This window comes from Variovorax sp. E3, assembly GCF_016082275.1.
Classification (GTDB): domain Bacteria; phylum Pseudomonadota; class Gammaproteobacteria; order Burkholderiales; family Burkholderiaceae_C; genus Variovorax.
On record NZ_MOWM01000013.1, the window covers coordinates 1 to 57,072 of the forward strand.

Annotated in this window: 43 protein-coding genes and 12 pseudogenes; 31 read left to right on the top strand and 24 right to left on the bottom strand. The window is 68.9% G+C overall.

Annotated elements, in window-relative coordinates:
- The 4 genes and pseudogenes from BMG07_RS41710 to BMG07_RS07365 form a co-directional block, all read right to left on the bottom strand.
- Nucleotides 1–193 (bottom strand): annotated as a pseudogene (locus BMG07_RS41710) (uracil-DNA glycosylase); the annotation flags it as partial.
- A 40-nt stretch (nt 194–233) separates the two neighbouring features.
- Nucleotides 234–776: a ribosomal protein S18-alanine N-acetyltransferase gene (gene rimI, locus BMG07_RS07355; RefSeq protein ID WP_198084003.1), complete on the bottom strand. Its 543-nt coding sequence runs from the start codon at nt 774–776 to the stop codon at nt 234–236.
- A complete protein-coding gene (tsaB, locus tag BMG07_RS07360) occupies nt 773–1,504 on the bottom strand; it encodes a tRNA (adenosine(37)-N6)-threonylcarbamoyltransferase complex dimerization subunit type 1 TsaB (RefSeq protein ID WP_198084004.1) in 732 nt (243 codons plus the stop codon). The genes rimI and tsaB overlap by 4 nt, the downstream gene beginning before the upstream one ends.
- Nucleotides 1,505–1,615: 111 nt before the next feature.
- On the bottom strand, nt 1,616–2,383 hold the full coding sequence (locus BMG07_RS07365) for a DeoR/GlpR family DNA-binding transcription regulator (RefSeq protein WP_198084005.1): 768 nt from the start codon (nt 2,381–2,383) through the stop codon (nt 1,616–1,618).
- 80 nt (nt 2,384–2,463) lie between these two features.
- On the opposite strand from BMG07_RS07365, the gene BMG07_RS07370 reads away from it, so the two are divergent.
- The 4 genes and pseudogenes from BMG07_RS07370 (at nt 2,464) to BMG07_RS07385 (ending at nt 6,892) form a co-directional block, all read left to right on the top strand.
- A complete protein-coding gene (locus BMG07_RS07370) occupies nt 2,464–3,057 on the top strand; it encodes a GDP-mannose pyrophosphatase (RefSeq protein ID WP_198084006.1) in 594 nt (197 codons plus the stop codon).
- A gap of 30 nt (nt 3,058–3,087) precedes the next feature.
- Nucleotides 3,088–3,669: a methylated-DNA--[protein]-cysteine S-methyltransferase gene (locus BMG07_RS07375; protein WP_198084007.1), complete on the top strand. Its 582-nt coding sequence runs from the start codon at nt 3,088–3,090 to the stop codon at nt 3,667–3,669.
- A 40-nt stretch (nt 3,670–3,709) separates the two neighbouring features.
- Nucleotides 3,710–5,150, top strand: a pseudogene (dacB, locus tag BMG07_RS07380) (D-alanyl-D-alanine carboxypeptidase/D-alanyl-D-alanine-endopeptidase).
- 218 nt (nt 5,151–5,368) lie between these two features.
- Complete coding sequence (locus BMG07_RS07385) at nt 5,369–6,892, top strand: alpha/beta hydrolase family protein (protein ID WP_374221248.1); 1,524 nt, start codon at nt 5,369–5,371, stop codon at nt 6,890–6,892.
- 6 nt (nt 6,893–6,898) lie between these two features.
- Here the strand turns inward: BMG07_RS07385 and BMG07_RS07390 are convergent.
- The 3 genes and pseudogenes from BMG07_RS07390 to purE form a co-directional block, all read right to left on the bottom strand.
- Nucleotides 6,899–7,899 (bottom strand): annotated as a pseudogene (locus tag BMG07_RS07390) (L-threonylcarbamoyladenylate synthase).
- Nucleotides 7,896–9,086: a 5-(carboxyamino)imidazole ribonucleotide synthase gene (locus BMG07_RS07395; RefSeq protein ID WP_198084008.1), complete on the bottom strand. Its 1,191-nt coding sequence runs from the start codon at nt 9,084–9,086 to the stop codon at nt 7,896–7,898. The pseudogene BMG07_RS07390 and the gene BMG07_RS07395 overlap by 4 nt, the downstream one beginning before the upstream one ends.
- Complete coding sequence (gene purE / locus BMG07_RS07400; protein ID WP_198084009.1) at nt 9,083–9,634, bottom strand: 5-(carboxyamino)imidazole ribonucleotide mutase; 552 nt, start codon at nt 9,632–9,634, stop codon at nt 9,083–9,085. The genes BMG07_RS07395 and purE overlap by 4 nt, the downstream gene beginning before the upstream one ends.
- Before the next feature lie 36 nt (nt 9,635–9,670).
- Between purE and BMG07_RS07405 the strand changes: the two genes are divergently transcribed.
- The gene (locus BMG07_RS07405; protein WP_198084010.1) at nt 9,671–10,591 is read left to right on the top strand and encodes a tetratricopeptide repeat protein; all 921 of its coding nucleotides are present in this window, start codon (nt 9,671–9,673) and stop codon (nt 10,589–10,591) included.
- A gap of 142 nt (nt 10,592–10,733) precedes the next feature.
- Complete coding sequence (locus BMG07_RS07410) at nt 10,734–11,186, top strand: META domain-containing protein (protein ID WP_198084011.1); 453 nt, start codon at nt 10,734–10,736, stop codon at nt 11,184–11,186.
- Nucleotides 11,187–11,207: 21 nt separating this feature from the next.
- On the opposite strand, the gene BMG07_RS07415 is transcribed toward BMG07_RS07410, so the two are convergent.
- From BMG07_RS07415 to BMG07_RS07430, 4 genes are all read right to left on the bottom strand, one after another.
- The gene (locus tag BMG07_RS07415; RefSeq protein WP_198084012.1) at nt 11,208–12,113 is read right to left on the bottom strand and encodes a phosphoribosylaminoimidazolesuccinocarboxamide synthase; all 906 of its coding nucleotides are present in this window, start codon (nt 12,111–12,113) and stop codon (nt 11,208–11,210) included.
- A gap of 103 nt (nt 12,114–12,216) precedes the next feature.
- Nucleotides 12,217–13,281 (bottom strand): class II fructose-bisphosphate aldolase, encoded by a 1,065-nt coding sequence (gene fba / locus BMG07_RS07420; RefSeq protein WP_081268804.1) that lies wholly within the window; start codon nt 13,279–13,281, stop codon nt 12,217–12,219.
- A gap of 65 nt (nt 13,282–13,346) precedes the next feature.
- The gene (locus BMG07_RS07425) at nt 13,347–14,087 is read right to left on the bottom strand and encodes an alpha/beta hydrolase (RefSeq protein ID WP_307866894.1); all 741 of its coding nucleotides are present in this window, start codon (nt 14,085–14,087) and stop codon (nt 13,347–13,349) included.
- Nucleotides 14,088–14,310: 223 nt separating this feature from the next.
- Nucleotides 14,311–14,796, bottom strand: a complete 486-nt coding sequence (locus tag BMG07_RS07430; protein WP_198084013.1) for an Lrp/AsnC family transcriptional regulator — start codon at nt 14,794–14,796, stop codon at nt 14,311–14,313.
- Between the two features lie 136 nt (nt 14,797–14,932).
- Between BMG07_RS07430 and BMG07_RS07435 the strand changes: the two genes are divergently transcribed.
- Entirely contained in the window at nt 14,933–15,949 is a 1,017-nt protein-coding gene (locus BMG07_RS07435) for a 1-aminocyclopropane-1-carboxylate deaminase (RefSeq protein ID WP_198084014.1), read from the top strand.
- Nucleotides 15,950–15,970: 21 nt separating this feature from the next.
- Here BMG07_RS07435 and pyk read toward each other — a convergent pair.
- From pyk to BMG07_RS44730, 3 genes and pseudogenes are all read right to left on the bottom strand, one after another.
- Nucleotides 15,971–17,418 (bottom strand): annotated as a pseudogene (pyk, locus tag BMG07_RS07440) (pyruvate kinase).
- Nucleotides 17,419–17,518: 100 nt separating this feature from the next.
- Nucleotides 17,519–18,712, bottom strand: a complete 1,194-nt coding sequence (locus tag BMG07_RS07445) for a phosphoglycerate kinase (RefSeq protein WP_198084015.1) — start codon at nt 18,710–18,712, stop codon at nt 17,519–17,521.
- Between the two features lie 91 nt (nt 18,713–18,803).
- A pseudogene (locus BMG07_RS44730) lies at nt 18,804–19,708 on the bottom strand (LysR substrate-binding domain-containing protein).
- Between the two features lie 90 nt (nt 19,709–19,798).
- Between BMG07_RS44730 and BMG07_RS07455 the strand changes: the two are divergent.
- The 6 genes and pseudogenes from BMG07_RS07455 to BMG07_RS07475 all read left to right on the top strand — a co-directional run bounded on the left by BMG07_RS07455 (nt 19,799) and on the right by BMG07_RS07475 (nt 25,343).
- Entirely contained in the window at nt 19,799–20,344 is a 546-nt protein-coding gene (locus BMG07_RS07455; RefSeq protein ID WP_198084016.1) for a VOC family protein, read from the top strand.
- Complete coding sequence (locus tag BMG07_RS07460; RefSeq protein ID WP_198084017.1) at nt 20,337–21,458, top strand: S9 family peptidase; 1,122 nt, start codon at nt 20,337–20,339, stop codon at nt 21,456–21,458. The genes BMG07_RS07455 and BMG07_RS07460 overlap by 8 nt, the downstream gene beginning before the upstream one ends.
- A 40-nt stretch (nt 21,459–21,498) precedes the next feature.
- A pseudogene (locus BMG07_RS07465) lies at nt 21,499–23,147 on the top strand (FAD-dependent monooxygenase).
- A pseudogene (locus tag BMG07_RS44735) lies at nt 23,144–23,194 on the top strand (hypothetical protein); the annotation flags it as partial. The pseudogenes BMG07_RS07465 and BMG07_RS44735, both read left to right, overlap by 4 nt.
- 156 nt (nt 23,195–23,350) lie before the next feature.
- On the top strand, nt 23,351–24,328 hold the full coding sequence (locus BMG07_RS07470) for an MBL fold metallo-hydrolase (RefSeq protein WP_269758752.1): 978 nt from the start codon (nt 23,351–23,353) through the stop codon (nt 24,326–24,328).
- A gap of 43 nt (nt 24,329–24,371) precedes the next feature.
- Entirely contained in the window at nt 24,372–25,343 is a 972-nt protein-coding gene (locus BMG07_RS07475) for a tripartite tricarboxylate transporter substrate binding protein (RefSeq protein ID WP_198084054.1), read from the top strand.
- Between the two features lie 9 nt (nt 25,344–25,352).
- Here the strand turns inward: BMG07_RS07475 and BMG07_RS07480 are convergent, their stop codons facing one another.
- The 5 genes and pseudogenes from BMG07_RS07480 to def form a co-directional block, all read right to left on the bottom strand.
- On the bottom strand, nt 25,353–25,691 hold the full coding sequence (locus BMG07_RS07480) for an AzlD domain-containing protein (protein ID WP_198084019.1): 339 nt from the start codon (nt 25,689–25,691) through the stop codon (nt 25,353–25,355).
- Nucleotides 25,688–26,428, bottom strand: a complete 741-nt coding sequence (locus BMG07_RS07485; protein ID WP_198084020.1) for an AzlC family ABC transporter permease — start codon at nt 26,426–26,428, stop codon at nt 25,688–25,690. The genes BMG07_RS07480 and BMG07_RS07485 overlap by 4 nt, the downstream gene beginning before the upstream one ends.
- Nucleotides 26,428–27,374: pseudogene (fmt, locus tag BMG07_RS07490) on the bottom strand (methionyl-tRNA formyltransferase). Before fmt ends, BMG07_RS07485 begins: the two are co-directional and overlap by 1 nt.
- A gap of 5 nt (nt 27,375–27,379) precedes the next feature.
- Entirely contained in the window at nt 27,380–27,892 is a 513-nt protein-coding gene (locus tag BMG07_RS07495) for a hypothetical protein (protein WP_198084021.1), read from the bottom strand.
- A 2-nt stretch (nt 27,893–27,894) separates the two neighbouring features.
- Nucleotides 27,895–28,413 carry a peptide deformylase gene (gene def / locus BMG07_RS07500; protein ID WP_198084022.1) on the bottom strand — a complete coding sequence of 173 codons (519 nt, stop codon included), beginning with the start codon at nt 28,411–28,413 and terminating at the stop codon, nt 27,895–27,897.
- A gap of 159 nt (nt 28,414–28,572) precedes the next feature.
- Between def and BMG07_RS07505 the strand changes: the two genes are divergently transcribed.
- The 3 genes and pseudogenes from BMG07_RS07505 (at nt 28,573) to BMG07_RS07515 (ending at nt 31,530) form a co-directional block, all read left to right on the top strand.
- Complete coding sequence (locus BMG07_RS07505) at nt 28,573–29,790, top strand: LysM peptidoglycan-binding domain-containing protein (protein WP_198084023.1); 1,218 nt, start codon at nt 28,573–28,575, stop codon at nt 29,788–29,790.
- A 30-nt stretch (nt 29,791–29,820) separates the two neighbouring features.
- Nucleotides 29,821–30,977: pseudogene (gene dprA, locus BMG07_RS07510) on the top strand (DNA-processing protein DprA).
- A 34-nt stretch (nt 30,978–31,011) separates the two neighbouring features.
- Nucleotides 31,012–31,530, top strand: a complete 519-nt coding sequence (locus tag BMG07_RS07515; RefSeq protein WP_198084024.1) for a DUF494 family protein — start codon at nt 31,012–31,014, stop codon at nt 31,528–31,530.
- Between the two features lie 18 nt (nt 31,531–31,548).
- On the opposite strand, the gene BMG07_RS07520 is transcribed toward BMG07_RS07515, so the two are convergent.
- From BMG07_RS07520 to yajC, 4 genes are all read right to left on the bottom strand, one after another.
- Nucleotides 31,549–33,969 (bottom strand): DUF1631 family protein, encoded by a 2,421-nt coding sequence (locus tag BMG07_RS07520; protein ID WP_198084025.1) that lies wholly within the window; start codon nt 33,967–33,969, stop codon nt 31,549–31,551.
- A 157-nt stretch (nt 33,970–34,126) separates the two neighbouring features.
- Nucleotides 34,127–35,086 (bottom strand): protein translocase subunit SecF, encoded by a 960-nt coding sequence (gene secF, locus BMG07_RS07525; protein ID WP_198084026.1) that lies wholly within the window; start codon nt 35,084–35,086, stop codon nt 34,127–34,129.
- Between the two features lie 9 nt (nt 35,087–35,095).
- A complete protein-coding gene (gene secD, locus BMG07_RS07530) occupies nt 35,096–36,979 on the bottom strand; it encodes a protein translocase subunit SecD (protein WP_198084027.1) in 1,884 nt (627 codons plus the stop codon).
- A 78-nt stretch (nt 36,980–37,057) separates the two neighbouring features.
- On the bottom strand, nt 37,058–37,390 hold the full coding sequence (gene yajC / locus BMG07_RS07535) for a preprotein translocase subunit YajC (RefSeq protein WP_198084028.1): 333 nt from the start codon (nt 37,388–37,390) through the stop codon (nt 37,058–37,060).
- A 356-nt stretch (nt 37,391–37,746) separates the two neighbouring features.
- On the opposite strand from yajC, the gene BMG07_RS07540 reads away from it, so the two are divergent.
- A complete protein-coding gene (locus BMG07_RS07540; RefSeq protein WP_198084029.1) occupies nt 37,747–38,844 on the top strand; it encodes a YhcG family protein in 1,098 nt (365 codons plus the stop codon).
- A gap of 33 nt (nt 38,845–38,877) precedes the next feature.
- Here the strand turns inward: BMG07_RS07540 and BMG07_RS07545 are convergent.
- Nucleotides 38,878–42,488: pseudogene (locus BMG07_RS07545) on the bottom strand (indolepyruvate ferredoxin oxidoreductase family protein).
- 177 nt (nt 42,489–42,665) lie between these two features.
- Between BMG07_RS07545 and BMG07_RS07550 the strand changes: the two are divergent.
- From BMG07_RS07550 to BMG07_RS07610, 14 genes and pseudogenes are all read left to right on the top strand, one after another.
- Entirely contained in the window at nt 42,666–43,142 is a 477-nt protein-coding gene (locus BMG07_RS07550; protein WP_198084030.1) for an Lrp/AsnC family transcriptional regulator, read from the top strand.
- An 11-nt stretch (nt 43,143–43,153) separates the two neighbouring features.
- Nucleotides 43,154–43,945, top strand: a complete 792-nt coding sequence (locus BMG07_RS07555) for a hypothetical protein (protein WP_198084031.1) — start codon at nt 43,154–43,156, stop codon at nt 43,943–43,945.
- A 137-nt stretch (nt 43,946–44,082) separates the two neighbouring features.
- Nucleotides 44,083–44,840 (top strand): annotated as a pseudogene (locus BMG07_RS07560) (basic amino acid ABC transporter substrate-binding protein).
- Between the two features lie 88 nt (nt 44,841–44,928).
- Nucleotides 44,929–45,699, top strand: coding sequence for an amino acid ABC transporter permease (locus BMG07_RS07565; protein WP_198084032.1), 771 nt, complete (start codon nt 44,929–44,931; stop codon nt 45,697–45,699).
- 43 nt (nt 45,700–45,742) lie between these two features.
- On the top strand, nt 45,743–47,368 hold the full coding sequence (locus BMG07_RS07570) for an MFS transporter (protein ID WP_198084033.1): 1,626 nt from the start codon (nt 45,743–45,745) through the stop codon (nt 47,366–47,368).
- A gap of 114 nt (nt 47,369–47,482) precedes the next feature.
- Entirely contained in the window at nt 47,483–50,077 is a 2,595-nt protein-coding gene (locus BMG07_RS07575) for an autotransporter outer membrane beta-barrel domain-containing protein (RefSeq protein WP_198084034.1), read from the top strand.
- A 147-nt stretch (nt 50,078–50,224) separates the two neighbouring features.
- Nucleotides 50,225–51,046 (top strand): creatininase family protein, encoded by an 822-nt coding sequence (locus tag BMG07_RS07580; protein ID WP_198084035.1) that lies wholly within the window; start codon nt 50,225–50,227, stop codon nt 51,044–51,046.
- A gap of 10 nt (nt 51,047–51,056) precedes the next feature.
- Nucleotides 51,057–51,851: an ABC transporter ATP-binding protein gene (locus BMG07_RS07585; RefSeq protein ID WP_198084036.1), complete on the top strand. Its 795-nt coding sequence runs from the start codon at nt 51,057–51,059 to the stop codon at nt 51,849–51,851.
- A gap of 40 nt (nt 51,852–51,891) precedes the next feature.
- Nucleotides 51,892–52,764: an ABC transporter permease gene (locus BMG07_RS07590; protein WP_198084037.1), complete on the top strand. Its 873-nt coding sequence runs from the start codon at nt 51,892–51,894 to the stop codon at nt 52,762–52,764.
- Nucleotides 52,754–54,136: an FAD-binding oxidoreductase gene (locus BMG07_RS07595; RefSeq protein ID WP_198084038.1), complete on the top strand. Its 1,383-nt coding sequence runs from the start codon at nt 52,754–52,756 to the stop codon at nt 54,134–54,136. Before BMG07_RS07590 ends, BMG07_RS07595 begins: the two co-directional genes overlap by 11 nt.
- A gap of 55 nt (nt 54,137–54,191) precedes the next feature.
- The gene (locus BMG07_RS44740; protein WP_269758746.1) at nt 54,192–54,590 is read left to right on the top strand and encodes an ABC transporter substrate-binding protein; all 399 of its coding nucleotides are present in this window, start codon (nt 54,192–54,194) and stop codon (nt 54,588–54,590) included.
- 10 nt (nt 54,591–54,600) lie between these two features.
- Nucleotides 54,601–55,227 carry a hypothetical protein gene (locus tag BMG07_RS44745; protein ID WP_269758747.1) on the top strand — a complete coding sequence of 209 codons (627 nt, stop codon included), beginning with the start codon at nt 54,601–54,603 and terminating at the stop codon, nt 55,225–55,227.
- Nucleotides 55,228–55,386: 159 nt separating this feature from the next.
- Entirely contained in the window at nt 55,387–55,977 is a 591-nt protein-coding gene (locus tag BMG07_RS07605) for an NAD(P)H-dependent oxidoreductase (RefSeq protein ID WP_198084039.1), read from the top strand.
- Nucleotides 55,978–56,011: 34 nt separating this feature from the next.
- Nucleotides 56,012–56,982: pseudogene (locus BMG07_RS07610) on the top strand (2Fe-2S iron-sulfur cluster-binding protein).
- Nucleotides 56,983–57,072 lie beyond the last annotated feature (90 nt).

Below are 57,072 nucleotides of genomic sequence, written 5' to 3' on the forward strand. Positions count from 1 at the left end.
GACGGGCAGCCGGCGCGCGCGGCGGCGGCGGCGCGGCCACGGGCATTTCAGCCTCCATGCGCTCTTCGGCGGTCGGCACGTAGTCTTCTTGGGGCGGCTCGGCTTCGGGCGCGGCCTGCACGGGTTCGGGCTCGGCTTGCACGACCTGCGGCGGCACGGGCCACCAGACCTTCACGCCCATTTCGTCGAGCATCGCGCGCTGGCGCGCGCGAGCTTCAATGTCTGCACCGCGCTCATCGCAAGGCTCCCCAGGCGGTGCCTGTTTCATTCAATCGCAGGCTCATGACGACCGCGTCCTCGCGCTTGCCGTCATGGGCCGGGTAGTAGCCCTTGCGCACGCCCACGCTGCGAAAACCGTGGCGCACGTAGATGTCGAGCGCGCGCTGGTTGCTCTGGCGCACCTCGAGCCACAGCCACTGCGCGCCTTCGCCGCGCGACCAGCCGCCCAGCGCCTCGAGCATGAGCGGCGCCCAGCCCTGGCGCTGGAAAGCCGGGGCCACGGTGATGTTCAGCAGGTGCACCTCGTCGACGCCCTTCATGGCGACGAAATAGCCGATGAGCGTTTCGCCCAGGCTGGTGACGGGCGACTCCACGCCCGGCGCCACGCCGGGCGCCAGCAGGCACTGGCAGTGGTAGCCCACGGCCATCGAGTCGGTGAAGTTGGCGCGCGTCCAGGGGTGGCTGTAGGCCGTCTGCTCCACCGCGCAGACAGCGTCGATCCGCTCGATGGTGAGCGGTTCGAGGCGGGCTTCGACGGGCTGGAGGACGGCGCTCATGCGGGGCTGGAAGGAACTGCTGCCGCCGATGCGGCGGCCGCCTTGATGGCGGCGCGCTCTTCGGTGGTTTGCGCCACTTTATCGCGAACATAGAGCGGCCAGGCCTGCGCCGCGGGCACGGTGCGACCGGCCGCCAGCAGCGCGGGCGCGAGCCGCAGCATGGCGGTGGCGGTGGGCAGGGCCTCGTGGCGGGCCTTGGCCTGCGGCAGGCGCGGGCCGTAGGCGGTGAAGGCGTTGCCGGCCAGCGCGAAGCCGGCGGGCACGTCCAGGTCGTCGGGCGACAGCAGCAGGGGCTCGTCGCCACCACCTGGCTGGGCAGGGCCGGGGCCGGCGGCGTCGAAGTCGTAGCGCGCGGCGTAGAGCTGGTCCATGCGGGCGTCGAGCACCGCCACCACCTGCCGCGCGCCGAAGGCATGGCGTGCCTCTTCGGCCACGGCCAGCAGGGTGTCGACCGGCAGCAGCGGCACATGCGCGCCGAAGGCCAGCCCCTGCGCCACCGAACATGCGGTGCGCAGGCCGGTGAACGAGCCGGGGCCGCGCCCGAAGACGATGGCGTCGAGCTCGGCCAGCGCCAGCCCGGCCTCGCCCAGCAGTTGCTGAATCAGCGGGAGCAAGGTGGTCGAGGCCTGCGCGCCGCCCACGCCGCTGTGCGCGAGCAGGCGCTCGCCGTGCAGCACCGCGACCGACAGGTGCTCGGTGCTCGTGTCGAAGGCCAGCAGCTTAGACATCGGCGGGACACCCCGGGGCCGCACCGGTGCCGGACGTGCGGAAAAAGAAACGGGGCGAAAGAGGCATCCCCCGATTATCGAGGGGCGGGCAATCCCGGTCGCTGCCCTGCGTTATCCCTGGTTATCGCTGCGCAGGATGGCCAGCCCCGTCTTGCGCAGCGGCGCCAGCGCCTGGGCCGGCGCGTCCGGCGACACCAGCAGCGTGGTGGCCGAGGCCAACGGGTTGACCACCCAGGCCGAGGCCGCGCCCAGCTTCTCGGACGAGACCAGCACCACCGTCTCGGCGGCCGCGGCCATCAGCGCGCGCTTGATTTCGGCCTCTTCGAGGTCGCCCGTGGTCAGCCCCGCCTCGGCGTGCACCCCGGTGACGCCCATGAAATAGGTGTCGGCGTGGATGCGGGAAATGGCCGCCATCGCCGCCGAACCCACGGCCACCAGCGAGTGCTTGAACAGCCGCCCGCCGATCAGCACCACCTCGATGTCGGCGTGCGACACCAGCTCCACCGCCACCGACGGGCTGTGCGTGACCACCGTGGCCCGCAGCGTGCGCGGCAGGTGGCGCGCGAGCTGCACGGCGGTGGTGCCGCCGTCGATGAACACCACCTGCCCCGGCTTGACGAGGCGCGCGGCGGCGCGGCCGATGGCGACCTTTTCGGCGGAGGCCAGCTGCTGGCGTCCCGCGAAGTCGGCCTCGGCCGGCGCGAGCGGCAGCGCGCCGCCGTGCACGCGCTGCAGCAGGCCCTCGGCCGCCATCTCGCGCAGATCGCGGCGCAGCGTGTCTTCCGACAGGCCGAGTTCTTCGCTGAGCGCCTTGGCCACGACGTTGCCGTCGCGCTTCAGGACCGAGAGGATGTGTTGCTTGCGCTGGCGGGTGAGCATCGGCCGATGGTATCGGGCCTTGCCGTTGTTTGCACGAATTTTCTTGTTATTGCACGAATGTGCGCATATGCTCGCCGCCCATGACCCTTCAAGACCGCGTCCGGGTGCACGAAGTCACCCTGCTTTCCGACAACTGGTACACCCTGCGCACCACGGCCTTCGACTGGCGGCGCAACGACGGCCAGTGGCAACGCATGCACCGCGAAACCTACGACCGCGGCAACGGCGCCACGCTGCTGCCGTACAACCTCGCGCGGCGCACGGTGCTGCTGGTGCGCCAGTTCCGCTACCCGGCCTTCGTGAACGGACACGACGAACTGCTGATCGAGGCGGCCGCCGGCCTGCTCGACGACGCGGCGCCCGAGGAACGCATCCGCGCCGAGGTCGAGGAAGAGCTGGGCTTGCGGCTGGGCGAAGTGCGCAAGATCTTCGAATGCTTCATGAGCCCGGGCTCGGTGACCGAGAAGCTGCACTTCTTCGTCGCGCCCTACGAGCCGTCGATGCGCGTCGGCGCGGGCGGCGGGCTGGCGGAAGAGGGCGAGGACATCGAGGTGCTGGAACTGGGCATCGACGAGACGCTGGCGATGGTGGCCGACGGCCGCATCCAGGACGCCAAGACGGTGATGCTGCTGTATCACGCGCGCTTGCACCTGTTCGGCGGGGCCGGCCTATGATTTGTTCGCCCACCGCTTCGGAGCCCTTGCATGCACCCCGCCGCCTCCCACAGCTACGCCGTCTTGCGCACCGTGGGCGGCTTCTGCGCCATTGCCTGGAACGGCGTGGGCATCACGCGCTTCGTGCTGCAGTCAGAGAGCGCCGAGGCGGCTGACCGGAACCTGCGGCGCCGGCTGCCCCTGGCAACGCCCGGCACGCCGACACCCGAAGTGGCTGAAGCGATCGCCGCCGCGCAGCGCTACTTCGCGGGCGAGCCCGTCGACTTCTCCGCCTTCACGCTCGACCTGCGCGAGCAGGACGCGTTCTTTGCAAAGGTCTACGTTGCGGCGCGCAAGCTCGGCTGGGGCGACACCACCACCTACGGCACGCTCGCCAAGGAACTGGGCGAAGGCCCAGAGGCCGCGCGCGACGTCGGCCAGGCCATGGCGCGCAACCCGGTGTCGCTGATCATTCCCTGCCACCGCGTGCTCGCGGCCGGCGGCAAGCTGGGCGGCTTTTCGGCGCCGGGCGGGCCGGCCGTGAAGATCCACATGCTCGAACTCGAAGGCATGCACTTCGACGCGCAACTCTCGCAGGACACCCCCGACCCGCAGGCCTCGTTCGGCTTCTGAGGAAGAAGCCCCGGCCGCACCGCGTCGGGATAATGGGCGCATGCCTTTTGCCGCACGCACGACCCTTCGCCTCCCCCCCCGCGCCGCCGGCGCCCTGATGACCCTCGCGATGCTGGCCCCGGCCGGCGCCCTCGCCCAGCAAGCCCTTCCGACCCAGGTCGATGCCGCCCTCGCCCGCGCCAAGGTGCCGCGCGAAGCCGTGACCATGCTGGTGGCCGATGCCGACGGCGTGCGCCCGCCGCGCCTGGCCTGGCGCACGCAGGTGCCGGTGAACCCGGCGTCGATCATGAAGCTGGTGACCACCTACGCCGCGCTCGACCTGCTCGGCCCGGCCTACAACTGGACCACCCCGGTCTACACCGACGGCACGGTGAACAACGGCGTGCTGAACGGCAACCTCTACATCAAGGGACAGGGCGACCCCAAGCTGGTGCTGGAGCGCATGTGGCTGCTGCTGCGCCACGTGCAGGGGCTGGGCATCACCACCGTGAGCGGCGACATCATCGTGGACCGCAGCGCCTTCGAGAACACGGTCGAGGGCGACCCGGCCGCCTTCGACGGCGAGCCGCTGCGCCCCTACAACGCCTCGCCCGACGCGCTGCTGGTCAACTTCAAGTCGGTCAACATGAGCTTCGCGCCCGACCGCACGGGCCAGATCGCGCGCGTGAACTACGAGCCCCCGCTGGCCAGCGTGGCCATGCCGGCCACGGTGCCGCTGGTGCCCGGCGAATGCGGCGACTGGCGCACCACGCTGCGCGCTGACTTCAGCGACGTGAACCGCATCCGCTTCAACGGCGGCTTCCCCACCGGCTGCGGCGAGAAGAGCTGGGCCGTGGCCTACGCCGACCCGCGCACCTACAGCCTGCGCGCCATCGGCGGCATGTGGGCCGAGATGGGCGGGCGCGTGGGCGGGCAGATGCGCGAAGGGCGCGTGCCGGCGGGGCTGAAGCCGGCCTCGAGTTCGAGTCGCCGCCGCTGGCCGAGGTGGTGCGCGACATCAACAAGTACAGCAACAACGTGATGGCGCAGCAGCTGTTCCTCACCATCGGGCTCACGCAGAAGAACCGCGGCACCTTCGAGCCTCGCGCACCGCGCTGGGCCAGTGGTGGCGCGAGCGCATCGGCACGGGCGAGGCGCCGCCGGTGTTCGAGAATGGCTCGGGCCTGTCGCGCGACGAGCGCATCAGCGCGGCGGCGCTGGGCAAGATGCTGCAGGTGGCGTGGCGCTCGCCGGTGATGCCGGAGCTGGTGTCGTCGCTGCCCTCGATGGGCGTGGACGGCACGCTGAAGAAGCGCACGCTGCGCTCGGGCGGCTCGGCCCACCTGAAGACCGGCACGCTGCGCGATGCGTCGGGCGTGGCCGGCTTCGTCGACGGCGCGAGCGGCCGGCGCTACGTGCTGGTGGCCATCGCCAACGCCGAGAACGCCGGGGCTGCGCGCGCCGCCTTCGACGCGCTGGTCGACTGGGCCTCGCAGGACTGAACCTGCGCTGCGCCGGCCGCCACGGCCGGTGTACTGAAAACTCTACCGGGGTGCGCCGCTTGCGCGCTGCCCCGCCCCCTGCGCAAAATCGCGGCGGGTCATGCGAACGACCGTTCGTTTCGGCCCTCCGGCACGACAACATCCACGCAGGAGACATACCCCATGAAAAGACCGTTGCACATTCCGGCGCCGCGCTCGCACTCGCGGGCGCCACGCTGCTGTTGACCGCCTGCGGCGGGGGCGGGGACGGCGGGGGCATCGGCTTCGGCGGGCTGCTGCCCGGTGGCGGCGGCGGCGACACCGGCCGGGGCTCGGTCGTCTCCGGCCCGCCCGCGCAGACGGCCAACCTGACGGCCGCGCAGTTCACGAGCAGCCTGCAGGCCAGCGACCAGGGCAAGGCACTGTTGCAGGTGGCGGGCACGCCCAAGTGCGGCATCGACCTGCGCGCCCTCGAATACCGCACCATCGGCGGCAAGAACGAAGCCACCAACGCCACCGCCGCGATCATGGTGCCCACGGGCAGCGACGCGGCCTGCAGCGGCCAGCGCCCGGTGGTGCTGTATGCGCACGGCACCACGCCCGCGCGCAACTACAACCTGGCCAAGTGGACCGACACCACCCAGCCGGCCGCCGGCGAGGGCCTGATGATCGCGGCCATGTTCGCGGCGCAGGGCTTCATCGTGGTGGCGCCCAACTACGCGGGCTACGACAAGTCGACGCTGCCCTACCACCCGTATCTCAACGGCGACCAGCAGGGCAAGGACATGGTCGACGCGCTCACGGCGGCACGCAAGACCTTCGGCGACATCGGCGCCAACGACGCGGGTTCGCTGCTGATCACCGGCTATTCGCAGGGCGGCTACGTCGCGATGGCGGCGCACCGCGAGATGCAGGCCACGGGCAAGGCGGTGACGGCGTCGGCGCCGCTGTCGGCGCCCTCGGCCATCAGCCTGCTGACCGACTACACCTTCGAGGGCTGGCCGGCGCTGGGCGCGACGCTCTTCGTGCCGCTGCTGTCGACCAGCTGGCAGCAGCAGTTCGGCAACGTCTACAACGCCACCACCGACGTCTACGAGAACCAGTACGCCACCGGCATCGACACCCTGCTGCCGAGCACGACGCCCATCGCCACGCTGTTCCAGACGGGCAAGCTGCCGCAGCTGGCGCTGTTCCCGGCCGACGCGGTGCCGGGCCCGCTGAACTCGCAGTTGGCGATCTTCTACGGCGCCAACAACCTGATCCGCCAGAGCTACCTGACGCAGGCGGCGAGCGACATCCAGTCGAACCCCTGCACCGGCAATGCGCTACCCGCCACCCCGGCTTCGGTGGGCACGGCCAACCCGCTGGACTGCAAGCCGACCACGGGCTTTCGCAAGGCGGCGCTGGCGAACGACCTGCGCAACTGGGTGCCGGCCAAGCCGATGCTGATGTGCGGCGGCGCCAACGACCCGACGGTGAACTTCGTCAGCACCCGCGCCACCGCCGGCTACTTCCGCGCCAAGGGCATGCCCGCCGCCGCGCTGACGGTGGTCGACCTGGAGGATTCGGCCGCGACCGACGCCTACGCCACGGCGCGTGCCGGCTTCGCGCAGGCCAAGAGCCTGCTGGCGCAGAACACCCCGGGCAGCGCGACCGACAAGGCCACGGCCGTGACCCAGGCCTACCACGGCGGGCTGGCGCCGCCGTTCTGCCTGGCCTCGGCCCGCGGCTTCTTCCAGGGCGTGCTGGCGGCCGGCAGCTGAGCGAGATCAGGCCGCGGCCGCGCGCTGCAGGCGGTCCCTGACACCCTCCCATTCGGGGGTGTCGGGCGGCGTCTCGACCCAGATCAGCTTGACGCCTTCGGCGTCGAAGGCGCGCAGCACCGCGAACAGCTGCTGCGCGCTGGCCGCGGCGTCGTCGGGCATGCGCCGCTGCAGCACGCGCTGCGAGCGGCTGCGCATCACGGTGCGCGACCACACGGCAATGTGCGCGGCGTTGGCGCCCAGCACGTCCAGGCCGGTCTGGATGGCCTTGGCGTCCATCAGGCGCACCTTGGCGTCGGGCGCGTAGTGCGCCTCCAGCGTGCCCGAGGCGCGCGGGTCGGGCGTTTCGAGCACTTCGCGGTCGGCGAGCTTTTCGCCGCAGGCCGCCTCGATCTGCGCGCGCGTGATGAGGCCGGGGCGCAGCAGCACGGGCGCGCCCCGGCTGCAGTCGACGATGGTCGACTCGATGCCGACCGCGCAGGCGCCGCCGTCGATCACCAGCAGTTCGTCACCGAACTCGTCGAACACGTGCTGCGCCGTGGTCGGGCTCACGCGGCCGAAGCGGTTGGCGCTGGGGCCCGCGAGCCCCGGCACGCCCTGTTCGGCGCAGGCTTCGAGCAGCGCCTGCGCCACGGGGTGCGAGGGGCAGCGCAGGCCGATGGTGTCCTGTCCGCCGGCGGCGGCGGCGCCCACGCCGGGCTGGCGCGTGACGATCAGCGTGAGCGGGCCGGGCCAGAAGGCCTGCACCAGCTTCTGCGCGACGCCGGCAGCGGCTGCGCGAAGCGCGACAGCGACTCGGTGCCCTTCACGCCGGCCGCCACGTGCACGATCAGCGGGTGGTCGGCGGGCCGCCCCTTGGCCGCGAAGATGCCGGCCACGGCGGTGTCGCTGCTCGCGTCGGCGCCCAGGCCGTAGACGGTCTCGGTCGGGAAGGCGACCAGCCCGCCCGCGCGCAGCACGCGCGCGGCCTCGGCGATGGCGTCGGGGGCGTGGCCGTCGAGGATCATGCGAGGTCGGCGGTGGTCACCGCCGGCAGGCCCAGCAGCAGCGCGGCCTGCGAGGCGGTGGCGCGCACGGTGTCGAGCGTGGCGCCGGTGAGGGTCAGGTGGCCCATCTTGCGGCCGCGGCGCGGTTCCATCTTGCCGTAGAGGTGCAAGTGCACGCCGGGCAGCGCGAGCACTTCGCTCCAGCGCGGGGACACTGGCTTGTCGGCACCCTCGGGAAACCACAGGTCGCCCAGCAGGTTGAGCATGATGGCCGGGCTGTGCTGGCGCGGCGCGGCCAGCGGCAGGCCGGCGAGCGTGCGCACCTGCAGCTCGAACTGCGACACGTCGCAGGCTTCCATCGTGTAGTGGCCGCTGTTGTGCGGGCGCGGCGCCATTTCGTTGACGACCAGCGAGCCGTCGGCCAGCGCGAAGAACTCGACGCACAGCACGCCCACGTAGCCCAGGCCGTTGGCGATGCTCTTGGCCGAGTTGACCGCGCCCTGCGCCACCGTCTTGGGCATGTTCTGCGGATGCACCTCGGTCACCGCGAGGATGCCGTCGCGGTGCAGGTTGCGCTGCGGCGGAAAGTGCACGATCTGCCCGTCGCGTCCGCGCGCCAGGATCACCGAGCACTCGAATTCGAGCGGCAGCATCTTCTCGAGCACGCAGGGCACGCAGCCCGTGGCCTGCCAGGCGTCGACCAGCTCGGCGCGCGTCTTCACGCGCTGCTGGCCCTTGCCGTCGTAGCCCAGGCGGGCGGTCTTCAGGATGCCGGGCAGCAGGCTGTCGTCCACCGCCGCCAGCTGGGCGGCGGTCTCGATGGCCGCGTAGGGCGCGCAGGGCACGCCGCAGCGGGTGAAATGGGCCTTCTCGGCGATGCGGTCCTGCGCGATGGCAATGGCCGAGGCGCCGGGCGACACGGGCCGGGCCACGGCCAGGTGCTCCAGCGAGGGCGCGGGCACGTTCTCGAATTCGGTGGTCACCGCGTCGGCCAGGCCGGCCAGGCGGGCCAGGCCGTCGACGTCGTCGTAGTCGGTGTGGATGTGGTGGTGGCTCACGCGGCCGGCGGGGCTGTCGGTGTCGGGGTCGAGCACCGCCGTGAAGTAGCCCATGCGCTGGGCCGCGTGGGCGAACATGCGCCCCAGCTGCCCACCGCCGAGCACGCCGAGCGTGGCGCCCGGAAGAATGGGCAGGTCACCGTTGGTCACAGGGCACCTCCGCCTTGCGGCGAGAAAGGGGACACCGAAGGTGCCTCGCCGGCGGGGGCCGGGGGCAGGGTCATGGCTTCGGCGGCGGCGGTCTGGGTCGTGCGGAAGGCGTCGAGCTTCGCGCGCAGCGCCGGGTCGTTCACCGCCAGCATCGACACCGCGAACAGCGCCGCGTTGGCCGCGCCGGCATTGCCGATGGCGAAGGTGGCCACGGGCACGCCCTTGGGCATCTGCACGATGCTGTAGAGCGAATCGACGCCCTGCAGGTGGCGGCTGGCCACCGGCACGCCGAGCACCGGCACCGTGGTTTTGGACGCCAGCATGCCCGGCAGATGCGCCGCGCCGCCCGCGCCGGCGATGATCGCGGCGAGGCCGCGCCCGGCGGCACTTTCGGCATACGCAAAGAGCGCATCGGGCATGCGGTGGGCCGAGACCACCTTTGCTTCGTGGCTGATTCCGAATTGCTGGAGAATCTCGACCGCGTTGCGCATCGTCTCCCAATCGGAGCTCGAGCCCATCACTACACCGACCTGAATGGTTTCGTTCATGGTTTCAATTTTACGTTTCACCCTCAGTTGGTTCCGATGATCGACATCACTCTCGAAAATTTCCAGGCCGAACTGATCGAAGGCTCCGTTGCCACGCCGGTGCTGCTGGACATCTGGGCCGAATGGTGCGGCCCCTGCAAACAGCTCGGCCCGGTGCTCGAAAAGCTCGAGGTCGAGTACGCCGGCCGCTTCACGCTGGCCAAGCTCGACGCCGACAAGGTGCCGCAGATTTCGTCGCAGCTGTCCGAGATGTTCGGCGTGCGCAGCATCCCGTTCTGCGTGATGTTCAAGGACGGCCAGCCGGTCGACGGCTTCGTGGGCGCCATTCCGGCCGACAAGATCCGCGAGTTCCTCGACAAGCACGTGCCCGGCGCCGACGAGGCCGAGGCGGCCTCGGAAGAAGCCGCCGCACAAGAGGCGCTGGCCGAGGGCGACACCCAGGGCGCGCTCGAGAAGCTGCAGCATGCCGTGGCCACCGACCCCGCCAACGACGACGCCCGCTTCGACTACATCAAGCTGCTGCTGCAGGAAGGCCGCCACGACGACGCCAAGGTCGCCTTTGCCCCGGTGATCGCCAAGACCACGCTGGTGCGCCGCTTCGACGCGCTGCAGCGCTGGATGGATGCTATCGATTTCGCAGCACCACCCACCGGCGCCGCGCCGGCCATCGCCGATTTCGACGCCAAGATCACCGCCAACAAGCGCGACTTCGACGCCCGCTTCGCCCGCGCCCGCCTGCTGATGGCCGCCCAGCGCTGGACCGACGCGATGGACGAGCTGCTCGACATCCTGATGCGCGACAAGACCTGGAGCGAAGACCTCGCCCGCAAGACCTACATCGCGATCCTCGACCTGATCGAGCCGCCGAAGGTCAAGGTGGCCGACGGGCAGATCCCGCCGGACGATCCGGTGGTGGCCACCTACCGCCGCCGCCTGAGCAGCGTGGTGCTGAGCTGACCCCCGGCAACCCCATCCAGCGACCTTCGGGTCGCTTTTTTCATGCCCCGTCGCCGGGCGGGGTGGCATTGGCGAGGCAGGCGCCGTCGCATACGATCACGCCCGATTCAACTTGTTGCAGATTTGAAAAGGAAGACCGGCCATGCGCTCACTCGCCCGCCTCACCCGCCGCATGGCGCTCCCCGTCCTTGCGGCGGCGGCACTGTCGACTGCCTTGAGCGGTTGCGGGAGCGGCATCAGCCTCGACGAGCCGATCGAAGGGCCCACCTGGCGCCTCGTGCAACTGGGCACCGAGCCCCTGCCGCCGGACAACGGCGCGCAGATCCAGTTCGACCGCTCCAGCAGCCGGGTCAGCGGCTCGGGCGGCTGCAACCGCATTTCGGGCACGTTCACGCGCGCGGGCGTCTCGCTGAAGCTCGGCCAGCTGGCCTCGACCCGCATGGCCTGCCTCGACCCGACGCGCGGTGCCAACGAGGCGCAGTTCATCTCGGCGCTGCAGAGCACGTCGAGCTACAGCCTCGCCGGCCCCGGCCGCCTGGCGCTGCTGGACGCAGGCGGACGGACCGTGGCGCTGCTGAGTTCCAGCGGGCGCTGAAAAAGAAGGAAAAAGCCGCGATCAGCCCGTGAGGCGCTCGAGCGCCTCGCGGTACTTGGCGGCGGTCTTCTCGATGACCTCGGCCGGCAGGCGCGGCGCCGGCGGCGTCTTGTCCCAGGGCTTGCCGTTGATCTTGGTGGCCTCGAGCCAGTCGCGCACGAACTGCTTGTCGTAGCTGGGCGGGTTGGCGCCTGCGGCCAGCGCGGCCTCGTAGCCTTCCACCGGCCAGTAGCGCGAGCTGTCGGGCGTGAGCACCTCGTCCATCAGCACCAGCGTGCCGGCCTCGTCCAGGCCGAACTCGAACTTGGTGTCGGCAATGATCATTCCCTTGGTCAGGGCGATCTGCGCGGCGGTTTCGTAGATGGCGATGCTGGTTTCGCGGATCTGCTGGGCCAGCTTGGGGCCGACGATCTCGACCACGCGCTCGTAGCTGATGTTCTCGTCGTGCTCGCCGGCGGCGGCCTTGGCGGCGGGCGTGAAGATCGGGCGCGGCAGCTTGCTGGCGTTGGTCAGGCCCTCGGGCAGCGGCACGCCGCAGACCGAACGCGATTCCTGGTATTCCTTCCAGCCACTGCCGGCCAGGTAGCCGCGCACCACGGCCTCGACCGGAATCGGCTTCAGGCGCTTGACCAGCATCGAGCGCTGCGTGACCTGGGGTACCTCGTCGGGCGTGACCACGCTTTCGGGCGCGTCGCCGGTCAGGTGGTTGGGGCACAGCTGGCCGAGCCGCTCGAACCACCACAGCGCCATTTGCGTGAGGATCTCGCCCTTGCCGGGAATGGGCTCGCCCATGATCACGTCGAACGCGCTCAGGCGGTCGCTGGCGACCATGAGGATGCGGTCTTCACCGACGGCGTAGTTGTCGCGCACCTTGCCGCGCGCAAGCAGGGGCAGGCTCTGGATGGAGGAGGTGTGGACGGTGGTCATGGGAGCAACAACAAATGCGGTGGGAAACGTGGGACGGTGAAAGCGGATTGTGCGCGCAGAAAAAAGCCACCGCGAACGGTGGCCTTCGAATCGCAAGGCGGTTTTAGACGACTTCCTGCGCCAGTTCGCCCTTGGCGTACTTGGCGGCGACCACTTGCAGCGTGTCGCCCTTGATCTTGGCGCCCTGGCCTTCGCAGCCGAACTCGATGTAGCGCTGCTTGCAGATCAGCTTGGCGGCCTCGCGCGCGGGCTTGAGCCATTCGCGGGCGTCGAACTTCTCGGGGTTCTCGAACAGGAACTTGCGCACCGCGCCGGTCATGGCCAGGCGGATGTCGGTGTCGATGTTGATCTTGCGCACACCGTGCTTGATGGCTTCCTGGATTTCCTTGACGGGCACGCCGTAGGTTTCCTTCATGTTGCCGCCGTACTGGCGAATGATGGCCAGCAGCTCTTGCGGCACGCTCGACGAGCCGTGCATCACCAGGTGGGTGTTGGGAATGCGGCGGTGGATTTCCTTGATGCGGTCGATCGCCAGGATGTCGCCGGTGGGCTCGCGCGTGAACTTGTAGGCGCCGTGGCTGGTGCCGATGGCAATGGCCAGCGCGTCGATTTGCGTGCGCTTGACGAAGTCGGCGGCCTGCTCGGGGTCGGTCAGCAGCTGCTCGCGCGTCATGGTGTCGTCGGTGCCGTGACCGTCTTCCTTGTCGCCCTTCATGGTCTCGAGCGAGCCCAGGCAGCCGAGTTCGCCTTCGACCGTCACGCCCAGGCGGTGGGCCATGTCCGACACCTTCTTGGTGACGTCCACGTTGTAGTCGTAGCTGGCGATGGTCTTGCCGTCGGCCTCGAGCGAGCCGTCCATCATGACCGAGCTGAAGCCCAGGTCGATGGCGCCCTTGCAGACGTCGGGGTTCTGGCCGTGGTCCTGGTGCATGACCAGCGGAATGTTCGGGTACTGCTCGATGGCCGCCTGGATCAGGTGCTTGATGAAGGCTTCGCCGGCGTACTTGCGCGCGCCTGCGCTGGCTTGCAGGATGACAGGCGCGCCGGTTTCCTTGGCGGCCTCCATCACGGCCTGGACCTGTTCGAGGTTGTTGACGTTGAAGGCCGGAATGCCGTAGCCATTGGCTGCGGCATGGTCGAGCAGTTCGCGCATCGAGACGAGTGCCATGGGGAAATACCTCGCGGGAATTAGGAAAAAGAGAAGACTGAAAGACGAGAAAAACTGTCCTAATTCTACCGAGCGACCTTGTCGGACGGCACTGACGCCAACCCGAGGAAGGCCATGACCGGCGGCAGCACCGGCCCGCCCAGCCACTGGATGGGCTTGGCGAAGGCCCCGATCAGCGTGATGTGGCTCAGGTTGTCGAACATCCGCACCTCCACCGGAACGCCCGCCGCGCGCAGCGCCGAGGCCATCTGGCCGGTGTTGCGGTCGGGGTAGACCAGGGTGTCCTTCGAGGCCGCCAGCAGCAGCGTGCGCGGCGCGGCCGGCGTGACATGCGCCAGCGGCTGCGAGTCGCGCGGCGTGTTCGGCCAGTTGAAGGCCGCCTGGGCCTGCGGGTCGCCGATGGGCAGAAAGTCGTAGGGGCCGGCCAGGCCGATCCAGCCCGCGAGCTGGCTCGGGCTGGCGCCCACCTCGTCCAGCCAGCGTTCGTCCAGCGCCACCATCGCGGCGTTGTAGCCGCCCGAGCTGTGGCCCATCACGTAGACCTGTTTCGGGTCGGCGCCCAGCTGCGCGGCGTTGTCGAGCGCCCACTTGACGGCCAGCGCGCTGTCGCGCACGAACGCCGGATAAGTAAAAGTGGGTGACAGGCCGTAGTCGGGAATCACCACCACCGCGCCGCGCGCGGCCAGCGCCTCGCCCACGAAGCGGAAGCTCGCGCGGTCGCCCGTGGTCCAGGTGCCGCCGAAGAAGAACACCACCAGCGGCCGCGCGCCCCGGGCCGGCGCGGTGGCGGGCAGCGGCTGGTACACGTCGAGCAGCTGGCGCGGCGCTTGCCGTAGGCGATGCCGCCCTGGAACTGGTAGGTGTCGGCGGGCACCAGCCGGCCGAGCACCTTGATGGGGGAACAGGCCGCGAGCGCGGCGGCGGCAAGGACGGAAAAAGTGGTGAAGAGGGCGCCGCGGCGCTGGCGAAGGGACGCGAAGGTGGGAAGGCTCATCGCGACAGTACGCGCGCGGCGCGCCACCGGTTTCGTCAGAGGGGGAGCTGCGTGGTCGACAGCACCTGCTTCAACACGACGAAGGTGCGGATCTGCCGCACGCCCGGCAGGTACAGCAGCTGCTCGGCGTGCAGGCGGTTGAAGCTGTCGTTGTCGCGCGTGCGCACGAGCATGAAGTAGTCGAACTCGCCCGTGACCACGTGGCATTCGAGGCAGCCCGACACCTTCTGCGCGGCCTTCTCGAAGTCGGCGAAGGAGTCGGGCGTGGAGCGGTCGAGCACCACGCCGATCATCACGAGCATGCCGACGTCGAGCGCGTCGGGGTCCAGCAGCGCCACGATGCCCTTGATGAGCCCCGACGCCTTGAGCCGCTCGACCCGCCGCAGGCAGGCCGCCGCGCTGAGGTTGACCTTGCCCGCCAGCGCCACGTTCGACAGCGACGCATCGCGCTGCAGGGCTCGGAGGATGGCGCGGTCGGTGCGATCGAGCTCCGGCGCGGCACGCAACTTTGTTGTGCTCATGGCTTTCTTCACGGCCTGAAAGTTTTCGATTCGTCCATCCTGCCTTTTTTTCTTCCGTTAAGCCAGCCAACTTTGCAAGCACGTTGCGAGCCCTTCTTCCTACGATTCAAGGCTTCAACTCCCTGGAGCCGCACCCGTGAACCTGAAGAAGTTTCCCCGCCACGCCCTGACCTTCGGCCCCACGCCGATCCACCCGCTGAAGCGGCTGAGCGCGCACCTGGGCGGCAAGGTCGACCTCTACGCCAAGCGCGAGGACTGCAACAGCGGCCTGGCCTTCGGCGGCAACAAGACCCGCAAGCTCGAGTACCTGATTCCCGAGGCGCTCGAGGGCGGCTACGACACGCTGGTGTCGATCGGCGGCATCCAGTCGAACCAGACGCGGCAGGTGGCCGCCGTGGCCGCGCACCTGGGCCTGAAATGCGTGCTGGTGCAGGAGAACTGGGTCAACTACTCCGACGCGGTGTACGACCGGGTCGGCAACATCGAGATGTCGCGCATCCTGGGCGCCGACGTGCGGCTCGATGCGGCGGGCTTCGACATCGGCATCCGCAAGAGCTGGGAAGAAGCCATGGCCGACGTGCGCAAGGCCGGCGGCAAGCCGTTCCCGATTCCGGCCGGCTGCTCGGAGCACCCGCGCGGCGGCCTGGGCTTCGTGGGCTTTGCCGAGGAGGTGCGCCAGCAGGAGGCCGAGCTGGGCTTCAAGTTCGACTACATCGTGACCTGCTCGGTCACGGGCAGCACGCAGGCCGGCATGGTGGTGGGCTTCGCGGCCGACGGCCGCTCTGACCGGGTGATCGGCATCGACGCTTCGGCCAAGCCGCAGCAGACCTTCGAGCAGATCGTGCGCATCGCCAAGGGCACGGCCGAGCTGGTGGAGCTGGGCCGCGACATCACCGAGAAGGACGTGGTGCTGGACCGCCGCTTCGGCGGGCCCGAATACGGGCTGCCGAACGACGGCACGCTGGAGGCGATTCGCCTGTGCGCGCGCTTCGAGGGCATGCTGACCGACCCTGTGTACGAGGGCAAGTCGATGCACGGAATGATCGAGAAAGTGCGGCTCGGGGAATTCCCGGCGGGCTCGAAGGTGCTGTACGCGCACCTGGGCGGGGTGCCGGCCCTGAACGCCTACAGCTTCTTGTTCCGCAACGGCTGAGGCCGTTGCGGGGTCGTCTCGTCAGCTGACGCGGCAGATTTTCAGCATATTGGTGCCGCCCGGGGCACCCATCGGCTCGCCGCAGGTGATGGCGTAGACGTCGCCGGTCTGCACGATGCCGCGCTTCTTCAGGTGGTTCTCGGCCTGCAGCAGCGCGGTGTCGCGGTCGCTTTCCGAGTCCATCAGCAGCGGGCGCACGTTGCGGTACAGCGCCAGCTTGCGCTGCGTGGCCAGGCGGGTGGTCAGCGCGTACATGGGAATGTGCGCGCGGTGGCGGCTCATCCACAGCATGGTGGAGCCCGACTCGGTCAGCGCCACGATGGCCTTGGCGCCCAGGTGGTGCGCCGTGAACAGCGCGCCCATGGCAATCGACTGGTCGATGCGGCTGTAGGTCTTGCCGCTGAAGTCGGCGTCGAGCGTCTTGTCCTCGGCGATTTCGGCGGCCTCGCAGATGCGGCTCATTTCCTGCACCGTTTCGAGCGGGTAGCGGCCCGAGGCGGTTTCGGCCGAGAGCATCACGGCGTCGGTGCCGTCGAGCACGGCGTTGGCCACGTCGCTGACTTCGGCGCGCGTGGGCACGGGGTTGGTGATCATCGACTCCATCATCTGGGTCGCGGTGATGACCACCTTGTCCATGTCGCGCGCCATGCGGATCATTTTCTTCTGCAGCGCCGGCACGGCCGCGTTGCCCACCTCGACCGCGAGGTCGCCGCGCGCCACCATGATGCCGTCGCTGGCGCGCAGGATTTCTTCCAGGCGCGGAATGGCTTCGGCGCGCTCGATCTTGGCGATCATGCCGGGCTTGTGGCCGAACTCGGCCGCCGCCACGTTGCACAGCTGGCGCGCCATTTCCATGTCGGTGGCGTTCTTGGGAAAGCTCACGGCCACGTAGTCGGCCTGGAAGCTCATCGCGGTCTTGATGTCTTCCATGTCCTTGGCGGTCAACGCGGGGGCGGTGAGGCCGCCGCCCTGCTTGTTGATGCCCTTGTTGTTGGACAGCTCGCCGCCCAGCTTGACGGTGGTGTGCACGGCTTCGCCGCGCACCGCGTCGACCGTGAGCACGATCAGGCCGTCGTTCAGCAACAGCTTGTCGCCGGGCTTCACGTCGCGCGGCAGGTCCTTGTAGTCGAGGCCCACGGCGTCGATGTCGCCCAGCTCGGTGCGCGAGGCGTCGAGCACGAACTTGCGCCCGGCTCCAGCCAGACCTTGCCCTGCGCGAACTTGCCCACGCGGATCTTGGGGCCCTGCAGGTCGGCCATGATGGCCACTTCGCGGCCCGTGCGGCGGGCGGCTTCGCGCACCATGGCGGCGCGGTCGATGTGGTCCTGCGCCGTGCCGTGGCTGAAGTTCAGGCGCACCACGCTGACCTTGGCCAGGATCATCTTTTCCAGCAGTTCCGGCGTGTTGGACGCCGGACCGAGCGTGGCAACGATCTTGGTGGCGTGGCGGGGGATGCGGTCCGTGCTCATGAGGGTAGTCTCCGTTTTGTATTCGCTACTGTATACACTTTGTGTGTCTGACGGAAGTCACCCGGACGGGCTTTCGTCACGCCACCCGCCGCGCCGACGGTCAGCCGGCGGCTCGCTTGGCCAGGATTTCGAAGGCCGGCAGGGTCTTGCCTTCCAGCACTTCGAGGAAGGCGCCGCCGCCGGTCGAGATGTAGCCGACCTGCTTTTCGATGCCGTACTTGGCAATGGCGGCCAGCGTGTCGCCGCCGCCGGCGATCGAGAACGCGCTGCTTTCTGCGATGGCTTGCGCGATGGCCTTGGTGCCGCCCGCGAAGGCGTCGAACTCGAACACGCCCACCGGGCCGTTCCAGACGATGGTGCCGGCTTCGCGCAGCTGCGCGGCCAGCTGGGCCGAAGTCTTGGGGCCGATGTCCAGGATCAGGTCGTCGTCGGCCACGTCGCTCGCGTCCTTGACGGTGGCGACCGCGTCGGCTGCGAAGGTCTTGGCCGTGACCACGTCGACCGGGATCGGCACGTCGGCGCCGCGCGCGCGCATGGCCTCGATCACGGCCTTGGCCTGGTCGACCAGGTCGGCCTCGGCCAGCGACTTGCCGATCTTCAGGCCGGCGGCCAGCATGAAGGTGTTGGCGATGCCACCGCCCACGATGAGCTGGTCGACATTGGCCGACAGGCTCTTGAGGATGGTGAGCTTGGTGCTGACCTTGGAGCCCGCCACGATGGCCACCAGCGGCCGCTTGGGCTGGGCCAGCGCCTTGGTGATGGCGTCGATCTCGGCCGCCAGCAGCGGGCCGGCCGCGGCGATCTTGGCGAACTGGGCGATGCCGTAGGTGGTGGCTTCGGCGCGGTGGGCGGTGCCGAAGGCGTCGTTCACGTAGATGTCGGTGAGCGCGGCCAGCTTGCGGGCCAGCGCCTCGTCGTTCTTCTTCTCGCCCTTGTTGACGCGGCAGTTCTCCAGCAGCACGACCTGGCCGGGCTTGACGTCGACGCCGTCGACCCAGTTGGCCACCAGCGGCACTTCACGGCCGAGCAGCTCGCCCAGGCGCTTGGCCACGGGGGCCAGCGAGTCTTCGGGCTTGAACTCGCCTTCGGTCGGGCGGCCCAGGTGCGAGGTGACCATCACGGCCGCGCCGGCGTCCAGCGCCAGCTGGATGCACGGCACCGAGGCGCGCACGCGCGTGTCTTCGGTGATGTTGCCGGCGTCGTCCTGCGGCACGTTGAGGTCGGCACGGATGAAGACGCGCTGGCCGGCGGCTTTGCCCTGTGCGCAGAGGTCGGTGAATCGAATGACGTTCATGGATCTGGAGGAGGTGGAAGACGGGTCGGCCTGCATTGTAGGTTTCGCCCCGCCGCCGCCCTGTGCGCCTGATGCCGCGCACCGATGCTTTTCAGGCCTTTTGCCGCGCCTGGGCGAACTGCCCGAGGATCTCCACGAAGCCCGCGGCCGCCGGCGAGAGACCGCGCCGCGCGGCGGTGTAGACGCAGACCTCGCGGTGGAAGTCGGGCGATTCGAGCCGCACCATCCGCAGCCCGTGGGCGCGCACCAGCGGCGCCGAATAGGTCGGGCACACCGTGAGCCCGAGCCCCGAGGCCACCATGCCGAGCGCCGTGGTCATGTACGACACCTCCTGGGTGGCGGGGCGCAGCATGTAGTCGCACTCGGCCGGGGCCAGCTCGGGCAGCACGCGCTGGCGGAAGTCGCGCGTGGGGGCGATGAAGGTGTAGGGGCCGAGCTCGTGCCAGCGCACCTTGCGGCGGTCGGCAAAGGCGTGCCCGGGCGGCAGATCAGCCAATGGCGGTCGCGGAACAGCGTGCGGCGCTCGATGGCGCCGTCGACCATCACGTCCTGCCCCACGGCCAGCTCGACGTCGCCGGCCATGACGCCCGCCAGCAGGTTCTCGGGCAGCGTGTCGGCCAGGCGCACGTCGACGCCCGGGTACTTCTCGCGGTACAGCGCAATCACGCGCGGCATCAGCGTGCAGGCCATGAGCTGCGGCGCCGCAAGCCGCAACAAGCCTTTCTTCTTGTCACGCAAGTCGGTCACGCCGGCCACCGCGCTCGTGAGGTCGCCGAGCAGACGGTGCACCGACGGCAAGAACTCGCGCCCGGCTTCGGACACCTGCACGCTGCGGGTGTTGCGGTCGAGCAGCTGCACGCCCATTTCGCGTTCGAGCTCGCGCACCAGCACGCTGAGCGCCGACTGCGTGAGGTGCAGCTGCTGCGCCGCGGCGGTGAAGCTGCCGCTCTCGGCCACGGCGGCGAAGGCGCGCAACTGGCGCAGGGTGAGGTTCATATATATGGTTATTTCATCAATCGATGAATTAATTTCGATTGCATCATAGACCCGGCATCGCCCAATACCGGCTCACCGGAGACACGCGCCATGCCGACACCCCCACCACCGCCCGTGCGCGGGCTGCACCACTTCGCCTGGCGCTGCCGCGACAGCGAGGAAACCCGCCGCTTCTACGAAGACCTGCTGGGCCTGCCGCTGGCCCACGTCATCAAGAGCGACCACGTGCCGAGCACGGGCGAGTACTGCCCCTACGTGCACATCTTTTTCCAGATGCGCGACGGTTCGTACATCGCCTTCTTCGACCTGGGCGACGACGTGGCCGCGCTGCCCTCGCCCAACACGCCCTCGTGGGTGAACCACATCGCGCTGCGCGTCGATTCGGTGGCCGACCTGCTCGCCGCCAAGGCCCGGCTCGAAGGCGCGGGCGTCGAGGTGCTGGGCGTGACCGACCACCACATCATCGAGTCGATCTACTTCTTCGACCCCAACGGCATTCGCGTGGAGCTGACCACGCCGACCGTGCCGCAGGCCGAGATGGACGCGCACGCACTGCGCGCCCGCGCCGACCTCGACGCGTGGACCGTGCGCAAGGCACAGCTTCGCGCCACCGCGAAAGGCGCGCCGAATGTCTGAGCTGCAACTCGCCGTCATCGACGTGAAGCCCGGCGCCGCCATGGAAAGCCAGTCGGGCCTGCAGCTGCTGCGCCCCCGCATCTACGGCGCGTTTCGCGCGCCGCCGGGGCCGAAGAAGGTGGCCGCCATCGTGATGCACCCGACCAGCAACTTCATGGGCCACTACCTGATCGGCCCGCTGGCCGAGCGCGGCATCTGCTGCATGGGGCTGAACTCGCGCTTCGTGGGCAACGACACGGTGCTGCTGATGGAGCGCGCCATTCAGGACCTGGGCGCCGGCGTGCAGTACCTGCGCGCGGCGGGCTACGAGAAGGTGTTCCTGGTCGGCAACTCGGGCGGCGCCGCGCTCTCGGCCTTCTACCAGGCGCAGGCCGAGCAGCTCACGGCCACGCACCTGCCCGACGGCGACCCGACGCACCTGCACGCCAGCGACCTGCCGCCCGCGGACGGCCTGGCACTGTGCGCCGCGCACCTGGGCCGCACGCGGCTCATGCGCGACTGGATCGACCCCTCGGTCACCGACGAGCACGACCCGCTCTCGGTGGACCCCGAGCTCGACATGTACGACGCGCGCCACCGCGTGCCCTACGAGCGCGACTTTCTCGCGCGCTTCAGCGCCGCGCAGAAGGCGCGGCTGGACCGCATCGAGCAGTGGGCCGTCGACCGGCTCGCGCTGCTGCGAAGCACGCCGGGCGCGCCGCGCGACCAGGCCTTCGTGGTCTACCGCACGCATGCCGATCCGCGCTGCGTCGACCTGTCGCTCGACGCGAACGCGCGCCTGCCGGGCAGCGTGTGGGGCGACGCGCGGCAGGTGAACTATTCGGCCAACGCCATGGGCCGCACCACCTCGCTGACCGCGTTCCTCTCGCAGTGGTCGTCGCGCTCGCAGGCCGACGGGCCGACCAACCTCGCGCGCACCACGGTGCCCAAGCTGCTGCTGACCTACACGGGCGACCAGTCGACCTTTCCGAGCACGCGCGATGCGTGGATGGCGGCGGGCGGATCGCGCATCCGCAATGTCGACATCGTCGGCGGCAACCACTACCTCGCGGGGCAGCCCGAACTGATTCCGAAGGCAGCGGACGCGATCGCCGAATTCGCGCACGCGCTGTAGTCCTTCGCTGCAACCCCTCGCTGTCGCCCTTCACAGAGCCATGGAAAACTTTGCATTCGCGCCGGCCTACGAGCTGCCGAGCTGGCCCTTCACGCCGCCCCCCGAACTGAACAGCACGCACGTCGTGCGCCACCCGATCGTGATCGTCGGCGCCGGGCCCTCGGGCCTGACGCTGGCCTGCGACCTCGCGCAGCGCGGCGTGCATGCCGTGCTGCTCGACGAGGACGACACCGTCGGCGTGCGCGGCGCGTCGTCGCGCGGCATCTGCTACGCGCAGAAGAGCCTGGAGATCTTCGAGCGCCTGGGCATCTACGAGCGCATCGCGGCCAAGGGCATCACCTGGTCGTTCGGGCGCACCTTCTCGGGCGAGCAGGAGGTCTACAACTTCAACCTGCAGGCCCACAGCGTCTCCAGGCAGCCGCCGTTCATCAACCTGCAGCAGTTCTACATCGAGTGGTTCCTGGTCGAGCGCATCCTCGAACTGGGCCTGACCGACGTGCGCTGGAAGAGCCGCGTGACGCGCGTCGAGCACCTGGCCGACGGCGCACGGCTGCACATCGAGACGCCCGCCGGCAGCTACACCCTGGAGGCCGACCGGCTGATCGACGCGACCGGCGCCAACAGCCCGATCCGCACGCAGCTGGGCATCGAGGCGCATTCGTCGCGCAGCACCGACCGCTGGTGCATCAGCGACGTGCGCTTCAAGAAGCCGCTGCCGACCGAGCGCTGGACCTGGGTCGACGCACCGTTCAACGAAGGCCGCGGCGTGTGGCAGCACCTGATGGCCGACGGCGTGTGGCGCATCGACTACCAGATGCCGGAAGACTGCGACACCGCCCGCATCAGCCAGCCCGAAGTGGCGGGCGCGCGGCTGCGCGAGCAGCTGGGGCCGGACGTGGAATTCGAGTTCGTGTGGATCGGGCCGTATGGCTACCGCGACCACCTGCTCGACAGCTTCCGACACGGCCGCGTGTTCTTCATCGGCGACGCGGCGCACGTGGTGAGCCCGTTCGGCGCGCGCGGCGGCAACAGCGGCATCCAGGACGCGGCCAACCTCGGCTGGAAGCTCGCGCTGGTCGCGCAAGGCCAGGCGGGCGATGCGCTGCTCGACAGCTACGACGCGGAGCGCCAACCGGCCGCGCGGCAGAACCTGCAGGTGACGAGCCGCTCGGCGCGCTTTCTGGCGCCGCGCTCGCCGGCGGAGCACACGCTGCGGCGCGCCGTGGTGGCGCTGGCCGCGCGCCATCCGTTCGCGCGGGCGCTGGTGAACACCGGGCGCATGTCGGTCGCGAACGACTACCCGCCCGCACCCGCGCTGCCCGAAGGCGGGCGCACCGTGCAGAACCTGCCGCTGCGCTGGGCCGACGGCCGCGAGACGACGCTGATGCAGCTGCTGTCCGAAGGCACGCAATGCATCGGCCTGTGGTTCGCGCCGACACGCGCGCAAGCCAGCGCGGCGCTCGACGCCGTCGCCTCGCTCCCGCTGCGCCTGCTGGCCGTGGGCGGCGACAGCGGCCTGCCCACGCTGCAGGCCGACGACAGGCTCGCAAGCCACCTCGGCATCGAAGGCGCGGGCGCTTCGCGCTGGTGCGGCCCGACGCCTACCGCGCGGCCGTGCTGGCGAACGCCACGCCACAAGCCATCGCATCCGCATTGCGCACCGCCCTCGCCCACAACACCGCCCCATGAACACCGAGCCCCGCATCCCCGACCCCGACGGCTTCTACGCCGCCCTGCTCGCCGCGCACGAAGGCCTGAGCGAATCGCACAGCGCCGACCTCACGCCCGCCTCGTGCTGCTGCTGGCCAACCAGTGCGCCGACCAGGGCGTGCTGCTTGCCTGCATCCGCGCGGCAGCCGAAGCCTGAGAAACACAACGACACCGCACGCCCCATGACCACGACCGTTTCCTTCGCCTCCGCGTCCGACACCCGCGAGCAGAAGCCCCAGCTGCGCGAACTCGCGCCCGACGTCTACGGCTACATCAGCGACTTCGACCCCAACTGCGGCTTCGTCGTCGGCGACGCGCAGGTGGTGCTGATCGACACGCGCCCCACGCCGCGCATGGCGCGCGACTTTCTCGCGGCCATCCGCACGGTGACCGACAAGCCGATCAAGACCATCGTGCTCACGCACTACCACGCGGTGCGCGTGATGGGCGCGAGCGCCTTCGACGAGGTCGAACAGGTCATCGCGAGCAACGGCACGCTCGACTGGATCCGCACGCGCGGCCAGGCCGACTTCGACTCCGAGGTGGGCCGCTTCCCGCGCCTGTTCGCGGGCGTGGAAGAAATTCCGGGCCTCACTTTTCCCACCATGAGCTTCCAGGGCCAGATGAGCCTGTGGCTCGGCCCGCGCCCGGGCACCGGCCGCGAACTGCGGCTGATGGCGCTGGGCCGCGGCCACTCGAGCGGCGACACCGTGGCCTGGCTGCCCGACTGCGGCGTGCTGTTCTCGGGCGACGTGGTCGAGAACCACTGCGGCGTGTACGCGGGCGACGCCTACATCGGCGACTGGGCCGGCACGCTCGACGCGGTGCGCGCGCTGAACCCGCACGTGCTGGTGCCGGGGCGCGGCGCGGTGCTGCGGGACGAGGCCGCATGCGCCGAAGCCATCGGCCTCACCAAGGCCTTTCTTTCGACGCTGCTCGACAGCGTGAAGGCCGGCATCGCGGCCGGCGACACGCTGCGCGGCTGCTTCGCGCGCGCCGAGGCGGCGATGACGCCGCGCTTCGGCCACTGGCCCGTGTTCCAGCACGTGCTGCCCTTCGATGTGTCGCGCGCCTATGACGAGCTGCGCGGCATCGAACACCCGGTCGTGTGGACCGCCGAGCGCGACCGCGAGCTCTGGCAGGTCTTGCGCGGCGAATGAGCTGAACCGATTTCAAAACAAGCAACGGAGACAACCGACGATGATGAAACGCTTCCTTCCCCTGCTGGCCTCGGCACTCGCGCTGGCCACGTCCCTGGTGTCGGCGCAGCCGGCCGCCTACCCGAGCCAGCCGGTCAAGTGGATCGTGCCCTACGCGGCCGGCGGCGGCACCGACAACCTCGCGCGCTCGCTGGCCGAAGCCATGCAGCCGTCGCTGGGGCAGCCGCTCATCATCGACAACCGGCCCGGCGCCTCGACCAACATCGGCGTGTCCGTGATGATGCAGGCCAAGCCCGACGGCTACACCGTCATGCAGGCCGAGAACGCGGCGCTGCTGTTCAACGAGCACATGTTCGTGAAGCTGCCGTACAAGCCCGCGAGCGACTTCACCTACATCGGCGCCATCGGCCGCTTCCCGGTGGCGCTGGTGGTGCACCCCGACTTTCCCGCCAAGACCGTGGCGGAGTTCGTGCGCTACGTGAAGGCCAACCCCGACAAGGTGAGCTACGCGTCGCCCGGCAACGGTTCGCCGCACCACATGGCGATGGAGCTCTTCAAGCAGAAGGCGGGCCTGACGATCACGCACGTGCCGTACAAGGGCGCCGCGCCCGCCATGACCGACGTGATGGGCGGGCAGGTGCCGGTGATGATGCTGGACTTGGCCTCGGGCCTGCCGATCATCCGCTCGGGCAAGGTGCGGGTGCTGGCCATCGCATTGCCGCAGCGCGCCACCGCGCTGCCCGAGGTGCCGACCTTCGTGGAGACCGGCTTTCCCGACGTCAACGCCTACGCCTTCCACGGCCTGATCGGCCCGGCCGGCATGCCGCCCGAAGCGGTGGCGCGGCTCAATGCCGAGCTGCACAAGGCGATGAAGGCGCCGAAGGTGGTGAAGCTGTTCGCGGACTTCGGCTTCGAGGCGCTTCCCGGCACGCCGCAAGACTTCTACAAGCTCTCGCGCGCCGAGAGCGAGCGCTGGGGCCAGATCATCAAGACGGCCGGCGTGAAGCTGGACTGAAGGCCCGCGCTACCAGCCCAGGCCCAGGTGCAGCGGCAGGTACACCGCCATGCCCGCGAGCATGGTGCCGAGCACGCCGCGGCGCCAGTAGTAGTACGCCGCGCCCACGACCGCCGCATACAGGCGGGCGTCGTGCAGCGTGGTGATCAGGTGGCCCTGGGTCATGACGATCTCGGGCGCGATCACGCCCGCGAGCGCGGCGGCCGGCGCGTAGTGCAGCGCGCGGTGCGCCCACTCGGGCAGGCCCCAGGGGCGGTCGAGAATGAAGAAGAAGCAGCGCGTGAGCACGGTGACGAGCGCGAGCCCGACGATCACGCCCAGCGTCCAGAGGTCGGTGGTGCCGCTCACTTGTCGTCCTCCGCCGTGGGGTCGAGCCCGAACTGCTTTTCGAGCCAGAAGCACAGCAGCACCGCCACGCCGATGGCGACCACGATGTTGAGCTTCAGCGGCAGCGCGTAGGCGGCCACGGCGGTGGCGCCGGCAATGAGCGCGGCCAGCACGCGCAGCCGCGTCGTCGCCATCGAGCAGACGATGGCCACCAGGCTCAGCACGCCCGCGAAGCCCAGGCCCCAGCTCTGCGGAATGAAGTTGGCGAGCGCGATGCCCAGCAGGCTCATGCCCATCCACGCGCACCAGGTCACGAAGTAGTTGCCGGTGAGGTAGGCCTCTTGCGACTCCTGCTCGGCAATGGTCAGCGGCGGTTGGGGGTACTGCCTGGTGAAGAGCGCGTAGCTCATGTCGGCCGTGAGGTAGCCGTGCAGCATGCGGCGCCAGCGCGGCATGTGCATGAGGTAGGGGCGCAGGTGCAGGCTGAACACCACGAAGCGCAGGTTCACGCAGAAGCCCGTGGCCAGGATCACCCAGGCCGGCGCGCCCGCGAACAGCAGCGGAATGGCCGCGAGCTGCGAGCTGCCCGCGTAGACCAGCAAGGTCATGGCGACGGCCTCGATCACGCTCATGTCCGACTTGACCATGGCCACGCCGGTCATGAGGCCCCAGGCGCCGATGCCCAGCGCCACGGAAGACATGTCGCGCACGCCGGTCCGGAATTCGGGGCGGCTGCGAATGGCGGTCGATAAGAACATCAGCCGAACACCTGCCCGGGCTTCAGGTCGAAGCCGCGCAGGAAATCGGCCACGGCAAGGCGCTTGCCTCCCGCGCGCTGGAGTTCGGTGACGGTGACGGCCGTCGAAGCGGCGGCGGCCACGGTGACGCCTTCGTCGGACACGGACAGCAGGGTGCCCGGCTCGGCCACGGCCTGCGCGGGCCCGGCTTGCGCGGCCCACAACTTGATGGTCTCGCCGTCGAGCGGGCTGTTGCGCCCGGGAACGGGTCGAAGGCGCGGATGCGGCGCACGATGGCGTCGGCCGGCTGGGCCCAGTCGATCAGCGCCTCGTGCTTCTCGACCTTGTGGGCGTAGGTGATGCCTTCGGCGGGCTGCGGCGTGCGGGTCAGCGCGCCGAGGCCGGCCAGCGCCTGGACGATCATGCGGCCGCCCAGTTCGGCCAGCCGGTCGTGCAGGCGCGCGGTGCTGTCGTTGCCGATGTCGATCGACTCGCGCAGCAGCATGTCGCCGGTGTCCAGGCCCGCGTCCATCTGCATGATGGTGATGCCGGTCTGCGTGTCGCCGGCCTCGATGGCGCGGTGAATGGGCGCGGCGCCGCGCCAGCGCGGCAGCAGGCTCGCGTGGATGTTGAGGCAGCCGTGCGCCGGCAGGTCGAGCACCCACTGCGGCAGGATCAGGCCGTAGGCGGCGACCACCATCACGTCGGGCCTTGCCGCGAGCAGGGTGTCGCGCGCGGCGGAAGCTTCGTCGGGGTACTTGCCGTCCAGGCGCAGGCTGCGCGGCTGGGCCACGGGCCAGTCGTTGGCCACGGCGCACTGCTTGACGGGCGAGGCCTGCAGCTTCATGCCACGGCCGGCGGGGCGGTCGGGCTGGCTCATCACCAGCACGATGTCATGGCCAGCGGCGGCAATGGCCTCCAGGGCGACGCGAGCGAACTCGGGCGTGCCCGCGAAAACGACGCGCAGCCGGCTCAATCGCGGATCCGATCGAGCTCGAGATCGTCCCCCGTGTGATAGCGCCGGACCACGCCGGTCGGATCGATGTAGATGTACAGCATGCGGCGCTCGTTCACGGCCTTGTAGCGCCAGGTCCAGACGGCACCGTCGAAGGAGCTGACGCGCGAAATTTCATAGGGGCGGCCGTAGAAGGCCATGACGTCGTTCTGGCGCCACTGGTCGACCTTGATGTCCTGGCCAAAGCGCGCCTCGTTGAGCACCTGCGTCACCGAGACGACCTTGCCGGCGGCATCGACGTCGATGTCCGTCACCTCGAAGCCGGCGGGCATGCGCGAGTACTGCAGCCGCTCGCCGCCGCCGTTGAGCGGGTAGCGACCCGTGGGCGCGCCCAGGCGCTGCAGCGTTTCGGCGGCGGAGGCGCCGGGTTGCACGCGCGTGGGCTCGTTGGCACAGCCGGCCAGCCCGAGGGCGGCGACCGCGAAGACCGCCAGGGCGGCAAGGGTGCGGTGGCCGCGCTCGGTGGTCATGTTCAGGCCCGTTCCCGCAGCTCTTCGCGCTGCAGCTTGAGCAGCTTGCTCTTGATGCGGTTGCGCTTCAGGGGGGACAGGTATTCGACGAACACCTTGCCCAGCAGGTGGTCGAGCTCGTGCTGGATGCACACCGCCAGCAGGCCTTCGGCCTCGATGGTGCGCGATTCGCCGTTCTCGTCGAGCGCCTGCACCTTGACCGAGGTCGAGCGCATCACGCCGTCATAGATGCCGGGCACCGACAGGCAGCCTTCTTCGTTGAGCACGCGCTCGTCGCTGGCCCAGGTGATTTCGGGGTTGATGAGCACGATGGGCTCGTTGCGCTCCTCGGACACGTCGATGACGACGAGGCGCTCGTGCACGTCGACCTGGGTGGCCGCCAGGCCGATGCCGTTGGCGTCGTACATGGTCTCCAGCATGTCGGCCACCAGGGCCTTGATGCGCGCGTCGACGCCTTGCACCGGCTTGGCCACCGTGTGCAAGCGCTTGTCCGGGTAACTCAGAATGATTCGTTTGGCCATGAAATCGGGGGGAAGTTGTGGCTATTTTCGCCAATTCCGCGACGCGACGGGCCGCTTACGGCCGAAAACGTTGCCCTGCCAAGGGGTTCAGCGCAGAATTCGTAGCAAATTGTGAGATTCGTATGCGCAGCGATACGTCGCGTGCTCACCCATCCAGACATGAAAAAGCTCAGATCCACTGAACGCCAGCGCTCCCCCTTTCTTGCCACGCTGACCGCCCTGGCGGTGCTCGGCAGTTGCGGCGCCACGACGGCTTGGGCTCAAAACTACCCGGTCACGCCGCAGCAACGCGCCACCGCCCAGCAGACGGCCCAGGCCGGCGTGCCGCTGAGCGAGCTGTCGCCCAAGGCGCCCGACGAGTACACCGTCAAGCCCGGCGACACGCTGTGGGCCATCTCCCGCCTGTACCTGCTGCGCCCCTGGCGCTGGCCGGAGTTGTGGGGCATGAACATCAACGAGATCGCGAACCCGCACCGCATCTACCCCGGCCAGGTGCTCTACCTGGACAAGAGCGGCGGCCGCGCCCGCCTGACCACCCGCCGCGGCGGCTTCAGCGGCGACGGCGGCACCATCAAGCTGTCGCCGCGCACCCGCTTCGACTCGCTGGCCGGCATGGCGCTGCCCACGCTGAACCCGAGCATCATCGAGCCCTTCCTGAGCGAGCCCATCGTGGTCGATGCCGGCACGCTCGACGCCGCGCCGCGCATCGTGGCCGGCAACGACAACCGCGTGCTGCTGTCGCGCGGCGACCGTGCCTATGCCCGCGGCAACGCCGGCACGCCGCTGGTCGAGGCGCCCGGCCCGGTGCAGAGCTTTCGCATCTTCCGCAACGCCACGCCGCTGAAAGACCCGGGCACGGGCGAAATCCTCGGCTACGAGGCGCAGTACCTGGGCAAGGCCCAGCTGCAGCGCGGCGAGTCGACCACCATCGAGACGGTCGAGGACAAGGACGTCATCACGGTGGTGCCCGCGACCATCGACATCGTGGCTTCGCGCGAGGAAATGCGCGCCGGCGACCGCCTGCTGCCCGAGCCGCCGCGCCAGCTGCTGAGCTACGCGCCGCGCGCGCCGTCGACGCAGATCGACGGGCGCATCATCTCGGTCTACGGCAATGCGGTGCAGTTCGCGGCGCAGAACCAGGTGGTGGCCATCAACAAGGGCACGCGCGACGGCATCGACAGCGGCCATGTGCTGGCCATCCTGAAGAACGGCGAGACCATCCTCGACCGCACCGGCACGCGCAAGGAAACCATCAAGCTGCCGAACGAACGCATCGGCCTTTTGATGGTGTTCCGCACTTTCGAGAAAGTGTCCTACGCGCTGGTGCTCGAAATCAACGACACTCCGCGCGCCGGCGATTTCCTCGTCAATCCCTGACCTGCGGTTCCGGCTCTCTCGCACATTCGTTTGGAACGCGCCGAACTCGCAGGCTGGCTGCGACTTTCACTGACGCCGGGCATCGGCGATGGCACCGCACGCCGCCTGCTTGCGGCCTTTGGCCTGCCCGAGCGCGTTTTTGCGCAGCCGGCGCACGCGCTGCGTGAGGTCGTCTCGCTCGCACAGACCGAGGCGCTCCAGCAGCCGCCCGCCAACCTCCAGGCCCAGCTCGACCAGACCTGGCAATGGCTGCACGGCCACGACAACGGCGCCTCGCGCCGGCTCGTGACGCTCGGCGATGCCGGCTACCCGGCCTCGCTGCTCGAAATGGCCGACCCGCCGCTGATGCTCTACGTGCTGGCGCCGCCGACTACGACCTGACGCAGCTCGGCCAGAGCATCGCGGTGGTGGGCAGCCGCAACCCGACGCCGCAGGGCGCCACCAACGCGCGCAGCTTCGCGCGGGCGCTGGGCGAGGCGGGCCTGCCGGTGGTGTCGGGGCTGGCGCTGGGCGTCGACGGCGCGGCGCACCAGGGCGCGCTCGACGCGGCCGGCGATGCGCCGCGGCTTGCAACGGTGGCCGTGGTCGGCACCGGGCTCGACCGCGTGTACCCGGCGCGGCACCGCGACCTTGCGCACCGCATCACGCTGCAGGGCCTGATCGTGAGCGAGCTGCCGCTGGGCACGCCGCCGCTCACGCAGAATTTTCCCAAGCGCAACCGGCTGATCGCCGGGCTGGCGCGCGGCACGCTGGTGGTCGAGGCGGCGTTGCAGTCGGGCTCGCTGATCACCGCGCGGCTCACGTCGGAGCAGGGCAAGGAAGTGTTCGCGATCCCGGGCTCGATCCACTCGCCGCAATCGCGCGGCTGCCATGCGCTGATCCGCCAGGGCGCCAAGCTGGTGGAGTCGGTCAACGACATCCTTGAAGAGCTGCCGCCGCTGCGCACCAATGGCGCGGCCGCCGGTGCGTCGTCCGCATCGACCGCGGAGCGCGAAACAGACGAGGCCTCGTCCCCAGAAGAACCGCTGCTGGAGGCCCTCGGCTTCGATCCGGTCAGCCTCGACGCGCTGAGCGCGCGCACCGGCTGGAGCGCCGGGGCGCTGCAGGCCAAGCTGCTCGAGCTCGAGCTGGACGGCCATATCTCACGGCTGCCAGGCGGACTCTTTCAACGAATGGCATCGACCTGACCCGGGTTGCACAAACGTGGGCTATATTGGGCTCATGTTCGAAGTACTTGTTTTTGTCTACGAGAACTACTGGCGCGGCGATGCATGCCCCGAACCCGAACAGCTGGGCCGCAAGCTCAGCGCGCACGGCTTCGAGGCAGACGAAATCCGCGAAGCCCTTCACTGGCTCGACGGCCTGAGCCTTGCAACGCAAGGCATGCAGATCGAGCACGACGCCGATGACGCGGCCACCGCCACCGTCACCCTGCGCGCGCCCCCCGAACCCGCCCTGCCCCAATCGGACGACGCCATGCGCGTCTACTCGCAAGCCGAGCAGGACCACCTGGGCGCCGAGTGCCTGGGCTTCATCCGCTTTCTTGAATCGTCGAACGTGCTGCCCGGCGACATGCGCGAAATCGTGGTCGAGCGCGCCATGGCCGCGCCGGGCGATCCGGTCGCGCTCGACGAGCTGAAGATCATCGTGCTGATGGTGCACTGGAGCACAGGCATCGAGCCCGATGCGCTGGTGCTCGACGAACTGTGCGAGAGCCGCGAAGGCCGCACGGCCCACTAACTAGCCTGCGCTGGCTAGCTAGTTCAGCAGCCGCTCGGGGTTGGCGTCCAGCTTGGCCAGCGCCTCGCGCGTGGCGCGCACCGTGAGCGTTTCTTCCTCGGCCGGCACCAGCAGACCGGCCTGCAGGTAGGTCGCCAGCCGCCCGGCCTGGATCAGGAAGCTGCGGCCGTCCGACGAAGCGAACAGGTGCAGCTGCTTGCGGTCGCTGCGCCACACGAACTGCACCTGGCTCACGCGGTCGTTGTGGTCGAGCATGAACCAGTTGCCCACCTGCAACTCGTGCGCCCAGGCCAGCATGTCCTCGGGCACCTTGGCGCCGGCGGCGTCGGGAATGACTTCGATGGAGGCGGCGTCCACGCCCAGCAGCAGTTCGATGCTGTGGGCATCCAGCGGCAGGTCGGACGAACCGCTCACGTCGGTCACGAAGTCTTCCAGGTGCGTGAGCCGTTCGGCCATGGCCTCGATCTTGGCCTGCGGGATCGCTTCGGTCTTCGACAGGAAGGCGTCGGACAAGGTGGCGCCGATGATCTTGATGTGCGCTTCCTGCGGCTCGTCGACGATGCCCAGCAGGGCCATGCCCTGGCGCAGGCGCTGCAGCAGTTGCGGCAGGTCCTGGATGACGCGCGCGCGGTCGGTGCGGTTGGGCTTGGCGCTCGCGGCCCACACCAGCTCGGAGGCCACGCGCTTGAGCATGACGGTCTGCTCGCCCTGCGCGCCGTAGCGCAGCGCGGCAATGGCCAGCACCTCGGCCCAGATCTTGAAGAGGAACTCGCGGATCTCGTCGCGCACCGGCATGTCGTTGAGCATCTTGCGCAACTCGATGGTGTACTGGATCGCCATCGTTTCCTTCTGCTCGACCTGCTGCGCCACGCTCATCACGCGCTGCGTGGTGTCGCTCTGCGTCAGGTAGCGGTTGAGGAAGGCAACGAACTCGTCGAACACCAGCTTGAACACGCGCTGGCCGGTTTCGGGGTACTGCTCGATCACCTGCACCACGCGGCGGATCTCGCCTTCGAGCGCGCTGCCGGTGATGGCCGCGGCGTCGAAGCCCATCACGCATGAGCCCATGCGGTCGATCAGCATGCGCGCGGGGTGCTGCAGGGTGCCGAAGAACTCGGGCTCGGCGATGGCCACGCGCAGCACCGGCATCTGCAGGCGCGCAAACCACACGCGCGCCGAAAAAGGAATGCGCTCCTCTGCCAGGATGGCCTGGAACATCAGCGCGACGATCTCGACCGTGGCCTTGTCGGCGGTGGTCGGGGCGCGCTTCTTGAGTTCGGCCGTGCGCTTGCGCAGGTCGACCGCGGTCTGCTGCATCAGCGTGGCCTGCTCGCCGGCGCCGTCCATGAACTGCGTTGCAGCCATGCGGTAGGCCACCTCGGCGTCGGCGATGGCGCCGGCGAAGGTGCGCGAGAACACGCGCGGCGCCCCCGTGCCGCCGCCCGGATTGCCGCTGCCGGCACCACCACCGCCGCCGGTTGCGCGGCCTTCCGCGCCCACGGCCTGGTTCTGCCCGTTGCCGCCGCCCGCGTCGCCGCCGATGCGCGCGGTCACGAAACGCTTGAGGCTCAGCAGCGCGGTCTGCGCGCGCTGCCGCGCAATCATCAGGGGCGAGCCGCCCGTGGTCGACGACGAAGGCACGACCGTCGAGGGCGCCGAGCCCTGCTGCGAACCGTCGAAGCCGAAGCCGGGCCGCTGCGCGCTGTGGGGGCCGCCGGCCATGCTGCTGTCGCGGGCCATCGACCCGCTCGGCGAGGTGGTCGGGCCGCCCTGCGCGCCGCCACCCGCGTTGCCGGTGCGCCGCACAAAGCTCTTGAGATCGATTTCCTGCATCACGCCGTTGGCGACGAGGAAGACGTTGGCGTTCTGGTAGGCCTTGACGACCACGTCGACCAGCGCCTGCTGCACGGTGTCCTGCACCCGGGTCCACATGCCGCGGCTCAGGCCGGCGGCCAGCCACTGCTCGACCAGCAGCTTGGCCAGCGTCTCGGGCTTGAGCACGTCCCGGGCGTCCAGTTCGGTGCTGCCTTCCAGGTGCTGGATGCGCAGGCGCAGGTCGCTCAGCTCGAAGCTGGCCTTGTCGTGGATCACCTGCGCCAGGCGCGACGAAAGAATGTTGCTCTCGACCTCCTCGTCGCCGATGAGCTCCAGGCGCAGCGCCGAAGACGTGGCGGCCGCGCTGCCGCCCGAGCCCACCAGCGCCTTGCGCCAGCCGGTCTGCGCGAGCGACACCCATTGCGTGCCCTGCCCCTGGAACGCCACGAAGTCGTCGCGGTGCTCCTGCATGGCGCGGGCGTTGCCGGCCTCGGAGGCCACGGCGGTCAGCCGGTCCCGGATGGCCCGGGCCAGCGGCGCGATCGCACCTTCCGTGGCCAGCACGAAACGCTCACGCGTCTCGCGAGCGAGCTGCAGGGAAGAAGCGGACCGCGCAATGCTCATTGAAAAGTCGAAAGGGCCAGGGTGGTTGGTTCGTCAGCAACAACCGCGAGCTTGCATCGGGATGCGTCGCCGCACAAGTGTGGAGAGTGCCCGGCGTTGCATGGGAACCGCGGTGCGGCCCTTGCCGCCACCGCTTGGTTCCAACCTGAAGTATCCGTCAGACGACGGCGCCCGCGTTCGGATCGTCCTCGGATTCTCCGTCGCGCTTGGGCGGGCCGCCCTTGATGAGGTCCTCGCGCTTCACACCCAGCCACATCGCGATGGCGGCGGCCACGAAGCAGGAAGAATAAATGCCGAAACAGATGCCGATGGTCAGGGCCAACGCAAAGTAATGCAAAGTCGGACCGCCGAAGAAGAACATCGACAGCACCACGAGCTGCGTGGAACCGTGGGTGATGATCGTGCGGCTGATGGTCGAGGTGATCGCGTTGTCGATGACTTCGCTGGTGGACTGCTTTCGATAGCGGCGGAAGTTCTCGCGAACCCGGTCGAAGATGACCACCGACTCGTTCACCGAATACCCCAGCACCGCCAGCACCGCCGCCAGCACCGCCAGCGAGAACTCCCACTGGAAGAAGGCGAAGAAGCCCAGGATGATCACCACGTCGTGCAGGTTGGCCAGCACGGTAGCCAGCGCAAACTTCCACTCGAAGCGGAACGCCAGGTAGATCATGATGCCGACGACCACCATGGCCAGGGCCTTGATGCCGTTGGTGGTGAGCTCGTCGCCGACCTGCGGGCCGACGACCTCGATGCCGCGCTGCGTGGCCGACGGGTCGACCGACTTCAGCGCCTGCATGACCTGCGCGCTCTGCTGGTCGGAGCTCATGCCCTTCTGGGCCGGCAGGCGGATCTGCACGTCGCGCGAGGTGCCGTAGTTCTGCACCTGCACTTCGGGGTAGCCGAGCTTGGTGACGGCGTCGCGCACCTTGCCGATGTCGGCCGACTGTTCGTAGGCCACCTCCATCACCGTGCCGCCCGTGAACTCCACCGACAGGTGGAGCCCGCGATGGAACAGGAAGAACACCGCCAGCGCGAAGGTGACGAAGGAGACGATGTTCAGCACCAACGCGTGGCGCATGAACGGGATGGTCTTGTGGATGCGGAAGAATTCCATGGCTGCCTCTTACTTCGTTTCAGCCACAGCCACGCCGTCGCCCTTGGGCCGCCAGACCGTGCCGATCGACACCGTCTTGAGCTTCTTCTTCTGGCCGTACCAGAAGTTCACGAGGCCGCGCGAGAAGAACACGGCCGAGAACATCGAGGTGACGATGCCGATGCAGTGCACCACCGCGAAGCCGCGCACCGGGCCCGAACCGAAGGCCAGCAGCGCGACGCCCGCGATCAGCGTGGTCACGTTGGAGTCGAGAATCGTGCCCCAGGCGCGCTCGTAGCCCGCGTGGATGGCCGCCTGCGGCGACGCCCCGTTGCGCAGTTCTTCGCGCACGCGCTCGTTGATCAGCACGTTGGAGTCGATGGCCACGCCGATGGCCAGCGCCATGGCCGCGATGCCGGGCAGCGTGAGCGTGGCCTGCAGCATCGAGAGAATGGCGACCAGCAGCATCAGGTTGACGGCCAGCGCGATCGAGGAGAACAGGCCGAACAGTGCGTAGTACGCGCACATGAAGACCATGATCGCCAGGAAGCCGTACATCACGCTCTTGAAGCCTTTTTCGATGTTGTCAGCGCCCAGCGTCGGGCCGATGGTGCGTTCCTGGATGATTTCCATCGGCGCGGCCAGCGAGCCGGCGCGCAGCAGCAGTGCCAGGTCGTTGGCTTCGACCACGGTCATGGAGCCCGAAACCTGGAAGCGGTTGCCGAGTTCGCCGTTGATCGACGGGGCCGTGAGCACTTCGCCCTTGCCCTTCTCGAAGATCAGCATGGCCATGCGCTTCTTGTAGTTCTCGCGGCTGACGTCGCGCATGATGCGCCCGCCCTTGGCGTCCATGGTCAGGTCGACCTTGGGCTGGTTGCTCTGCTGGTCGAAGCCGGGCTGCGCGTCGGTGAGGTTCTCGCCGGTGACGAGCACCTGCTTCTTCACGATCACGGGGCGGCCCTGGCGGTCGAGGAATTTCTCGGAACCGAAGGGCACGGGGCCGCCGCTCAGTTCGGCCGAGCGGCCTTCGGCGCTTTCGTCCACCATGCGCATTTCGAGCGTGGCAGTGCGGCCCAGGATTTCCTTGGCCTTGGCGGTGTCCTGCACGCCGGGCAGTTGCACGACGATGCGGTCCAGGCCCTGCTGCTGGATCACGGGTTCGGCCACGCCGAGTTCGTTGATCCGGTTGTGCAGCGTGGTGATGTTCTGCTTGAGCGCCGCGTCCTGCAGGCGGCGGGCCGCCTCGGGCTTGATGGTGGCCGTGAGGCGCCAGTTGCCGCCGTCCTGGCTGTCGGTGGTGCTCAGGTCGGTGAACTGGTCTTGAATGATGCGCTTGGCCGCCTCGAGCGAGTCGGCGTCGCGGAAGGTCACCTCGACGGTCTGGCCGTTGCGGCTGACCGAGGTGCCGCGGATGCTCTTGTCGCGGAAGGCGCTGCGCAGGTCGCTGGCGAAGGTTTCGGCCTTCTTGTCGATCGCGCCCTTCATGTCCACCTGCAGCAGGAAGTCGACGCCGCCGCGCAGGTCCAGGCCCAGGTACATCGGGAAGGCGTGCAGCGAGGTCAGCCACTTGGGCGAACGCGACACCAGGTTCAGCGCCACCGTGTACGGCGGGTCGTTCGCGTCGGGCACCAACGCATGCTGCAGGACGTCGCGCGCCTTGAGCTGGTCGTCGGTGGTGCCGAAGCGGGCGCGCAGCGAGGTGGCGTCCAGGGTGATCAGGTCGGGCGTGAGGCCGGCAGCCTTGAGCGCCTCCTCGACCCGGGTCTGGGTGGCGGCGTCGACCTTGACGACCGTCTTGGCGGCCGACACCTGCACGGCAGGCGCCTCGCCGAAGAAATTGGGCAGGGCGTAGATGAGCCCCACGAGCAACACGATCACGATGATCGTGTATTTCCAGACCGGGTAACGGTTCATGTGAAAGCGCTTTTCAGAAACGGAACACGGCGTGACTTGGGGCCCTGCGCCGCAAAGCGCAAGGTTCAGCTCACGCTTTTATTTGACGGCGCCCTTGGGCAGGACCTGCACCACGGCACTGCGCTGGATCTTGATCTCGACGCCGTTGGCGATTTCCAGGCCCAGGTACTGGTCGCCGATCGAGGTGATCTTGCCGAGCACGCCGCCGGCGGTGGCGACTTCGTCGCCCTTGGCCAGCGCTTCGATCATGGCGCGCGCTTCTTTCTGGCGCTTCATTTGCGGGCGGATCATGACGAAATACAGCACCACGAACATCAGCACCAGAGGCAGCATGCTGCCGAGCGAGGACAACATGTCACCGCCGCCGGCTGCAGCGGGCGCGGTCTGGGCGAAAGCAGAGGAAATGAACAAGAGAGTCTCCAGCAGAGGGAAGAGAAAACGAGAGGAAGGCGGGCCGGTCCCGCCACTCCTCATGGCTTCGCGGCCACGATGGGGATAGGGCCGCAAGTCAAAGCTCGGCGGGGCTTGGCCGCGCACAGCACCGGGCATTGTATTCGGCGCGGGTGACGGCTCCACGCGCTTATCCGGCGGGGTGGGGAGGGCTTTCGCGGATTCGGCGACCGCCTCTGTTGCTACGTTTTTTATAGCGATCGTGCAACTATTGCCGACATGGGGACTGTTTTGCCTCGCCCCAGACTTGCCCGTGCCGGCGCGGCGAAGCCTCGCCAGAGAATTTCTCCCGCAGAACAAATCACGCAGGGAGTCCGATGAACAAGCCCAACAGCACAAACCGGGGCGGCGCGCCGTCCGCCGTCGCCCGCAAGGGGGCGGCCTCGTCCGAGCCGCTTCTGGCCGAGCTGAGACAACTCATAGAGCAGGCACGGCAATCGGCCGCCGCCGCCGTGAACGCCGGATTGACGCTGATGTACTGGCGCATCGGCCAGCGCATCCGCACCGAGGTGCTTGGCGGGCAACGGGCGGGCTACGGCGAGGAGATCGTGGCCTCCTTGTCGCGACAGTTGGCGGCCGACTACGGCCGCGGCTTCGAGGAGAAGAACCTGCGCCGCATGATGCAGTTCGCCGAGGTGTTTCCGTCCGAAGAGATTGTCGTATCGCTGATACGACAATTGAGCTGGACCCACTTTCTCGTCCTGCTGCCGGTCAGGGACGCACTGGCCCGCGACTTTTATGCACAGATGTGCCAGCTCGAGGCCTGGAGCGTGCGCACGCTGCGCGAACGCGTGAACTCGCTGCTCTACGAGCGCACCGCGCTGTCGCACCGGCCCGAAGCGGCGATCCGGCAGGAACTCGGCGGGCTGAACCGCCCGCACCTGACCGAAGCGGCGGTGCTGCTCAAGGACCCGTATGTCCTCGACTTTCTGGGCCTGCAGGATCGCCACCTGGAAAAAGACCTCGAAGACGCCATCCTGCGCGAACTCGAAGCCTTTTTGCTCGAACTCGGCGCCGGGTTCAGCTTTGTGGCGCGGCAACGGCGCATCCAGCTGGACGGCGACGACTTCTACATCGACCTGCTCTTCTACAACCGCAAGCTGCGCCGCCTCGTGGTCATCGAACTGAAGCTCGGTGAATTCCGCGCCGAATACAAGGGACAGATGGAGCTCTACCTGCGCTGGCTGGCGCGGCATGACCAGGAACCGGGCGACGCGCCTCCGATGGGCATCATCCTGTGCACCGGCAAGAAGCAGGAGCAGATCGAGCTGCTGGAGCTGGACAAGTCAGGCATTCATGTCGCGGAATATCTGACGGTGCTGCCACCGCGCGAGGTGTTCGAGCGAAAAATCCATGAAGCGCTGCAGTCGGCCCGGGCACGGCTGCAAAGCCGGCCCGGGGCCTCGACTGACTGACTGATGAACCGAGCGAGAAACGCGCCTGAAAAATCAGGCCGCCACGCGCTGCGCCTGCGGATTGCGCCACTTGGCCAGCAGCTCGTTCCAGCGGGTGCGGGCTGCCGCCAGGTTGCGTTCCTTCACGTGGCCGTAGCCGCGGATCTGCTCGGGCAGGCTGGCGATTTCGAGTGCCAGCGCGTGGTTGTCGGCGCGCAGCGCGCCGATCACTTCGTCGATGCTGGCGCGGTATTCACCGATCAGCGCGCGCTCGGTCTTGCGCTCTTCGGTGCGCCCGAAGATGTCGAGCGCCGTGCCGCGCACGCCCTTGAGCCTGGCCAGCAGCTTGAAGCCGGTGAGCATCCAGGGGCCGAACTTCTGCTTCTGCAACTGGCCCTTGCTGTTCTTCTTGGCGATCAGCGGCGGGGCCAGGTGGTAGTTGAGCTTGTAGTCGCCCTCGAACATGCCCTCGACGCGGTCGAGGAACGTGCGGTCGGTGTGCAGGCGGGCGACTTCGTACTCGTCCTTGTACGCCATCAGCTTGAACAGGTAACGCGCGACCGCCTCGGAGAGCGCCGTGCTCTTGCCGACGGCCGCCTCGGCGCGCTGCACCTTGCCCACGAACTGCTTGTACTCGTCGGCGTAGGCGGCGTTCTGGTAGCCGGTCAGGAACTCGACGCGGCGCGCCACCAGGCTCTCGACCGATTCGCGCTTCTTGAACTCGATGACTTGGCCGGGGCGCACGCGCTTTTGCAGTTCGTCCGGGCGCACGGCCGCCTGGCGGCCCCACTCGAAGGCCGTCTTGTTGTTCTCGACGGCCACGGCGTTCAGCTCGATGGCGCGCATCAGCGACTCGTGCTCCAGCGGGATCCAGCCCTTCTGCCAGGCGTAGCCAGGATCATCGGGTTGACGTAGATGCTGTCGCCCATCAGCACGGTGGCGGCGGCGTCGGCGTCGAAGGTGCCCATGCCGTCGATGCCCACGGCGCGCGCAATTTCGGCGGCGCAGGCGTCTTCGGGGTTCTGCCAGTTGGCGTTGCGCACGAAGGCGGCGGTGGGCGAGCTGTGGCTGTTGAGCGCCACGTGCGTGCGCCCTTCGCGCATGCGCGCCATGGTCTCGCCGTTGATCGTCACCAGCGGGTCGCAGGCCAGGATCAGGTCGGCCGCCGCGGTGCCCACGCGCGTGGTGCGGATGTCGTCCTGCGTGTCGCCGATGAGCACGTGGCTCCAGGTGGCGCCGCCCTTTTGCGCCAGGCCCGCCGCGTCCTGCGTGACGATGCCCTTGGCCTCGATGTGCGCGGCCATGCCCAGCAGCTGGCCGATGGTGATCACGCCGGTGCCGCCGACGCCCGCCACCACCACGCCCCAGACCTTGCCGCCCGCCAGCGACGGAATCGCCGGCTCGCCCAGCAGGCCGAACTCGGCCGGCGTGGCCGCCTTGTTCTTGCCCTTCTTCTTGAGCTGGCCGCCCTCCACCGAGACGAAGCTCGGGCAGAAGCCCTTCAGGCAGCTCATGTCCTTGTTGCAGCTGCTCTGGTTGATGGTGCGCTTGCGGCCGAACTCGGTTTCCAGCGGCTCCACGCTCAGGCAGTTGCTCTGCACGCTGCAGTCGCCGCAGCCCTCGCACACCAGCTCGTTGATGACCACGCGCTTGGCCGGGTCGACGGCCGTGCCCCGCTTGCGGCGGCGGCGCTTCTCGGTGGCGCAGGTCTGGTCGTAGATGATGGCCGTGGTGCCGGGCAGGGCGCGGAACTCGCGCTGGATGTCGTCCAGCAGGTCGCGGTGCTTGACCTGCACGTGGTCGCCGGGAATGTTCACGCCCTCGTATTTCTCGGGCTCGTCGGTCACGATCACGACCTTCTTCGCGCCCTCGGCATGCAGGCTCTCGGCGATCTGCAGCACCGAGTGGCCTTCGGGGCGCTCGCCGACCTGCTGGCCGCCGGTCATGGCCACCGCGTCGTTGTAGAGGATCTTGTAGGTGATGTTCACGCCCGCCGCGATGCTCTGGCGAATGGCCAGCAGCCCGCTGTGGAAGTACGTGCCGTCGCCCAGGTTCGCGAAGATGTGCTGGTCGGTCGTGAAGGGCTGCTGGCCCACCCACGGCACGCCCTCGCCGCCCATCTGCGTGAAGCCGATGGTGGAGCGGTCCATCCAGGTCGCCATGAAGTGGCAGCCGATGCCGCCCATCGCGCGCGAGCCTTCGGGCACCACGGTGCTGGTGTTGTGCGGGCAGCCCGAGCAGAACCACGGCTGGCGCGTGGCGTCGGCCACGCTGGAGGAGGCCTGCTGCACCACCATCGAGCGCTCCTTGGCCTCCAGGATGGCGAGCTGCGCGTCGATGCGCGCGGCCATGTCGGCGCCGGCCGCGGCCAGCAGGCCGGTCTTCTTCAGGCGCGCGGCGATCGCCTTGGCGATGAGCGCGGGGTTCAGGTCGGCGTTGGCGCGCAGCAGCGTGTGCGCGGTCGGGTTGGGCATCGACCATTCGCCGCCGGAGTAGCCGTCGGCGCTGGCGCCTTCGCCCTCGTCGAACTTGCCGACCACGTTGGGCCGCACGTCGGAGCGCCAGTTGTAGAGCTCTTCCTTCAGCTGGTATTCGATGACCTGGCGCTTTTCCTCGACCACCAGGATCTCTTGCAGGCCGGTGGCGAATTCGCGCGTGAGCTGCGCCTCGAGCGGCCACACCACGCCCACCTTGTGCAGTCGGATGCCCAGCTGCCGGCAGGCCGCGTCGTCCAGGCCCAGGTCGAGCAGCGCCTGGCGCGTGTCGTTGAAGGCCTTGCCGCTGGCCATGATGCCGAAGCGGTCGTTCGGGCCCTGAATGACGTTGTGGTTCAGCCGGTTGGCGCGGATGTAGGCCAGCGCGGCGTACCACTTGTAGTGCATGAGCCGGGCTTCCTGCTCCAGCGCATGGTCGGGCCAGCGGATGTGCAGGCCGCCGGGCGGCATTTCGAAGTCGGTGGGAATGACGATCTCGACGCGCTCGGGGTCGATCATGGCCGTGGCGCTCGACTCGACGATTTCCTGGATCGTCTTCATGCCCGACCACACGCCCGAGAAGCGGCTCAGCGCGAAGGCGTGAATGCCCAGGTCCAGGATTTCCTGCACGCTCGTCGGAAAGAACACCGGCGTGCCGCAGGCCTTGAAGATGTGGTCGCTCTGGTGCGCGGCGGTGGAGCTCTTGGAGATGTGGTCGTCACCGGCCACCGCGATCACGCCGCCGTATTCGGTGGTGCCGGCCATGTTGGCGTGCTTGAACACGTCGGAGCAGCGGTCCACGCCCGGGCCCTTGCCGTACCAGATGCCGAAGACGCCGTCGAACTTGTTGGTGCCCTGCGGGGAGAAGCCCAGTTGCTGGGTGCCCCAGAGCGCGGTGGCGGCGAGCTCTTCGTTCACGCCCGGCTGGAAGACGATGTTCTGTTCTTTGAGGAACTTGCTGGCCTTCCATAGCGCCTGGTCATAGCCGCCCAGGGGCGAGCCCCGGTAGCCGCTGATGAAGCCGGCGGTGTTCTTGCCGGCCTGCTGGTCGCGCAGGCGCTGCAGCATCGGCAGCTTGACGAGGGCCTGGACGCCGCTCATGAAGGCCCGGCCGTAGTCGAGCGAATATTTGTCGTCGAGCGTGACCGTTTCCAGGGCCTTGCGAATGTGCGCGGGCAGCGGTGCATTCATGTTGTCTGTCTCCGTATGGCGGGGCCTCGTGGGCCTGGCTGATGGTGTGGGTCTGTGCCCGGGTCGGGCGCGAGCCCATGATCACGCAAAGTGTATGCCGGGGTCCGCGATAGGTGTTTGCGTTCTTTGCCCCGAAAAACGCGCTTCCAGAAAGAATCTTGCTTAAGATTGCCGCCCATGGAAAGCATTGACAAGTTCGACCTCGCAATCCTGCAAGAACTGCAGGCCGACGGGCGCCTCACCAACGCCGAGCTTGCGCAGCGCGTGGGCCTGTCGGCCGCGCCCTGCTGGCGCCGCGTGCGCGCGCTGGAGGAATCGGGCTTCATCAAGGGCTACCACGCCGAGATCGACCGCTACAAGATAGGGCTCGGCGTGCTCGCTTTCGTGCGCGTGGACACCGAGCGCGTCACCAACGAGGCCACCCGCAAGCTCGAGGACGCGATCCGCAAGATGCCCGAGGTGGTGGCCTGCCACTACATCAGCGGCACCGGCACCTTCGAGCTGCAGGTGGTGGCGCAAGACCTGAACGGCTTCTCGACCTTCGCGCGGCAGCACCTCATGAACCTGCCGAACGTGAAAGACCTGCACACCAGCTTCTCGCTGGGCGAGGTCAAGGCCAGCAGCGCGCTGCCGCTGGGACACCTGGCCGCATGACCGCCGACGCCATGACATCCACCCCCATGACCGACCAGGAAACCAGCCTGCGGGCCCTGTCCCATCTGCATGCGAACCGCCTGCTGACCGACGCCGAGCACGCGCAGGCGCTGGCGCACGCCGACCTGGCGCAGCGCCTGCTGCGCACCCCGGCCGAGGCGCTGGGCTGGGTGGCCGCGCGCGGCATCGTCGCGCCCGAGCTGCTGCCCGGCCTCAGCGATCGCGCCGCCCCCGAGCGGCAGGACGCGGCGCACCGCATCGTGGCGGACGCCGTGGCCATGGTCAGCGGACAGGCGCCGGCCTGGGTGCTGTTCGAGATCAGCCTCATGGCCGCCCGCCTGGAAGACGGCGTGACCGAGGCCGCGCTGGTCAGGCTGGGGGCGCTGCAGCTGCTCGAGCCGGCGCAGCTCGCACAGGCCGGCGCGCTGCTGCCCGCGCAGGACCCCGAATGGGCCGCGCCCGATTCGCCGGCCACCACGCTGGCCTGGACCGTGCGCACCGGCGTGCTGAACAAGCCGCAGCTGCAGGCGCTGGAGGCCGCCACGCGCGCGGAGCCGGCGTTCGCGGTGTCGCAGGAGCGCAAGGACATCGCGGCCGACGCCCTCGCGCGCGTCGAAGCCGAGGGCCGCCAGAGCGGCGGTACGGTACTGCAGGCGGAGGGCGCCACGAAGACCGTGACCATGACCTGGACCTCCACGACCACGACGACCATCGGAGGGCAGGCCCGGCCATGGCGCCCCGGCAAGCTGATCGGCCTCCTCGTGGTGGCGGCGATCGCGCTGTACATCCTGTTCGGGCGCTGAGCCGCGAGGCACCGGACGGGCCCCGATGGGCACGATAGCTGCAAGCCCCACAAGCCCCAATGGGGCCGCCGATAGCGACAGCCTAAAATCCCCGCCCACCACCTCTCGCCGGACGGCGAAAAAAACAAGGACTCCGAATGAACTCCCTCCGCCGCGCCCTGGCCCTCAGCCTCGCTGCCGCCACGCTTGCCTTCGGTGCCCAGGCCCAGAACCGCGAACTCACCGTGGCCTCCAGCGCCACCTACGCGCCCTTCGCCTTCGAGAACAAGGACAAGCAGATCGTCGCTTCGACATCGACATCATCAACGCCATCGCCAAGCAGCAGGGCCTGAAGATCAAGATCGTCAACACGCCCTTCACCGGCATCTTCGGCGCGCTGAACAACGGCGACGTCGACCTCGTGATCTCGGGTGTCACCATCAACGACAAGCGCAAGCAGAGCTACGACTTCACGCCGCCCTACTTCGCCGCGCGCCAGCTGATCGCGCTGCCGAAGAACAGCAAGGTCGCCTCGCTGAAAGACCTGGCCGGCAAGAAGATCGCCGTGGTCAGCGCCTCCACCGCCGACGACATCGCCTCGCGCGAGTTCGGCAAGACCAGCCCCGACATCCGCCGCTTCGAGAGCACGCCGCTCATCATTTCCGAGCTGGCCGGCGGCGGCGTCGATGCCGCCATGGGCGACAACGGCGTCATCGCCTACCGCGTGGCGCAGAACCCCGAGCTGAAGACCCTCGACGACAAGTCCTTCCCCGAAGAGGGCTTCGGCATCGTCGTGAAGAAGGGCGACAAGGCCCTGCTGGACAAGCTCACGGCCGGCCTGGCGGCCATCCGCGCCGACGGCAGCTACGTGACGATCTACAAGAAGTGGTTCAACAAGGACCCCAACGTGCGCTGAGCCGCACGGCATTTCACAGAACACGGCCGCGCCCCCACGCGGCCGTTTCGTTTTCCGTTGATACAGAGAAGAGTTGGAGGACGTAAGCATGGAACAACCAGTGCTGCTGTTCGGATGGTTCCGATGGGACATCCTCGTTGAATACAAAGACCTGTTCTGGCAAGGCGCCTGGATGACGCTGCGCATGACCGTGGTCTGCGTGCTGCTGGGTTCGAGCTGGGGCCTGTGCCTGGCGCTCGCGCGCCTGGCGCAGCCGCGCCACGCGCCGTGGACCTGGATCGCGCGCTTCTTCTTGCGCTGGCCCGCCACGGTGTACGTGAGTTTCTTTCGCGGCACGCCGCTGTTCGTACAGATCCTCTTGATCCACTTCGCGGTGATGCCGGTGTTCATCCACCCGACCAGCGGCCTGCTGATCGACGGCGAACTGGCGCGCACGCTCAAGCAGGAGCACGGCGCGCTCATCTCGGGCGTGGTCGCGCTCACGCTCAATTCGGCGGCCTACATCTCCGAGGTGTTCCGCGCCGGCATCCAGTCGATCTCGCGCGGGCAGTTCGATGCGGGCCGCTCGATCGGCTTCACGCCCGCGCAGGTGATGCGCTACGTGGTGCTGCCGCAGGCCTTTCGCCGCATGCTGCCGCCGCTGGGCAACAACGCCATCGCGCTGCTGAAGGACACCTCGCTGGTCTCCGCCATCGGCCTGGCCGAGCTGGCCTACGCGGCGCGCACCGTGGCCGGCGCCTATGCGCGCTACTGGGAGCCGTACCTGGCGATCTCGGTGATCTACTGGGTCATGACGCTGGTGCTCACCACCTTGCTGCGGCGCCTGGAAATCCGCCTGGCGCGCAGCGACCGGGGCTAGCCGAAGGCGGGAAAACGGGAGGGCCGCGCCACAATAGCGGCACATGCCACCCATATCCCCCGAAGAGACACCGATCCCGCCCGCCCGGCCGCAGCCCACCAAGCTCGCGGCCCTCGAGCCCCTGAAGCTCCCCGTGTTCCGCATGCTGTGGAGCACTTGGCTCATCGCCAACATCTGCATGTGGATGAACGATGTGGCCGCCGCGTGGATGATGACCTCGCTCACCACCTCGCCCATCTGGGTGGCGCTGGTGCAGTCGGCCTCCACGCTGCCGGTTTTCCTGCTGGGCCTGCCCAGCGGCGCGCTGGCCGACATCCTGGACCGCCGGCGCTGGCTGGTGGCCACGCAGTTCTGGCTGGCCGGCACCGCCGTCGTGCTGTGCGCCGCGCTGGCGCTCGACCTCATGACCGCGCCGCTGCTGCTGGCGCTCACCTTCGCCAACGGCATCGGCCTGGCGCTGCGCTGGCCGGTGTTCGCGGCCATCGTGCCCGAGCTGGTGCCGCGCCCGCAGCTGCCGGCCGCGCTGGGGCTGAACGGCATCGCCATGAACGCATCGCGCATCGTCGGCCCGCTCACGGCCGGCATGCTGATCGCGAGCGCGGGCACCGTGTGGGTGTTCGCGCTGAACGCGGTGCTGTCGGTGGCCTCGGGCTTCGTGGTGCTGCGCTGGCGGCGCGAGCACACGCCCAACCCGCTGGGCCGCGAGAAGCTCATCAGCGCGATGCGCGTGGGCGTGCAGTTCGTGCGGCAGTCGCAGCGCATGCGCGCGGTGCTGTCGCGCATCTCGATCTTCTTCTTCCACTCCACGGCGCTGCTCGCGCTGCTGCCGCTGCTGGCGCGCAACCTGCAGGGCGGCGGCGCCGGCACCTTCACGCTGCTGCTGGCCGCCATGGGCTCGGGCGCGATCATCGCGGTGCTGTTCCTGCCGCGGCTGCGCCAGGCGCTGGGGCGCGACCAGCTGGTGCTGCGCGGCACGCTGCTGCAGTCGGGCGCCACTGCCGTCATGGCCTTCGCGCCCAACGCGTGGGTCGCGGTGCCGGCCATGTTCTTCGGCGGCATGGCGTGGATCACGGTGGCCAACTCGCTCTCGGTGTCGGCCCAGCTCGCGCTGCCCGACTGGGTGCGCGCGCGCGGCATGTCGATGTACCAGATGGCGATCATGGGCGCGAGCGCCATCGGTGCGGCCATCTGGGGCCAGGTGGCCACGGTGAGCACGCTGCAGATCAGCCTGGCCATCGCGGCCGTGAGCGGCACGCTGCTGATGCTCGGCGCCCTGCGCTGGGTGACCGACGTGAGCGGCGAGGACGATACCCGCCCCGCCCAGGCCGGCTGGGCCACCGGCCCGCCGGCCGAGGCGCCGGAGGAAAACGGCCGCGTGGTCATCACGGTCGAGTTCTTCATCGACCCGGCCCGCGCCGCCGCCTTCCACCTCGTGATGCAGCAGACCCGCCGCGCGCGCCTGAGCCAGGGCGCCATCGGCTGGGAACTGCTGCACGACATCGGGCAGCCCGAGCGCTACGTCGAGCAGATCGTCGACGAGTCGTGGACCGACCACCTGCGCCGCTTCAACCGCGCCACCGCGAGCGACATGGCGCTGCGCGAGCGGCGGCTGGCGTTCCACATCGGCGAGAGCGCGCCGGTGGTGACGCGCTACGTGGTGCGGCGCTGACGGCGGCTTCGGCGTCTCGCGACAGCAACAGCTCGATTGTTTCCAAGTTGTTAATCGTGCCAAATGGCCGGGCCGTTTCCGGTTCGGCGGGGGCGACGACAACGAGGAGCAAGCATGCGCATCGAACGCCCGCATCGGTTTCTGCACCGTCTCCCGGCCTCCCCTGTTTCCTGTCTCGCCGCTGCCGCGGCACTGCTCGCCGGCGCGGCGCACGCGGCCTGCGGCCCGACCGCCACGCCCGGCACCGGCGACAGCGTGGTCTGCGACGGCACCACCACCGGCTCGCCCAGCGTGATCGCCGTGCCGGGCAGCACCGGCGTCGGCATCATGGTGAACGCGGGCGCCACGCTGAGCACCAATGCCACGCAGGCCCTGCTGGTGCACGACGCCAGCAGCATCGTCAACAACGGAACGATCACCGTCTCGGGCGGCTCGGGCGGCGCGCGCGCGGCCATGGTCGCCACCGACAACGACAACACGCTGACCAACAACGGCGCCATCCGCACCACGAGCAGCGGCACGGCGGGCATGCTGGTGACGTCGAACAGCAGCACCCGCAGCCTTCTCACGAACACCGGCAGCATCACCACCACGGGCGGCAGCTCGCACGGCATTTCCACGCTGGGCCCGGGCAACACCGTCGTGAACAGCGGCACCATCGACGTGAGCGGCACTGCGGCCAAGGGCGTCTACCTGCAGGGCGGCAACCTCGTGGCCAACCTGCTGATCAACACCGGCGCGATCCGCACCACGGGCGCCAACACCTCGGCCACCAGCGGCTTCGCGAGCGCGGTGCATGTGAACACGCTCAGCGCGAGCTTCTTCTCGCGGGTCGAGAACCGGGCCGGCGGCCTGCTCTCCAGCGCCAACGACTACGGCTACCGCGGACAGAACGGCAACGACGTGCTGGTCAATGCCGGCACCATCGAAGGCCACGGAGGCACCGGCAACGACGGCGCGATCCTGATGGGCGGGGGCGGCACCGGCACGCTGATCCTGCAGACCGGCTCGGTCATCCGGGGCGCGGCCGACGGCGGCAATGCGAGCAGCAATGCCTTTCTCGAAGGCACCGGCACGGTGGACAACGCTTTCCGCAATTTCCAGAACCTCACGATGCGCGGCACCCAGTGGTCGTGGCTGACCGATGCGAGCTTCTCGGACTCGGTGCGCGTGGAAAGCGGGCGCTTCAACCTTCCCGCGACGCTGACCAGCCCCGTCATCACCGTGCTCCCCGGCGCCACCGTGGCCGGCACCGGCACCTTCGCGGGCAACGTGACGAACCAGGGCACGCTGCTGCCCGGCCCGAACGACGGCGTCAACTTCGGCGCCTTCACCGTGCGCGGCAACTACGTCGGCGCCGGCGCGCTGATGCAGGTCAACACGGTGCTGGCCGGCGACAACGCGCCGTCGGACAAGCTGGTGATCGACGGCGGCCAGGCCTCGGGCGGCACCGGCATCCGCGTCGTCAACCGCGGCGGCCTGGGCGCGCCGACGCTGGCCGACGGCATCCTGGTGGTGCAGGCGCAAAACGGCGGCACCACCGCCGCCAATGCCTTCTCGCTGACCCAGCCGGTCGAGGCCGGCGCCTACGACTACCACCTGTTCCGCGGCGGCGCCGCAGGCAACAACCCCGACAACTGGTACCTGCGCAACAGCGGCTACGCGGTCGGCGGGACGGTGGTGGGCACGCTCGAGGAAGCCATCGAACTCATCGAACACATGCCGGGCGGCGACGCGTCGCTGGACACGGTCCACCTGTACCGCCCCGAGGTCGCGCTCTACAGCAGCATGCCGCTGGTGGTGCGCAGCCTCGGCCTGGCGCAGCTGGGCAGCTTCCACGACCGGCAGGGCGACCAGCAATTGCTCGCGAGCGACGAAGGCGCGCAGGCATCCTGGGGCCGCGTGTTCGGCGAAAGCACGCGGCAGCGCCTGCGCGGCGACGCGAACCCGCAGTTCGACGGACGCATCTCCGGCCTGCAGATCGGCCACGATTTCCTGATAGCCACCGACGACGCGGGCGCACGCCACCGGGTCGGCGTGCTGGGCGGATACACCCGCGCCAGCGGCGACACCAGCGGCTCGGCCGGCGGCCTGGCCAACGCGGCCACCGGCCGCCTGAGCGTCGAGGGCTACAGCCTGGGCGCGTACTGGACCCGGGTCGCGCGCACCGGCTGGTACACCGACACCGTGCTCATGGCCACGCGCTTCAAGACCGATGCGCGCTCCACGCTCGGGCGCGGCGCCGCGCCGCGCGGCAACGCGGTGACGGCCTCGTTCGAGACCGGCTATCCGCTGGCCCTGAGCGACACCGTGACGCTGCAGCCGCAGGCGCAACTGATCTGGCAGCGCAGCACGATCGACAGCTTCGACGACGGCATCTCCGCCGTGAGCTTTCGGCGCGACAACGCGGTGACGGGCCGGTTGGGCGCGCGGCTGGAGGGCAACTTCAGCGCCGGCGGCGGCACGTGGAAGCCCTACCTCAAGGCCAACTTGTGGCACACCTTCAGCGGCAGCAACGCGATCTTCTTCGGCCCCACCGACCAGGTCGTCAACCGCCGCAACGCGAGCGCGCTCGAAGTCGGCATCGGTGTCGTCGGGCAACTGAGCCGGGTGCTGGCGGTGTACGGCGGGCTGGCCTACACCGGTGCCATCGGCAACACCCAGCAGACCGGCGTGCAGGGACAACTGGGCATGCGCGTGCGCTGGTAGCCCCAAGTGCCGGTAATTGATCCAGTCAATCTGATTTGGGCCTGCGTTTCACGTTATTACAAGCAACCACGGGTTATTGCTAGGCAATCTTTTTTGACCACATGGATAATTTAGACTATCCAACCCGCCGTCAAGAGGTTTGCCACGATGAATTCGCTCCCCCTGCGCAGCCGTTTCTGGTCCGACCTGACCAGCGAAGAGTTCTCCCGCCTCGACCGCGAACGGCTGATCGCCGTACTGCCGGTGGGCGCCACCGAACAGCACGGCCCCCACCTGCCGATGTCGACCGACACCGCCACCATCGACGGCATGGTGCGCGCCACCCTGCCGTACCTGCCCGACGACCTGCCGGTGCTGTTCCTGCCCACCGTGCCCTACGGCAAGAGCAACGAGCACTCGCGCTACCCCGGCACGCTCACCGTGTCGGCCAACACGCTGATCTCGCTGTGGAAGGACATCGGCGCCTGCGTCGCCAAGGCCGGCGTGCGCAAGCTGGTGCTCTACAACAGCCACGGCGGCCAGATGAGCGTGATGGACATCGTGGCGCGCGACCTGCGCGAAGAGCACGACATGATGGTCGTGGCAGCCAACTGGTACACGCTGGGCCTGCCCGAGGGCCTGTTCACCGCGCACGAGGGCAAGCACGGCATCCATGCCGGCGACCTCGAAAGCTCGGTCATGCTGCACCTCACGCCCGACTACGTGTGCCGCGACCAGTTCCAGAACTTCAGCTCCATGACCGAGCAGCTGGCCGCCGAGAACAAGTTCCTCTCGATCACCCCCAGCGGCAAGCTCGGCTGGCAGATGCACGACATCAACCCCGCGGGCGCCGCCGGCGACGCCACGCGCGCCACCGCCGAGAAGGGTGCGGCCGTGCTCGACCATGTGGGCCGCCGCTTCGTCGAGTTGCTGCACGAGGTCGACCGCTTCCCGCTGTCGCGCCTCGCCAACGTGCCCGCCTGGCGCTAGGCTCGCTCCCATGGAAAGCACCACGACCCCACCCCTGGTCACGCTGCGCAACGTCAGCAAGCGTTTCGCCAACGGCACGCTCGCGCTGCAAGGCATGTCGCTCGACGTCGGCGAGCACGACTTCATCAGTTTTCTCGGCCCCTCGGGCTGCGGCAAGAGCACCGCGCTGCGGCTGATCGCCGGGCTCACGCGGCTCAGCTCGGGCGAGATGCACTGGTCGGGCGCCAACACCGGCAAGACCCGCAGCGACCGCGACCTGGGCTTCGTGTTCCAGGAGCCCACGCTGATGCCCTGGGCCAAGGTGTTCGACAACGTGTGGCTGCCGCTCAAGCTGGCGGGCATGAGCCGCGACGAGGCCGCGCCGGTGGTGCAGCAGGTGCTCGAACTGGTGGGCCTCTCGCGCTTTGCCGACGTGTACCCGCGCGAGCTGTCGGGCGGCATGAAGATGCGCGTGTCGATCGCGCGCGCGCTGGTCACGCACCCGCGCCTGCTGCTGATGGACGAGCCCTTTGCCGCGCTCGACGAAATGACGCGCATCAAGCTCAACAACGACCTGCTGGCCATCTGGCGCGAGCACCGTTTCTCGATCGTGTTCGTGACGCACAGCGTGTACGAGTCGGTGTACCTGTCGAACCGCATCGTGGTGATGGCGGCGCGCCCGGGCCGGGTGATCGACGAGATCCGCATCGACGAGCCCTATCCGCGCGGCGAGGAGTTCCGCACCTCCAGCCGCTACAACGCGCATTGCACGGCGGTGTCCCGGTCGCTGCACGGCGCGCTGCACGGCCTGGACGTCGACCATTGAACCGCCGCCCCCACGACCCAACGAACGGTAGAAAAACAGGATGACCACGCTGATTGCCAAGGCCGACCCGGCGCTGGACGACGCGCCCTCCGAGGCCACGCTGCGCGCCCACGAAGACAAGCTGCGCCGCCGCGAATCGCTGCTGCGCATCGTCGTGCCCGCGGGCATCGTGCTCGCGCTGCTGCTGCTGTGGGAGTGGACCGTGCGGGCCAACAACATCCCGCACTACATCCTGCCCGCGCCCTCGCTCATCCTGCGCACGCTGTTCGACAACTGGGATTCGCTGTCGAGCGCGCTGTGGTTCACGGTGAAGCTCACCTTGCTCGCGCTCACGGCGGCCATCGTCGGCGGCGTGCTGCTGGCCATCGCGTTCGCGCTGTTCAAGTGGGTGGAGATCGGCCTGTTCCCCATTGCCGTGATCCTGCAGGTGACGCCGATCATCGCGATCGCGCCGCTCATCCTGATCTACGTGTCGAGCACCACGGCGGCGCTCTTGCTGTGCGCCTGGATCGTGGCCTTCTTTCCGATCCTGTCGAACACCGTCATCGGCCTGAAGAGCGCCGACAGCAACCTGCGCGACCTGTTCCAGCTCTACAAGGCCTCGCCGTGGCAGACCTTCCGCTACCTGCTTGCGCCCAGCGCGCTGCCGTACTTCATGGCGGGCCTGAAGATCGCGGGCGGCCTGAGCCTGATCGGCGCGGTGGTGGCCGAGTTCACGGCCGGCACGGCGGGCAAGGAAACGGGGCTGGCCTCGCGCATCCTCGAATCGAGCTTCCGTACCGAGATCCCGATGATGTTCGCGGCGCTGCTGCTGGTGTCGCTGCTGGGCATCGTGATCTTCATCGTGTTCGCCGCCCTGTCGCGCCTGGTGCTCGGCCACTGGCACGAAAGCGAGATGCGCCGTGAACGCTAGGACCCTGCCGCCCCCCGCCGTCGACTGGGACGCCGTGCGCGCCGAGCTGCACGGCCTCAACCTGATCACCGCGCCGGCGCAGCGCAAGCAGCTGTCCAAAGACTTCTACTGGTACAGCCCCATCCTCACCGCGCAGCTCGCGGGCTGCGTGGCCGACCTCGTGGTCAAGGTCAGCACCGAGGAAGACGTGCGCCAGGCCGCCGCCGTGGCCGCCAGGTGGAAGCTGCCGCTCACCGTGCGCGCGGGCGGCACCGGCAACTACGGCCAGTGCGTGCCGCTCGAAGGCGGCATCGTGCTCGACGTGACGCAGATGTGCCGCGTGCTCGACGTCCAGGAAGGCCGCATGCGCGTGGAGGCCGGCGCGCGCATGCACGACATCGACCTCACCGCGCGCGAGACCGGGCAGGCCCTGCGCATGTGGCCCTCGACCTGGCACGTGGCCAGCATCGGCGGCTTCATCGCGGGCGGCTTTGGCGGCATCGGCTCGTTCCGCCACGGCATCCTGCGCGACCCCGGCAACCTGCTGCGCGCGCGCGTGATGACGGTGGAGCGCGAGCCGCGCGTCATCGAGCTGCACGGCGACGAGATCCAGCAGGTGCACCACGCCTACGGCACCAACGGCGTGATCCTCGACGTCGAAGTGGCGCTGAGCCCGGCCGTCGAATGGGTGCACTGCACGGTGCTGTTCGACACCTACCGCGGCGCGCTCGACTTCGGCATTGCCGCGCAGGCGCCCACGCTCGACATCTTCCTGCTGTCGACGGTGGAGGCGCGCTTCTCGCCCTACTACACGGCCATGCGCGACCGCTTCCCGGCCGACCGGCATGCGGTGTTCGCCATGGTCTCGCCCGATTCGATGGCCGACTTCCGCGCCTTGGCCGACGCAAGCGGCGGCCACATTTCGGTCGCGGGCACCGAGGCCGAACTGCTGGCCGACGGCCTGCCGCCGGCCTACGAGTGCGCCTTCAACCACACGACGCTGCAGGCGCTGAAGGCCGACCGCGGCTGGACCTACCTGCAGGTGGCGTACGCCCAGCCCTTCGATCCGTCGGTGGTGGAGCGCCACCTGCAGATCTTCGGCGACGACGTGCTGCAGCACCAGGACTTCGCGCGCGCCGGCGGCGAGTGCGGCACCTTCGGCATCCTGCTGGTGCGCTGGAAGGGCGAGGCCCACCAGTACGAGCTGATCCGCGAGATCGAGTCGCAGGGCGGCTGCAAGATCTTCAACCCCCACGTGGTGACCATCGAGGACGGCGGCATGAAAACCATCGACACGCAGCAGATCGACTTCAAGAAGCGCAGCGACCCGATGGGGCTGATGAACCCCGGCAAGACGCGCGGCTGGTCGGCGGATATGGCCGTCGAGCGCTGAACAGATTAGTCTTCGCGTCCCGTACTTTCCAAAACCTCCACAGGAGTCCGTCCCCATGCGCATCCCCGCTTTCCACATCCGCCCGCTCGGCGCCGTTGCCCTTGGCCTGGCGCTCGCCGGCGCCGCCTTCGCCGCGCAGGCGCAGGAAAAAGTGGTGTTCGCCACCAACTGGAAAGCGCAGGCCGGCCACGGCGGCTTCTACCAGGCACTGGTGGACGGCACCTACAAGAAATACGGCCTCGATGTCGAGATCCAGCAAGGCGGCCCGATGGTCAACAACCGGCCGATGCTGCCGGCAGGCAAGGTCGACTTCCTGATGACCGGCAACCTGCTGCAGTCCTTCGACAACGTGAAGAACGGCGTGCCCACCGTGGTGGTCGCGGCCTTCTTCCAGAAGACCCGCAGGCCATGTTCGCGCACCCGGGCCAGGGCTTCGACACCTTCAAGGACATGACCAAGCGCCCGTGGCCTTCATCGGCAAGGACGGCCAGTTCAGCTTCTGGCAGTGGATGAAGTCGGAGCACGGCTTCAAGGACTCGCAGCTCAAGCCCTACACCTTCAACGTGGGCCCGTTCCTGGCCGACAAGAAGTCGATCCAGCAGGGCTACGCCATCTCGGAGCCGCTGTCGATCAAGGCGCAGGCCGGCTTCGACCCGGTGGTGCAACTGCTGGCCGACAACGGCTTCTCGACCTACTCGACCACCGTGGAGACGCGCGCCGACCTGATCAAGACCAAGCCCGAGACGGTGCGCAAGTTCGTCGAGGCCTCGATCATCGGCTGGAACAACTACCTCTACGGCGACAACAAGGCCGCCAACGAGCTCATCGCCAAGACCAACCCCGACTCGCCCGTGGCCTCGCTGCTGGGCTCCATCGAGCTGATGAAGAAGATGGGCATCGTCGACAGCGGCGAGTCGCTCACCAAGGGCATCGGCGCCATGGACGAAGCCCGCGTGAAGGACTTCTACGACAAGATGGTCAAGGCCGGCCTGTACAAGCAAGGCGAGGTCGACCTGTCGAAGGTCGTGACCACGCAGTTCGTCAACAAGGGCGTCGGCGTCGACGTCCGCAAGAAGCTCACCGGCAAGTAACCCGCGCGGGTTGCTGCAACAGCTGCTGTTTTTCCCGTGGGTCGCGCGGGGCTTGCGCCGGGGTCAGATGCCGGCGCCTGGGTTGCCATAAGGCACTGCGCGGCCTTTCACTCCTTGGGCTCTGACCCCGTCTCGCCGACAGGCGAACCGGCCCTCCACATGAAAACGCTCGTCGTCCACTGCCATCCGAATCCTGACAGCTTCAACCACGCGCTCTACCGCACCGCCCTCGAGGCGCTCGAACCCCGGCACGCCGTCAAGTCCATCGACCTGTACGCCGAAGGCTTCGATCCGACGCTGACCCGTGAAGAGCGCATTGCCTACCTCGACAACCCCGAACTGATCCGCGAGCGCGTGAAACCCCACGTCGACGCGTTGCTGTGGGCCGAGCACCTGGTGTTCGTCTACCCCACGTGGTTCCACGGACCGCCGTCCATGCTCAAGGGCTGGCTCGAACGGGTGTGGCTCCCGGGCGTGGCCTTCCTGCCGGCGGAGCGCAAGGGGCAGCTCGCGAAGTCGGGCCTGCGGCACATCCAGCGGCTCACGGTGGTGACCACGGGCGGCTCGCCGCGCTGGTTCGTGATGGTGATCGGCGACCCGGGCCGCAGGCTGTTCACGCGTGCGCTGCGCGCGCTGTTCGCCTGGCGCTGCAAGGTGACGTGGCTGCAACTGCACGACATGAACGCCGTGACCGAGAGCGACCGCACCCATTTCATCGAGCGCGTGTCGCGCGCGCTGAAGACCATCTGAGCATCCAGGAAAGAAAGACAAAGGGAGCACGCACATGAGCCTCGAACGCACGCTCACCGTCCGCGTCGAACGCATTTCGCGACAGACGCCGGAAATCCTGGCCTTCGAGCTGGCCCACCCGTGGGGCCGGCCGTTGCCGCCCTACGAGGCCGGCGCGCACATCGACGTGCACATGCCCGGCGGTTTCTCACGGCAGTACTCGCTGGCGCGCGCGCCTTCGGGCACGGGCGCGGGCGCGGGCGGCTACGTGATCGGCGTGAAGCGCGAGCTCGGCAGCCGCGGCGGCTCGGCCTCGATGCACGAGCGCGTGCGCGAGGGCGACCTGCTGCCCATCAGCGCGCCGCGCAACACCTTTCCGCTGCGCGACGAAGCGACCCACCACCTGCTGCTGGCCGGCGGCATCGGCATGACGCCGCTGCTGGCCATGGCGCAGGCACTGGCGGCGCGCGGCGCCGGCTTCACGCTGTGCGTGTTCGCGCGCAGCGAAGAGCACCTGGCCTTTGCGACGCGCTGCGCGCGCCCGCGCTGGCACCGCACCTGCGGCTGCACCTCGACCAGGGCGACGCGTCGCAGCGCATCGACCTGCGCGCGCTGCTGGCCGAGCGCGCGCCCGGCACGCACCTGTACGTCTGCGGGCCCGGCGGCTTCATGCAGGCGGTGCGCGACGCCTCCGCCCACTGGCCCGAAGACGCGCTGCATGCCGAGTACTTCGCCGCGCCCACCGACGCCAACACCACCACCGGCCTGCCCTTCATGCTCAAGCTCGCGCGGCGCGGCATCAGCGTGCCGGTGGCGGCCGACCAGACGGCTGTCGACGCGCTGCACGAAGTGGGCATCGACATTCCCGTGTCGTGCCAGCAGGGCCTGTGCGGCACCTGCGTGGTCGAGGGCGACGGCGAAGGCGCCGAGCACCGCGACTTCTGCCTGACCGGCAGCGAGCGCCGCCACAAGGTGGCGCTGTGCTGCTCCCGCGCCAAGGGCACGGAGCTGGTGCTTCAGCTGTGAGCACGCGGCCTTCCACCGCCGGCACGGGCAGCGACGTGGGCGCGAGTGCGGCAGAGGCCGAGGCGCCCGCCACGCGCGGGCGTTCGCGCA

What these genes read in the sequence shown, in the direction of transcription:
- BMG07_RS07605 (WP_198084039.1), top strand. Translation starts at nt 55,387, where the DNA reads ATGAAAACGCTCGTCGTCCACTGCCATCCGAATCCTGACAGCTTCAAC.
- BMG07_RS07570 (WP_198084033.1), top strand. Translation starts at nt 45,743, where the DNA reads ATGCCACCCATATCCCCCGAAGAGACACCGATCCCGCCCGCCCGGCCG.
- BMG07_RS07370 (WP_198084006.1), top strand. Translation starts at nt 2,464, where the DNA reads ATGACCCTTCAAGACCGCGTCCGGGTGCACGAAGTCACCCTGCTTTCC.
- BMG07_RS07575 (WP_198084034.1), top strand. Translation starts at nt 47,483, where the DNA reads ATGCGCATCGAACGCCCGCATCGGTTTCTGCACCGTCTCCCGGCCTCC.
- BMG07_RS07405 (WP_198084010.1), top strand. Translation starts at nt 9,671, where the DNA reads ATGATCGACATCACTCTCGAAAATTTCCAGGCCGAACTGATCGAAGGC.
- BMG07_RS07475 (WP_198084054.1), top strand. Translation starts at nt 24,372, where the DNA reads ATGAAACGCTTCCTTCCCCTGCTGGCCTCGGCACTCGCGCTGGCCACG.
- BMG07_RS07520 (WP_198084025.1), bottom strand. Translation starts at nt 33,969, where the DNA reads ATGAGCATTGCGCGGTCCGCTTCTTCCCTGCAGCTCGCTCGCGAGACG.
- BMG07_RS07460 (WP_198084017.1), top strand. Translation starts at nt 20,337, where the DNA reads ATGTCTGAGCTGCAACTCGCCGTCATCGACGTGAAGCCCGGCGCCGCC.
- BMG07_RS07455 (WP_198084016.1), top strand. Translation starts at nt 19,799, where the DNA reads ATGCCGACACCCCCACCACCGCCCGTGCGCGGGCTGCACCACTTCGCC.
- BMG07_RS07430 (WP_198084013.1), bottom strand. Translation starts at nt 14,796, where the DNA reads ATGAGCACAACAAAGTTGCGTGCCGCGCCGGAGCTCGATCGCACCGAC.
- BMG07_RS07585 (WP_198084036.1), top strand. Translation starts at nt 51,057, where the DNA reads ATGGAAAGCACCACGACCCCACCCCTGGTCACGCTGCGCAACGTCAGC.
- BMG07_RS07540 (WP_198084029.1), top strand. Translation starts at nt 37,747, where the DNA reads ATGAACAAGCCCAACAGCACAAACCGGGGCGGCGCGCCGTCCGCCGTC.
- BMG07_RS07410 (WP_198084011.1), top strand. Translation starts at nt 10,734, where the DNA reads ATGCGCTCACTCGCCCGCCTCACCCGCCGCATGGCGCTCCCCGTCCTT.
- BMG07_RS07515 (WP_198084024.1), top strand. Translation starts at nt 31,012, where the DNA reads ATGTTCGAAGTACTTGTTTTTGTCTACGAGAACTACTGGCGCGGCGAT.
- secF (WP_198084026.1), bottom strand. Translation starts at nt 35,086, where the DNA reads ATGGAATTCTTCCGCATCCACAAGACCATCCCGTTCATGCGCCACGCG.
- secD (WP_198084027.1), bottom strand. Translation starts at nt 36,979, where the DNA reads ATGAACCGTTACCCGGTCTGGAAATACACGATCATCGTGATCGTGTTG.
- BMG07_RS07550 (WP_198084030.1), top strand. Translation starts at nt 42,666, where the DNA reads ATGGAAAGCATTGACAAGTTCGACCTCGCAATCCTGCAAGAACTGCAG.
- BMG07_RS07485 (WP_198084020.1), bottom strand. Translation starts at nt 26,428, where the DNA reads ATGTTCTTATCGACCGCCATTCGCAGCCGCCCCGAATTCCGGACCGGC.
- tsaB (WP_198084004.1), bottom strand. Translation starts at nt 1,504, where the DNA reads ATGTCTAAGCTGCTGGCCTTCGACACGAGCACCGAGCACCTGTCGGTC.
- BMG07_RS44740 (WP_269758746.1), top strand. Translation starts at nt 54,192, where the DNA reads ATGCGCATCCCCGCTTTCCACATCCGCCCGCTCGGCGCCGTTGCCCTT.
- BMG07_RS07470 (WP_269758752.1), top strand. Translation starts at nt 23,351, where the DNA reads ATGACCACGACCGTTTCCTTCGCCTCCGCGTCCGACACCCGCGAGCAG.
- BMG07_RS07590 (WP_198084037.1), top strand. Translation starts at nt 51,892, where the DNA reads ATGACCACGCTGATTGCCAAGGCCGACCCGGCGCTGGACGACGCGCCC.
- BMG07_RS07565 (WP_198084032.1), top strand. Translation starts at nt 44,929, where the DNA reads ATGGAACAACCAGTGCTGCTGTTCGGATGGTTCCGATGGGACATCCTC.
- fba (WP_081268804.1), bottom strand. Translation starts at nt 13,281, where the DNA reads ATGGCACTCGTCTCGATGCGCGAACTGCTCGACCATGCCGCAGCCAAT.
- BMG07_RS07505 (WP_198084023.1), top strand. Translation starts at nt 28,573, where the DNA reads ATGAAAAAGCTCAGATCCACTGAACGCCAGCGCTCCCCCTTTCTTGCC.
- BMG07_RS07415 (WP_198084012.1), bottom strand. Translation starts at nt 12,113, where the DNA reads ATGACCACCGTCCACACCTCCTCCATCCAGAGCCTGCCCCTGCTTGCG.
- BMG07_RS07495 (WP_198084021.1), bottom strand. Translation starts at nt 27,892, where the DNA reads ATGACCACCGAGCGCGGCCACCGCACCCTTGCCGCCCTGGCGGTCTTC.
- BMG07_RS07555 (WP_198084031.1), top strand. Translation starts at nt 43,154, where the DNA reads ATGACATCCACCCCCATGACCGACCAGGAAACCAGCCTGCGGGCCCTG.
- purE (WP_198084009.1), bottom strand. Translation starts at nt 9,634, where the DNA reads ATGAACGAAACCATTCAGGTCGGTGTAGTGATGGGCTCGAGCTCCGAT.
- BMG07_RS07375 (WP_198084007.1), top strand. Translation starts at nt 3,088, where the DNA reads ATGCACCCCGCCGCCTCCCACAGCTACGCCGTCTTGCGCACCGTGGGC.
- BMG07_RS07580 (WP_198084035.1), top strand. Translation starts at nt 50,225, where the DNA reads ATGAATTCGCTCCCCCTGCGCAGCCGTTTCTGGTCCGACCTGACCAGC.
- BMG07_RS07445 (WP_198084015.1), bottom strand. Translation starts at nt 18,712, where the DNA reads ATGAACGTCATTCGATTCACCGACCTCTGCGCACAGGGCAAAGCCGCC.
- def (WP_198084022.1), bottom strand. Translation starts at nt 28,413, where the DNA reads ATGGCCAAACGAATCATTCTGAGTTACCCGGACAAGCGCTTGCACACG.
- BMG07_RS07365 (WP_198084005.1), bottom strand. Translation starts at nt 2,383, where the DNA reads ATGCTCACCCGCCAGCGCAAGCAACACATCCTCTCGGTCCTGAAGCGC.
- rimI (WP_198084003.1), bottom strand. Translation starts at nt 776, where the DNA reads ATGAGCGCCGTCCTCCAGCCCGTCGAAGCCCGCCTCGAACCGCTCACC.